40 protein-coding genes and 2 pseudogenes (1 of these 42 cut by a window edge) are annotated in these 57,671 nt (G+C 73.7%); 23 read left to right on the plus strand and 19 right to left on the minus strand.

The annotated features are described in order from the left end of the window. Nucleotides 1-33 precede the first annotated feature (33 nt). The gene (locus ACQUFX_RS31955; protein WP_428963845.1) at nucleotides 34-1,530 is read right to left on the minus strand and encodes an aldehyde dehydrogenase family protein; all 1,497 of its coding nucleotides are present in this window, start codon (nucleotides 1,528-1,530) and stop codon (nucleotides 34-36) included. 184 nt (nucleotides 1,531-1,714) lie between these two features. On the opposite strand from ACQUFX_RS31955, the gene ACQUFX_RS31960 reads away from it, so the two are divergent. The 4 genes from ACQUFX_RS31960 (at nucleotide 1,715) to ACQUFX_RS31975 (ending at nucleotide 5,411) form a co-directional block, all read left to right on the plus strand. Further along, the gene (locus ACQUFX_RS31960; RefSeq protein ID WP_067362369.1) at nucleotides 1,715-2,161 is read left to right on the plus strand and encodes an FHA domain-containing protein; all 447 of its coding nucleotides are present in this window, start codon (nucleotides 1,715-1,717) and stop codon (nucleotides 2,159-2,161) included. 141 nt (nucleotides 2,162-2,302) lie between these two features. After that, complete coding sequence (locus ACQUFX_RS31965) at nucleotides 2,303-4,093, plus strand: 3-hydroxyacyl-CoA dehydrogenase family protein (RefSeq protein ID WP_428963846.1); 1,791 nt, start codon at nucleotides 2,303-2,305, stop codon at nucleotides 4,091-4,093. Between the two features lie 45 nt (nucleotides 4,094-4,138). Continuing rightward, a complete protein-coding gene (locus ACQUFX_RS31970) occupies nucleotides 4,139-4,465 on the plus strand; it encodes a hypothetical protein (RefSeq protein ID WP_067362376.1) in 327 nt (108 codons plus the stop codon). 136 nt (nucleotides 4,466-4,601) lie between these two features. Next, nucleotides 4,602-5,411, plus strand: coding sequence for an alpha/beta hydrolase (locus ACQUFX_RS31975; RefSeq protein WP_428963847.1), 810 nt, complete (start codon nucleotides 4,602-4,604; stop codon nucleotides 5,409-5,411). A gap of 162 nt (nucleotides 5,412-5,573) precedes the next feature. On the opposite strand, the gene ACQUFX_RS31980 is transcribed toward ACQUFX_RS31975, so the two are convergent. The 3 genes from ACQUFX_RS31980 to mce form a co-directional block, all read right to left on the minus strand. After that, nucleotides 5,574-7,547, minus strand: a complete 1,974-nt coding sequence (locus ACQUFX_RS31980) for a coiled-coil domain-containing protein (protein WP_428963848.1) — start codon at nucleotides 7,545-7,547, stop codon at nucleotides 5,574-5,576. Nucleotides 7,548-7,728: 181 nt separating this feature from the next. Further along, nucleotides 7,729-8,997, minus strand: a complete 1,269-nt coding sequence (locus tag ACQUFX_RS31985; RefSeq protein WP_428963849.1) for a cell division protein DivIVA — start codon at nucleotides 8,995-8,997, stop codon at nucleotides 7,729-7,731. A gap of 352 nt (nucleotides 8,998-9,349) precedes the next feature. Beyond that, on the minus strand, nucleotides 9,350-9,823 hold the full coding sequence (gene mce, locus ACQUFX_RS31990; protein ID WP_428963850.1) for a methylmalonyl-CoA epimerase: 474 nt from the start codon (nucleotides 9,821-9,823) through the stop codon (nucleotides 9,350-9,352). 60 nt (nucleotides 9,824-9,883) lie between these two features. Between mce and ACQUFX_RS31995 the strand changes: the two genes are divergently transcribed. From ACQUFX_RS31995 to ACQUFX_RS32020, 6 genes and pseudogenes are all read left to right on the plus strand, one after another. Next, complete coding sequence (locus ACQUFX_RS31995) at nucleotides 9,884-11,077, plus strand: acetyl-CoA C-acetyltransferase (protein ID WP_428963851.1); 1,194 nt, start codon at nucleotides 9,884-9,886, stop codon at nucleotides 11,075-11,077. Nucleotides 11,078-11,169: 92 nt separating this feature from the next. After that, entirely contained in the window at nucleotides 11,170-12,129 is a 960-nt protein-coding gene (gene meaB, locus ACQUFX_RS32000) for a methylmalonyl Co-A mutase-associated GTPase MeaB (RefSeq protein WP_428967143.1), read from the plus strand. An 86-nt stretch (nucleotides 12,130-12,215) separates the two neighbouring features. Further along, complete coding sequence (locus ACQUFX_RS32005) at nucleotides 12,216-12,629, plus strand: Asp23/Gls24 family envelope stress response protein (RefSeq protein ID WP_428963852.1); 414 nt, start codon at nucleotides 12,216-12,218, stop codon at nucleotides 12,627-12,629. 163 nt (nucleotides 12,630-12,792) lie between these two features. Continuing rightward, nucleotides 12,793-14,481: an acyl-CoA mutase large subunit family protein gene (locus tag ACQUFX_RS32010; protein WP_428963853.1), complete on the plus strand. Its 1,689-nt coding sequence runs from the start codon at nucleotides 12,793-12,795 to the stop codon at nucleotides 14,479-14,481. Between the two features lie 137 nt (nucleotides 14,482-14,618). Then, entirely contained in the window at nucleotides 14,619-15,545 is a 927-nt protein-coding gene (locus ACQUFX_RS32015) for a tetratricopeptide repeat protein (protein ID WP_428963854.1), read from the plus strand. A 131-nt stretch (nucleotides 15,546-15,676) separates the two neighbouring features. Further along, a pseudogene (locus tag ACQUFX_RS32020) lies at nucleotides 15,677-16,646 on the plus strand (arginase family protein); the annotation flags it as partial. A gap of 198 nt (nucleotides 16,647-16,844) precedes the next feature. On the opposite strand, the gene ACQUFX_RS32025 reads toward ACQUFX_RS32020, so the two are convergent. Then, the gene (locus tag ACQUFX_RS32025) at nucleotides 16,845-18,797 is read right to left on the minus strand and encodes a penicillin-binding transpeptidase domain-containing protein (RefSeq protein WP_428963855.1); all 1,953 of its coding nucleotides are present in this window, start codon (nucleotides 18,795-18,797) and stop codon (nucleotides 16,845-16,847) included. A gap of 281 nt (nucleotides 18,798-19,078) precedes the next feature. On the opposite strand from ACQUFX_RS32025, the gene ACQUFX_RS32030 reads away from it, so the two are divergent. After that, nucleotides 19,079-24,154 (plus strand): NAD-glutamate dehydrogenase, encoded by a 5,076-nt coding sequence (locus tag ACQUFX_RS32030; RefSeq protein WP_428963856.1) that lies wholly within the window; start codon nucleotides 19,079-19,081, stop codon nucleotides 24,152-24,154. 40 nt (nucleotides 24,155-24,194) lie between these two features. Here the strand turns inward: ACQUFX_RS32030 and ACQUFX_RS32035 are convergent, their stop codons facing one another. The 3 genes from ACQUFX_RS32035 to ACQUFX_RS32045 all read right to left on the minus strand — a co-directional run bounded on the left by ACQUFX_RS32035 (nucleotide 24,195) and on the right by ACQUFX_RS32045 (nucleotide 27,577). Further along, on the minus strand, nucleotides 24,195-24,884 hold the full coding sequence (locus ACQUFX_RS32035; protein WP_428963857.1) for a class F sortase: 690 nt from the start codon (nucleotides 24,882-24,884) through the stop codon (nucleotides 24,195-24,197). Nucleotide 24,885: 1 nt separating this feature from the next. Then, nucleotides 24,886-25,794, minus strand: a complete 909-nt coding sequence (locus tag ACQUFX_RS32040) for a hypothetical protein (RefSeq protein ID WP_428963858.1) — start codon at nucleotides 25,792-25,794, stop codon at nucleotides 24,886-24,888. 232 nt (nucleotides 25,795-26,026) lie between these two features. Next, the gene (locus tag ACQUFX_RS32045; RefSeq protein WP_428963859.1) at nucleotides 26,027-27,577 is read right to left on the minus strand and encodes a right-handed parallel beta-helix repeat-containing protein; all 1,551 of its coding nucleotides are present in this window, start codon (nucleotides 27,575-27,577) and stop codon (nucleotides 26,027-26,029) included. Between the two features lie 488 nt (nucleotides 27,578-28,065). Here ACQUFX_RS32045 and ACQUFX_RS32050 point away from each other — a divergent pair, with 488 nt between their 5' ends. After that, nucleotides 28,066-29,880: a glycoside hydrolase family 6 protein gene (locus ACQUFX_RS32050; protein WP_428963860.1), complete on the plus strand. Its 1,815-nt coding sequence runs from the start codon at nucleotides 28,066-28,068 to the stop codon at nucleotides 29,878-29,880. Between the two features lie 250 nt (nucleotides 29,881-30,130). On the opposite strand, the gene ACQUFX_RS32055 is transcribed toward ACQUFX_RS32050, so the two are convergent. The 3 genes and pseudogenes from ACQUFX_RS32055 to ACQUFX_RS32065 all read right to left on the minus strand — a co-directional run. Next, nucleotides 30,131-30,496, minus strand: coding sequence for a hypothetical protein (locus tag ACQUFX_RS32055; RefSeq protein WP_428963861.1), 366 nt, complete (start codon nucleotides 30,494-30,496; stop codon nucleotides 30,131-30,133). 278 nt (nucleotides 30,497-30,774) lie between these two features. Further along, nucleotides 30,775-31,764 carry a hypothetical protein gene (locus ACQUFX_RS32060; RefSeq protein ID WP_428963862.1) on the minus strand — a complete coding sequence of 330 codons (990 nt, stop codon included), beginning with the start codon at nucleotides 31,762-31,764 and terminating at the stop codon, nucleotides 30,775-30,777. Between the two features lie 191 nt (nucleotides 31,765-31,955). Then, nucleotides 31,956-32,522, minus strand: a pseudogene (locus ACQUFX_RS32065) (hypothetical protein); the annotation flags it as partial. A 589-nt stretch (nucleotides 32,523-33,111) separates the two neighbouring features. On the opposite strand from ACQUFX_RS32065, the gene ACQUFX_RS32070 reads away from it, so the two are divergent. The 7 genes from ACQUFX_RS32070 to ACQUFX_RS32100 all read left to right on the plus strand — a co-directional run bounded on the left by ACQUFX_RS32070 (nucleotide 33,112) and on the right by ACQUFX_RS32100 (nucleotide 41,745). Continuing rightward, nucleotides 33,112-35,538, plus strand: a complete 2,427-nt coding sequence (locus tag ACQUFX_RS32070) for a sensor histidine kinase (RefSeq protein ID WP_428963863.1) — start codon at nucleotides 33,112-33,114, stop codon at nucleotides 35,536-35,538. A gap of 2 nt (nucleotides 35,539-35,540) precedes the next feature. Continuing rightward, a complete protein-coding gene (locus tag ACQUFX_RS32075; protein WP_428963864.1) occupies nucleotides 35,541-35,963 on the plus strand; it encodes a roadblock/LC7 domain-containing protein in 423 nt (140 codons plus the stop codon). Continuing rightward, complete coding sequence (locus ACQUFX_RS32080) at nucleotides 35,953-36,342, plus strand: DUF742 domain-containing protein (protein WP_067373727.1); 390 nt, start codon at nucleotides 35,953-35,955, stop codon at nucleotides 36,340-36,342. The genes ACQUFX_RS32075 and ACQUFX_RS32080 overlap by 11 nt, the downstream gene beginning before the upstream one ends. Further along, nucleotides 36,323-36,919: a GTP-binding protein gene (locus ACQUFX_RS32085; RefSeq protein ID WP_067373732.1), complete on the plus strand. Its 597-nt coding sequence runs from the start codon at nucleotides 36,323-36,325 to the stop codon at nucleotides 36,917-36,919. The genes ACQUFX_RS32080 and ACQUFX_RS32085 overlap by 20 nt, the downstream gene beginning before the upstream one ends. Nucleotides 36,920-37,053: 134 nt before the next feature. Next, nucleotides 37,054-38,091: a lactonase family protein gene (locus tag ACQUFX_RS32090; RefSeq protein ID WP_428963865.1), complete on the plus strand. Its 1,038-nt coding sequence runs from the start codon at nucleotides 37,054-37,056 to the stop codon at nucleotides 38,089-38,091. A 201-nt stretch (nucleotides 38,092-38,292) separates the two neighbouring features. Beyond that, on the plus strand, nucleotides 38,293-40,038 hold the full coding sequence (locus ACQUFX_RS32095) for a substrate-binding domain-containing protein (protein WP_428963866.1): 1,746 nt from the start codon (nucleotides 38,293-38,295) through the stop codon (nucleotides 40,036-40,038). A 222-nt stretch (nucleotides 40,039-40,260) separates the two neighbouring features. Then, complete coding sequence (locus ACQUFX_RS32100) at nucleotides 40,261-41,745, plus strand: sugar transferase (protein WP_428963867.1); 1,485 nt, start codon at nucleotides 40,261-40,263, stop codon at nucleotides 41,743-41,745. 45 nt (nucleotides 41,746-41,790) lie between these two features. Here ACQUFX_RS32100 and ACQUFX_RS32105 read toward each other — a convergent pair whose 3' ends face one another. Next, on the minus strand, nucleotides 41,791-42,924 hold the full coding sequence (locus tag ACQUFX_RS32105; protein WP_428963868.1) for a PP2C family protein-serine/threonine phosphatase: 1,134 nt from the start codon (nucleotides 42,922-42,924) through the stop codon (nucleotides 41,791-41,793). 102 nt (nucleotides 42,925-43,026) lie between these two features. On the opposite strand from ACQUFX_RS32105, the gene ACQUFX_RS32110 reads away from it, so the two are divergent. Beyond that, nucleotides 43,027-43,776: a MarR family winged helix-turn-helix transcriptional regulator gene (locus ACQUFX_RS32110; protein ID WP_428963869.1), complete on the plus strand. Its 750-nt coding sequence runs from the start codon at nucleotides 43,027-43,029 to the stop codon at nucleotides 43,774-43,776. Between the two features lie 68 nt (nucleotides 43,777-43,844). On the opposite strand, the gene ACQUFX_RS32115 is transcribed toward ACQUFX_RS32110, so the two are convergent. Together ACQUFX_RS32115 and ACQUFX_RS32120 are read right to left on the minus strand one after the other, a co-directional pair. Further along, entirely contained in the window at nucleotides 43,845-45,515 is a 1,671-nt protein-coding gene (locus ACQUFX_RS32115) for a PP2C family protein-serine/threonine phosphatase (protein WP_428963870.1), read from the minus strand. A 57-nt stretch (nucleotides 45,516-45,572) separates the two neighbouring features. Then, nucleotides 45,573-46,904 (minus strand): ROK family protein, encoded by a 1,332-nt coding sequence (locus ACQUFX_RS32120; RefSeq protein WP_428967144.1) that lies wholly within the window; start codon nucleotides 46,902-46,904, stop codon nucleotides 45,573-45,575. 53 nt (nucleotides 46,905-46,957) lie between these two features. Here ACQUFX_RS32120 and xylA point away from each other — a divergent pair, with 53 nt between their 5' ends. The 3 genes from xylA (at nucleotide 46,958) to ACQUFX_RS32135 (ending at nucleotide 51,633) form a co-directional block, all read left to right on the plus strand. Continuing rightward, on the plus strand, nucleotides 46,958-48,145 hold the full coding sequence (gene xylA, locus ACQUFX_RS32125) for a xylose isomerase (protein ID WP_428963871.1): 1,188 nt from the start codon (nucleotides 46,958-46,960) through the stop codon (nucleotides 48,143-48,145). Between the two features lie 11 nt (nucleotides 48,146-48,156). Then, a complete protein-coding gene (xylB, locus tag ACQUFX_RS32130) occupies nucleotides 48,157-49,602 on the plus strand; it encodes a xylulokinase (protein ID WP_428963872.1) in 1,446 nt (481 codons plus the stop codon). A gap of 627 nt (nucleotides 49,603-50,229) precedes the next feature. Then, nucleotides 50,230-51,633, plus strand: a complete 1,404-nt coding sequence (locus tag ACQUFX_RS32135) for an MFS transporter (RefSeq protein WP_428963873.1) — start codon at nucleotides 50,230-50,232, stop codon at nucleotides 51,631-51,633. Nucleotides 51,634-51,695: 62 nt separating this feature from the next. Here the strand turns inward: ACQUFX_RS32135 and ACQUFX_RS32140 are convergent, their stop codons facing one another. From ACQUFX_RS32140 to ACQUFX_RS32160, 5 genes are all read right to left on the minus strand, one after another. Then, nucleotides 51,696-53,378 carry a glycoside hydrolase family 13 protein gene (locus ACQUFX_RS32140; RefSeq protein WP_428967145.1) on the minus strand — a complete coding sequence of 561 codons (1,683 nt, stop codon included), beginning with the start codon at nucleotides 53,376-53,378 and terminating at the stop codon, nucleotides 51,696-51,698. 99 nt (nucleotides 53,379-53,477) lie between these two features. After that, a complete protein-coding gene (locus ACQUFX_RS32145) occupies nucleotides 53,478-54,527 on the minus strand; it encodes a LacI family DNA-binding transcriptional regulator (protein WP_428963874.1) in 1,050 nt (349 codons plus the stop codon). Between the two features lie 66 nt (nucleotides 54,528-54,593). After that, nucleotides 54,594-55,559 carry a carbohydrate ABC transporter permease gene (locus tag ACQUFX_RS32150; RefSeq protein WP_428963875.1) on the minus strand — a complete coding sequence of 322 codons (966 nt, stop codon included), beginning with the start codon at nucleotides 55,557-55,559 and terminating at the stop codon, nucleotides 54,594-54,596. Nucleotide 55,560: 1 nt separating this feature from the next. Further along, nucleotides 55,561-56,610 (minus strand): carbohydrate ABC transporter permease, encoded by a 1,050-nt coding sequence (locus tag ACQUFX_RS32155; RefSeq protein ID WP_428963876.1) that lies wholly within the window; start codon nucleotides 56,608-56,610, stop codon nucleotides 55,561-55,563. Nucleotides 56,611-56,683: 73 nt separating this feature from the next. Further along, a protein-coding gene (locus ACQUFX_RS32160; RefSeq protein WP_428963877.1) for an ABC transporter substrate-binding protein crosses the window boundary here: on the minus strand, nucleotides 56,684-57,671 show its 3' portion. Its footprint extends 356 nt past the window's final position; the window shows 988 of its 1,344 coding nt (coding positions 357-1,344); its start codon lies off the right edge, out of view; it ends in the stop codon at nucleotides 56,684-56,686.

The following is a 57,671-nucleotide window of genomic DNA, read 5'->3' on the forward strand; positions in this document are numbered from 1 at the left end:
CGGAAGCGTTAAGAGGGGGCCCTTCCTTACACCTCAGCGGCCGTACATGGTTTTGGCGACCTTGACGAGGCGGGCCACGTCGGCGTCGGAACGGTCGAAGGTCATCGCGGACAGCAGGGAACGGGCCCGGCGGCGGGTGATCGACTTGGCCCGGCCGAACTCGCGGAGCCCGTCCTCGCCGTGGATCCGGCCGAACCCCGACTCGCCGGTGCCGCCGAAGGGCAGGGTGGCCATTCCGGCGAAGGAGAGCGTCGAGTTCACCGAGGCCATCCCCGAGCGCAGCCGTCGGGCGATGGCGACCGCCCGCCGCCGCCCGAACACCGCGCCGCCCAGGCCGTACGGCAGGGCGTTGGCCCGCGCGAGCGCCTCGTCGGCGTCGCGGACCCGGTTGATGGTCAGCGTCGGGCCGAAGGTCTCCTCCCGGACGGCCGCCGCGTCCTCCGGTACGTCGACCAGCACGGTCGGCCGGACGTACGGCGGCTGCACCGCGTCCGCCCCGCCGAGCACCGCCCGGCCGCCCCGGGCCAGCGCGTCGTCGATGTGCCGCCGGATCACGTCGAGCTGGGACGGCATGGTGATCGGGCCGAGGTCGGCGGCGTCCGCCCCGACGGTCAGCCGGCCGGCCCGCTCGACGACCCTGTCGACGAAGGCGTCGAAGACCGGCTCGACCACGTACACCCGCTCGATGCCGATGCAGGTCTGGCCGGCGTTGGTCAGCCCGCCCCAGACGCACGCCTCGGCCGCCGCGTCCAGGTCGGCGTCGGCGTCGACGATCAGCGCGTCCTTCCCACCGGCCTCCAGCAGGACCGGGGTGAGCGACTCGGCGCAGGCCGCCATCACCTTCCGGGCGGTCGCCGGGGAGCCGGTGAAGGCCAGCTTGTCGATGCCGGCGCGGCAGAGCGCGGCCCCGACGTCGCCCAGCCCGTGCACGGCGGTGAGGACCGGGTGTTCCGGCACCACCTCGGCGAAGCAGTCGACCAGCCACTGGCCGGCCACCGGGGTGTACTCGCTCGGCTTGAGCACCACCGCGTTCCCGGCCGCCAGCGCGTACGCGGCGGAGCCGACCGGGGTGAAGACCGGATAGTTCCACGGCCCGATCACCCCGACCACCCCGTACGGCTGGTACTCCAGGTGGCCGGCGAACTCGGCGAGGATCAGCCGGGACCGTACCCGGCGGGGGCCCAGCACCCGGCGGGCGTTGCGGGCCGCCCAGTCGATGTGCTCGATCGCGCTGACGACCTCCACGACCGCGTCGGCGACCGGCTTGCCGCCCTCGGTGTGGACGAGGTCCGCGACCTGCTCGATCCGCCGGGCCAGCAGCCCCCGCCAGCGCAGCAGCCGTTCCCGGCGTCCGGTGAAGCCGAGCCCGGCCCACCACTGCCCGGCGGCGCGGGCGGTCGCCACGGCCCGCTCGACGTCGGCGGGGCCGGCGACCGGCAGGCGACCCGCCTCGACGCCGGTGGCCGGGTTGGTCGAGACGAGGTGGCCATCCTCTACCCTCGGAGCGCCCGGGACATGCACAGCCGTCATGGCGGAAGTCTAGACCCGCTGATTACCCGCCGGTAGGCACGTGACCTCCCGGGCGTCCGGCCGAAGCGGCGAACGGGAGATGGCCGGCCGGCGTCGCCGAGATGACCGCTCAGTGGTGGATATCGATACGCTCGGGTGGCAGGGTGATGCGGAGAGTGACCGGTGTGGGGAGGGGCGGCCGTTCATGGAGGACTATCCGGAGTTGTTGCCACTGTTGACCGTGACCAGTGGACCGATGCGCGGTGCGAGCTTCCGGGTCCGCATCGGCCCGTTGGTGATCGGCCGGGCGCCGACCGCCGACGTGGTGGTCGACGATCCGCACCTGAGCCGGCGACACGCCGCGGTCCGGCAGGCCGACGGCGGGGTGGCCCTGGTGGACCTCGGCTCCACCAACGGGACCTGGCTCAACGGCCGGCGGGTCAGCGGCGTGGAGCACCTCGCCGACGGGGACGTCATCCGGGCGGGCCGCACCGAGTTGCGGTACTTCGATCCCGGGCTGGCCCGGACCGACCCGGTCGGCCTGCGTATCGACGCGCTGCCGCGCGGCAAGCGGACGACGACCGTGCCGCTGCCGGCCGCCGTGCCCCGGTCCCGCCGCCCCCTCGACGGTGAGCTGGTCGAGGGCCGCTAGCCACCCCGCCTCCCGGCCCGCCGCCGGGCCGCCCGCCTCCCGGCCGCCCGACCTCCCGGCCCCGGTTGCGGGCGTGGCAGACTCGCGCGGGAGACCTGAGGGACCGTTAATCTCGACGGTACGAGCGACAGGGAGGCCGTCGTGGCGCGCGACTTCGCCAGCGTGGGCGTGGTGGGACTGGGCACCATGGGTGCCGGCATCGTCGAGGTCTTCGCCCGCAACGGCGTGGACGTCGTCGCGGTGGAGATCACCGAGGCCGCGCTGGAGCGGGGCCGGGCCAACCTGACCCGCTCCACCGACCGGGCGGTGGCCAAGGGCAAGCTCGCCGCCGCCGACCGGGACGCCCTGCACGGGCGGGTGCACTTCGCCGTCGGGCTGGCCGCGCTGCACGCCGTCGACCTGGTGATCGAGGCCGTCCCCGAGCGGTTGGACCTCAAGCAGCGGCTCTTCGCCGAGCTGGACCGGGTCTGCAAGCCCGAGGCGATCCTCGCCACCAACACCTCCTCGCTGAGCGTCACCGAGATCTCCGTCGCCACCGGCCGGCCCAACCAGGTCGTCGGCATCCACTTCTTCAATCCCGCGCCGGTGATGAAGCTGGTCGAGGTGATCCGCACCGTGGTCACCTCGGCCGACGTGGTGGCCGACGTGGAGGCGCTCTGCGGCCGGTTGGGCAAGGTCGACGTGACGATCAACGACCGGGCCGGCTTCATCGCGAACTCGCTGCTCTTCGGGTACCTCAACCACGCGGTCGGCATGTACGAGGCGAACTACGCCACCCGCGAGGACATCGACGCCGCCATGAAGCTCGGCTGCCGGCTGCCGATGGGCCCGCTCGCACTGATGGACCTGATCGGCCTGGACACCGCGTACGAGATCCTGGACACCATGTACCGGCGGGGCGGGCGGGACCGCCGGAACGCCCCGGCGCCGTTGCTCAAGCAGATGGTCACCGCGGGGCTGCTGGGCCGCAAGTCCGGCCGGGGCTTCTACACCTACGAGCGGCCCGGCTCCCCGGTGGTCGTACCGGACGAGGGGGCCGTGCCCCCGGCGCCGGACGCCCCCGTCGAGGTCGCCCGGCCGGTCGCCACCATCGGCGTGGTCGGCTCCGGCACGATGGCCACCGGCATCATCGAGGTCTGCGCCCGGGGCGGGTACGAGGTCGTCTCGGTGACCCGGGGCGTGGAGAAGTCCGCCCAGCTCCGCGAGGCGATCACGACCTCGCTGAACAAGGGCGTGGTCCGGGGCCGGCTCGGCGAGGACGAGCGGGACGCCGCGCTGGGCCGGATCACCTGGTCGGCGAGCCTGGACCACCTCGCCGACGTGGACCTGGTGATCGAGGCCGTGGTCGAGGAGCTGAGCGTGAAGAAGGCGCTCTTCGCCAGCCTCGACGAGGTCTGCAAGCCCGGCGTCGTGCTGGCCACCACCACCTCCTCGCTGCCCGTGATCGACCTGGCGATGGCCACCGGCCGCCCGGCGGACGTGGTCGGGCTGCACTTCTTCAACCCCGCGCCGGCGATGGCGCTGGTCGAGGTGGTGCGGACCATCCGTACCTCGGGGGAGACCGTCGCCACCGCACGGGCGCTCTGCGCCGCGCTGGGCAAGACCGGGGTGGTCTGCGCGGACCGGTCCGGGTTCATCGTCAACGCGCTGCTCTTCCCGTACCTGAACGACGCGGTGCGGATGCTGGAGACGAACTACTCCACCACCGACGACATCGACCACGCGATGAAGCTCGGCTGCGGGTACCCGATGGGGCCGTTCGAACTGCTCGACGTGGTCGGCCTGGACGTGGCGCTGGCCATCCAGCGGGAGCTGTACCGGGAGCTGCGGGAGCCGGGTTTCGCCCCGGCGCCCCTGCTGGAGCACCTGGTCACCGCCGGCTACCTGGGTCGCAAGACCGGTCGCGGGTTCCGCGACCACACCGGCCGCTGAGCGGGTCGGCTGGACCGTCGCCGGACCGCCCGTACGCTGGACAAGGTGAGCCCCCGTCGCAACCGTCCCCGCCGGGACGACGCCGCGCACCTGGACCCCGAGCGGGTACGCCAGGGTGTGCCCTCGGTCCAGCAGTGGCGCGACGGCGACTGGCAGGTACGCGGCGTCAGCGGCGGGGCGTCGGCCAAGACGTACCGCTGCCCCGGCTGTGACCAGGAGATCCGCCCCGGGGTGGCGCACGTGGTGGCCTGGCCGGCCGACGACCGGGGTGACCTGACCGACCGCCGGCACTGGCACAGCGGCTGCTGGCAGGCCCGGGACCGGCGCGGCCCGGCGCTGCACCGGGGCCGGGGCGCCCCCCGGCACGGCTGAGGGGTCTCCGCGCCGGGCGCGTCCGGCCCGGCTCAGGGATCTCCGCGCCGGGCGCGGCCCGCCCGGCTGAGGGATCTTCGTCACGCGGATCCGGGCCGGCCGCGCGGAACGGTCGGGACAGCGCCACACTGGAGCGGTGAGCACCCCGATCCGTGCGTCCTCCGTCCTGCCCGGCCGCCGGGAGGACATCGAGCTGCACACCGCCGACGGTCTGCGCCTGGTCGGGGAGTTGGCCCTGCCGGCGGAGCGGGCGCCGGTGGCCACGCTGCTCTGCCTGCACCCGCTGCCGACCCACGGCGGCATGATGGACAGCCACGTGCTGCGCAAGGCGGCGTGGCGGCTGCCCGCCCTGGCCGACCTGGCCGTGCTGCGCTTCAACACCCGGGGCACCAGCAGCCTGCGCGGCGCCAGCGAGGGCGCCTTCGACAACGCCGACGGCGAGCGCTACGACGTCGCCGCCGCGATCGAGTACGCCGAGTTCGCCGAGCTGCCGAACATCTGGCTGCTCGGCTGGTCCTTCGGCACCGACCTGGCGCTGCGGCACGGCTGTGACCCGGCGGTGACCGGCGCGATCCTGCTCTCGCCGCCGCTGCGCTACTCCGCCGAGGAGGACCTGGCGACCTGGGCCCGCTCGGGCAAGCCGCTCACCGCGCTCGTCCCCGAGCTCGACGACAACCTGCGCCCCGCCGAGGCCCGGCAGCGGTTCGCGGCGGTGCCGCAGGCCGAGGTGGTCGGGGTGCCCGGTGCCAAGCACCTCTGGGTCGGCGACGCGGAGACCGTGCTGGACGAGGTGGTACGCCGGGTCAACCCGCAGGTGACGGTGCCGCTGCCGACCGAGTGGGACGGGCCGATGGAGACCGGTGACGTCAGCGGGTACGCCGACCGCACGGTGGCCGCCTTCGCGGACACTCCGGTGCCCGGCCCGCGCCCCGACGAGCCCGCTTGAGCCGTCCCGCCCGGGAAGAGGTGACCTGCACGAGCGGCATACCTGAGCGGAATAATTATTCCTGACAGGTATGCCGGTCGCAGTGGAGTGCTGCCGGCAGTGGCGAAATTTGCCCGTTCTGCAGCTTCATGCCCCCGGGGTCACCCGCCCGCCCCGGTGGCGTCATTCGGACTCGACGGTGACCTTGCTCGGGTTGGCGCTGCGCTCGTCGGTGGTCGGCTTGGTCGGCCGCTTCGCCTTCTCCCCGGTGCTGGTGATCTTCGTCGGGGTGGCGCCCCGGCCACCCTCGCCCGGCACCGCGGCCACCGTCGGCTCGCCGTCGACCCCCGTGCTGGGGGTGCCGGCGTCCACCGTGCTGACCGGCTCGGCGACCGGACGGGCCACCGTGGGGGCAGCGCCGTTGGCGGACGCAGCCGCCCCGGCGGGCGTCGCGACGGCGGGCTTCGCGCCGTTGGCGGCGGCGGAGGTACCGGCGGGCTTCGTGCCCTTGGCGGACGGGCCGAGCCCGGTCGGCGCGGCACCGGCGGCGACCACCTCCTGCCGGAGGTTCAGCAGGATCCGCTGGAGATCGTCGGACTCCTGGCGGGACTTCCAGGTCTCCTGCCGCAGGTCGGCGAGCTGCTGCTGGGCCTGGGCGATCTCCAGCATCACCTGGGCGAGCTGCTGGCGACTGGCGGCGGCCTCCTGCTGGGTGGCGGCGAGGTGCTGCTGGGTCGTCGCCAGGTGCTGCTGGGTGGTGGCGGCGTACTCCTCGAACTGCCGCCGGGACGCCGCCACGTGCTCGTCGGCCGCGCGGCGCTTCTCGCCGGCCTCGGTCTCGGCGCGACCCACCAGGTCGGCGGCCTTCTCCTCGGCCTGCCGGCGCATCGTGGCGGCGTCCCGCTCGGCGGCCTCGCGGACCTTCGCCGCGCCCTGCTCGATCTCCTCCTGGCGGGCGCGGTACCGCTCCTCCAGCTCGTCGTGCCGGGCCTTGTGCGCCCGGGCCAGCTCCTCCTGCCGGGCCTTGTGCTGCTGCTCCAGCTCGGCGCGGCGCTTGGTGAACTCGGCCTCGGCCTCGGTGCGGCGGGTGGTCAGCTCCCGGTCGGCCGTCTCGCGCCGGCTGTTGACCTCCTTCTCCACCCCGGCCCGCCAGGCGCCCAGCTCCTGCTGCGTCTGGGCCCGCGCGTGCTTGACGTACGCCTCGGTCTCGTCGCGCATCCGCTGCACGAACGCCTCGGTCTCGGCGCGGTTGCGCTTGGCCGCCTCGGTGGCCTGGGTGGTGATCCGGTCGGCCTCCTGCTGGGCCTTCTCCCGGGTGGCGCGACCCGCCTCGGTGGCCTGGTCGACGGTCTTCTTGGCCTCCTGCTGGGCCTTGGCGTGGGTGGCCCGGCCGGCCTCGGTCGCCGAGTCGATCAGGCGCTTGGCCTCCTGCTGGGCCTTGGCGTGCACCTCCTTGGCGGCGTCGCGGAGCTGGGTGGCCTCCTGCTGGGCCTTCGCCAACGTCTCCCTGGCCGCGTCGCGGAGCTTGGTCGCCTCCTGCTGTGCCCGGTGGTGGATCTCCTTGGCGGCGTCGCGGAGCTGGGTCGCCTCCTGCTGCGCCTTCGTCAACGCCTCCTGGGCGGAACGGCGCAGGCCGGCAGCCTCCTGCTTGGCGGCCCGCAGCGTCGCCTCGGCCTCGGCCCGCCGGGCGACGCTGTGCCGCTCCTCCTCGGCCCGCCGCGCCGACAGCGCGATCTCGAAGTCCTGGAGGACCTTGTTGGCCTGCTCCCGGGCCTCGTCGATGATGCCCTCGGCGGTGGCCCGCCGGGCCTCGATCTCCTCGCTCGCGGCGATCAGGATCGCCTCCGCCTGCTCCTCGGCGAGGGTGAGGATCTGCTCCACCCGGGGGCCGAGGTGCCGGAACGAGGCGTGGTCCACCACGCCCACCTGCTTGCGTACCTGGGCGAGGTCCCGCTGGAGCACCTCGACCTGGCCGGCCAGCTTGTGGATCTGCGTGTACGCCTGTTCCCGTTCGGCCGCGAGTGTCGCGATCTCGTGCTCCGCACGAGCAACGTACCGGTCGACCTGTCGTTTCTCGTACCCCCGCAGGGCGGACTCGAAGCTGGGCTCCGTGGTCACGTCCCCGCCGAGAGCGAACAGTTCCTCGCCGTGCGACATGTACCCATCCTCACACGCGCCCGGCCTCAGGGGGGCGATACGGACGGCCCCGATGGGACCTACTTCACTGATGCGACCCGACCGGATATCACGGTACGGGACGCACAATACGGCGCGAGGTCCCACCGGTCACCCGATGTCACCCCGCGCCGTGCCGAATGCCCCGGCAGTTGCGCCGGCCCTAGCTGTTCTTCTCCGCCGCGACGGGCTCCTGGGCGCCCTCCGCCGGAGCCTTCTCCGGTGCCGGGGCGCCACCCGCCGACGCGGCCGGCGGCACACCCGGGACGATCCCGGCGAGGCCGGAGAGCATCTGGCCGAGCTGCGAGGTGACCGCGTCCTTCTGCCGGGTCAGGTCCTCGACCTCGCGGCGGGCCGCCTGGGTGGTCAGCTCGGCCTCGGTCCGGGCCTCGGTGAGCAGCCGCTTCGCCTCGGCCTTGGCCTCGTTCAGGGTCTTCTCCGACAGGGCCTTGGCCTTCTCGACCGTGTCCGAGGCGGTCCGCTCCGACTCGACCCGGCGGGCCTCGGCGCGCTGCTCGATCTCCTTGGCCCGGTCCTGCGCGGCGCGGGCCCGCTGCTCGGCCTCGCTGACCAGCTTCTGGGTCTGCGCGACCTGCGCGGCGTGCCGCTCCGACTCCTCCCGCTCGGCCTTCTCCCGCCGTTCGGCGAGTTGCAGCTCCAGGGCCTGGAGGTCCTTGTCCCGCTTGTCCCGGGCGTCGGTCAGCAGCTTGGTCGCCTCGGCGCGCTTCTCCTCGGCCTCGCGGGCGGCCTTGGCCCGCTGCTGGGTGATCTCCCGCTCGGCGGTGGCCCGCAGGGTGGCCACCTCGCGCTCGACGGTCGACTTGAGCTCGGCCACCTCGTGCGCGGTCACCGTGCGCAGCTGCTTGGTCTCGCGCTCGGCGTCGGCGCGCAGCGTGTCGGCCTCGCGGCGGGCCTGCACCCGGACCTCGGCGGCCTCCCGCTCGGCGGCGGTGCGGACGCTGCCCGCCTCCCGCTCGGCGGTGGCCTTCATCGCGGCGGCCTCGGCGCGGGCCTTGTCGGTGATCTCGCGCGCCTCCAGGCGGGCCGCCGAGAGGATGCCCTCCGACTCGCGCTTGGCCTCGTTGCGGTGGTCGTTGGCCTGCTCCTCGGCCAGCCGCAGGATCTGCTCGACCCGGGTGCCGAGCCCGGAGAGGGTCGGCCGGCTGTTCTCCTCGAGCTGCTTGTTGGTCTCGGTGAGCTTCTGCTCGAGGGCGGCCTGCCGCTGCTCGGCCTGGCGGAGCCGGCGCTGCGCGTCGTTCATCCGCTGCTCGGCCTCGGCGCGGGCCTGCTCGGACTGGGTCAGGGCCGCGGTGAGCCGACCGATGAAGTCGTCGACCTGTCCGACGTTGTATCCGCGCAGGCCAACCGTGAAATCGGGCTGCGAGTTCGCGTTATCGAAGAACGCCAGAGGGGAGGACTGCTGCTGGGGCATTGGGACATACTCGCAGACGCCCCAGGGTGCTTCGCAAGAGTGGCCGCCAGCTTTCGTGTCCTCTTTACATGGTCAAGTCGGCCCGGCGATCTTGGCAGGTCCCGGGCCGGCCGGTCGAGGTCGTGGGCGGCCGGGAAAAGGCCCGGGGGAGCGACCCCCGGAGCCCATTGTGAGCCGCGCCGCTATCGCGCGAATGGGTGCCGTGCCTCCGGTGTGGAAAGGCAATCGTGGATCGCCGCAATGGGCGACCGCACCTCCACCGGACGGCCCGCCGCCCGCCCCGTCGCCTGCGCCCCCGGCCGGGTCGGGCCGGTCCGGGGGCGGGCGGGCGGGACGGGACGTGTCGGGGCGGTCAGTGGCCGGGGGCCGGTTCGACCAGTTCGACCAGGACGCCACCGGCGTCCTTCGGGTGGACGAAGTTGATCCGGGCGCCGGCGGTGCCCCGGCGCGGGGTGTCGTAGAGCAGGCGCAGCCCCCGGGCGCGCAGCGCCGCGCTGGCCGCGTCGACGTCGGCCACCGTGTACGCCACCTGCTGCACGCCCGGCCCGCTGCGGTCCAGGAACTTCGCGATCGTCGACTCCGGGGTCGCCGGGGCGAGCAGTTGCACGCACCCACCCTCGGCGGTCGGCCCGACCGCCAGCATCGCCTCGCGGACGCCCTGCTCGACGTTGGTCTCGGTGTGCACGCAGCGCATCCCGAAGGTGCGTTGATAGAAGTCGATCGCCGCGTCCAGGTCGGCGACGGCGATACCGACGTGGTCGATGCGGAGCAGCCCGACGTCTGTGAGATGTTCCGCAGCGGGCTCGACGGGGGAGTTCTCAGCCATGGCGTTAGTCTGACCGAACAATCGTTAAGGCGTACGGTCGGCACCCCCTCGGAGGCGGACATGGCTTCGGTGATCGTCAGCGGCGCGCGGACCCCGATGGGGCGCCTGCTCGGCAACCTCAAGGACCTCTCCGCGACCGAGCTGGGCGGCATCGCGATCCGGGCCGCCCTGGAACGTGCCGGTGTCACCCCCGACCAGGTGCAGTACGTCGTGATGGGGCAGGTGCTCCAGGCCGGCGCCGGCCAGATCCCGGCCCGGCAGGCCGCGGTGGCCGCGGGCATCCCGATGTCGGTGCCCGCCCTGACGGTGAACAAGGTCTGCCTCTCCGGCCTGGACGCGATCGCGCTCGCCGACCAGCTCATCCGGGCCGGTGAGTTCGACGTGGTGGTGGCCGGCGGCATGGAGTCGATGACCAACGCCCCGCACCTGTTGCTCGGCCAGCGCACCGGCTACAAGTACGGCGACGTGACGATCAAGGACCACATGGCGCTGGACGGGCTCACCGACGCCTGGGACCGCTGCTCGATGGGGGAGTCCACCGAGCGGCACGGGGCCCGGCACGGCATCACCCGCGCCGAGCAGGACGAGTTCGCCGCCGCCAGCCACCAGCGGGCCGCCGCCGCGCAGAAGAACGGCCACTTCGCCGACGAGATCACCCCGGTGATCATCCCGCAGCGCAAGGGCGACCCGCTGGTGGTCAGCGAGGACGAGGGGATCCGGCCGGACACCACCGGGGAGTCGCTGGGCAAGCTGCGGCCCGCCTTCGCCAAGGACGGCACCATCACCGCCGGCAGTGCCTCGCCGATCTCCGACGGCGCCGCCGCGGTGGTCGTGATGAGCAAGGCCAAGGCCAAGGAGCTGGGGCTGACCTGGCTGGCCGAGGTCGGCGCGCACGGCAACGTCGCCGGCCCGGACAACTCCCTGCACTCCCAGCCGGCGAACGCGATCCAGCACGCCCTGCGCAAGGCCGGCCTGACCGTCTCCGACCTCGACCTGATCGAGATCAACGAGGCGTTCGCCCAGGTCGGCATCCAGAGCACCCGGGACCTCGGGGTCGGCCCCGACAAGGTCAACGTCAACGGCGGGGCGATCGCCCTGGGCCACCCGATCGGCATGTCCGGCGCCCGGCTGGTGCTCACCCTGGCCCTGGAGCTCAAGCGGCGCGGCGGCGGTACCGGGGCGGCGGCGCTCTGCGGCGGCGGCGGCCAGGGCGACGCGCTGATCATCCACGTGCCGACGGGCGCCGAGGGCTGACCGTGGGCACCGGCGTCGAGCGCGTCCCGGCGGACCGTCCCGGCCCCGCCGGGGGTGCCGGCCCGGCCGGGGGCGCCCACGTCACCGGGTCGATCCGGCGCAGTCGGGACGTACCCCTGCTGGTGGAGCGGGCCCGCGCGGGTGACCCTCGCGCGGTGGCCCGGCTGATCACCCTGGTCGAGTCCGGTGACGACCTGTTGCCGCAGGTGGCGGCGGCGCTCGCGCCCTACGCCGGGCAGGCGCAGGTGGTGGGGCTGACCGGGTCGCCCGGGGTGGGCAAGTCGACCACCACCAACGAGCTGGTCCGCGCGCTGCGCTCGCGCGGGCACCGGGTCGGCGTGCTGGCGATCGACCCGTCCAGCCCGTTCACCGGCGGGGCGATCCTCGGTGACCGGGTCCGGATGCAGGACCACGCCACCGACCCGGGGGTCTACATCCGGTCGATGTCCAGCCGGGGACACCTGGGCGGGCTCTCCGCCGCGACGCCCCAGGCGGTGCGGGTGCTGGAGGGGGCCGGCTGCGACGTGGTGCTGGTGGAGACCGTCGGGGTCGGGCAGGCCGAGGTGGAGGTCGCCTCGCTGGCCGACACCACGCTGGTGCTGCTCGCGCCGGGCATGGGCGACGCGATCCAGGCGGTCAAGGCCGGCATCCTGGAGATCGCCGACGTCTTCGTGGTCAACAAGGCCGACCGGGACGGCGCGGACGCCACCGTCCGGGACATCCAGGGCAACATCGCCCTCGGCGAGCGGGGGCCGGGCGAGTGGCGTCCGCAGGTGGTGCGGACGGTCGCCGCCCGGGGCGAGGGGATCGACGACCTCGCCGCCGCGCTCGACAAGCACCGTGGCTGGCTGGTCGAGCACGACGAGCTGCGCCGCCGCCGCGAGGCGCGGGCCGCCGCCGAGGTCGAGGCGATCGCGCTCGGCGCGCTCCGCGCCCGGATCGGCTCCCTGCGCGACGGTACGGAGCTGTCGGCGCTCGCCGCGCGGGTGGCCGGGGGCAGCCTCGACCCGTACGCCGCCGCCGCCGAACTCCTCGGCCAGCTCGGCGCCTGACGGTCCACTGCGGATCTACCGGTCGGTACGCTCGTCGTCGGGTCGGCGCGGCGACCGACCGGCGGCGGGACGACAGGGAGTGGGCCGTGAACTTCGAGGAGACCCAGGAACTGGCCCTGAGCCCGGACGCGGTGGCGGGCGGGCGGACGCGGATCTCCACCGAGGTGGTGGAGAAGATCGCGGTGGCGGCCACCCGGTCCGTGCCGGGCGTGGCCGAGCTCGGTGGCGACTTCGCCCGGTTCGTCAACGCCGTGCTGGACCGGGTCGGCCTCGACCAGGTCGGCGACGCCCGCCGGGGCTGCTCGGCGCACATCTCGAACGGGGCGGCGCTGATCAACCTGGTGCTGGTGACCGTCGCCGGGCACCCGGTCCCGCAGGTGATCGACGAGGTCCGGACGAAGGTGACGCAGGCCGTCGAGGCGTACGGGCTGCGGGTCGAGGAGATCAACATCCGGGTCGACGACGTGGTCCTGGACGAACCGGCCCCGCCGGCGCCGTGAGCCCCGGCGGCCCACGCCGGCACCCGGGCGGGCCCGGTGGCGGCCGGCGCCCGTCGCGCCCCGTGTCGGCTCCGATTACCGGCGGGTACCAACCTCCTTAGCGATCGTTCAGTGCGGGATCTACACTCGACGTGCAGTCGAGGACTCAGGAGGAGCCCTGCCCATGAACGCCGACGAGATCGCCGCCGGACGGGCCCGCTGGCAGGCCCGGTACGACGCCGCGCGCAAGCGGGACGCCGACTTCACCACGCTCTCCGGGATGACCGTCGACCCGGTCTACGGCCCGCCCGAGGGGACCGGGTACCCGGGCTTCGAGCGGATCGGCTGGCCGGGTGAGTACCCGTACACCCGGGGGCTGTACCCGACCGGGTACCGGGGGCGGACCTGGACGATCCGGCAGTTCGCCGGGTTCGGCAACGCCCACCAGACCAACGAGCGGTACAAGATGATCCTCGGCGCGGGTGGCGGCGGGCTCTCCGTCGCCTTCGACATGCCGACCCTGATGGGGCGCGACTCCGACGACCCGCAGGCGCTCGGCGAGGTCGGGCACTGCGGGGTCGCGGTGGACTCGGCCGCCGACATGGAGGTGCTCTTCGACGGCATCGACCTGGCCGCCGTGACCACCTCGATGACCATCTCCGGCCCGGCCGTGCCGGTGTTCTGCATGTACCTGGTCGCCGCCGAGCGGCAGGGCGCCGACCTGTCCCGGCTGGACGGCACCCTCCAGACCGACATCTTCAAGGAGTACATCGCGCAGAAGGAGTGGCTCTTCGAGCCCGAGCCGCACCTGCGCCTGATCGGCGACCTGATGGAGTACTGCGCGCGGGAGATCCCCCGGTACAAGCCGCTGTCGGTCTCCGGGTACCACATCCGCGAGGCCGGCTCGACCGCCGCGCAGGAACTGGCGTACACCCTGGCCGACGGGTTCGGGTACGTGGAGCTGGGGCTGTCGCGGGGGCTGGACGTGAACGTCTTCGCACCCGGCCTGAGCTTCTTCTTCGACTCGCACCTCGACTTCTTCGAGGAGATCGCCAAGTTCCGCGCCGCCCGCCGGATCTGGGCCCGCTGGCTGCGCGAGGTGTACGGCGCGACCAGCGAGAAGGCGCTCTGGCTGCGGTTCCACACGCAGACCGCCGGGGTGTCTCTGACCGCCCAGCAGCCGGTCAACAACGTGGTACGGACCGCCGTGGAGGCGCTGGCGGCGGTGCTCGGCGGCACCAACTCGCTGCACACCAACGCCCTGGACGAGACCCTGGCCCTGCCCACCGACGAGTCCGCCGAGATCGCCCTGCGTACCCAGCAGGTGCTGATGGAGGAGACCGGGGTGACCAACGTGGCCGACCCGCTCGGCGGCTCCTGGTACGTCGAGGCGCTCACCGACAAGATCGAGGCGGAGGCGGAGGAGATCTTCGCCCGGATCCGTCAGCTCGGCGGGGAGGGCCCGCACCAGATCGGCCCGATGACCTCGGGCATCCTGCGCGGCATCGAGGACGGCTGGTTCACCGGCCAGATCGCCGAGTCGGCCTTCGTGTACCAGCAGGCGCTGGAGAAGGGCGAGAAGAAGATCGTCGGGGTCAACTGCCACACCGGTACGGTCGCCAAGGAGTTGGAGATCCTGCGCATCTCGCACGAGGTGGAGCTGGAGCAGCGCCGGATGCTGGCACAGCGCAAGGCCGGCCGGGACGAGGCGGCGGTCCGTGCCGCCGTCGGGCGCATGGTCGAGGTGAGCCGGACCGGGGAGAACATGATCCCGGCCATGCTCGACGCGGTCCGCGCCGAGGCCACCCTCGGCGAGATCTGCGACGCGCTGCGCGCCGAGTGGGGCGTCTACCGCGAGCCCGCCCGCTTCTGACCCGATCCCCGTGCCCGCCCCGTCTCCACGGTCCGCCGGGGGGCGGCGGCGGGCACGGTGGTGAGCAGGGTGAGGGCGGCAACTGTGGCGTCGCGGCTGAGCTGAGTTCCGTGGCCCGCGTGCGAGACTAGATAACCATGAGCGACCCACGGATCACCTCGTCGATCTTCACCCGCGGCGCGGTCGACCTCAGCGCGCTGCGCACCCCCGCACCGGCTCCTGCCCGTCCCGCCGCCCCGGCCCCGACCGGCCCGTCGCCGACCGGCGTCCCGGGCGGCCCCGCCGCCGGTGGCGGCGTCACCGTGATCGACGTGACCGAGGCGACCTTCCAGTCCGAGGTCCTCGAACGCTCGCTGACGACACCGGTGGTCGTCGACTTCTGGGCCGAGTGGTGCCAGCCCTGCAAGCAGCTCTCCCCGGTGCTGGAGAAGCTGGCGGTCGAGGGCGGCGGCGCCTGGGTGCTCGCCAAGATCGACGTCGACGCCAACCCCCGGATCGCCCAGATGTTCCGGGTGCAGGGCATCCCGATGGTCTACGCGGTGGTCGGCGGGCAGCCGGTCGACGCGTTCTCCGGCGTGGTCCCCGAGGCGCAGCTCCGGCAGTGGATCCAGGCCGTGCTCGCCGCCGGTGGGGTGGCCGTCGAGACGCCGGGCGACCCCCGGCTCGACGAGGCCGACGACGCGCTGATGAGCGGTGACCTGGACGCCGCCGAGGCCGCGTACCGGAAGATCCTGGCCGAGACCCCGGCGGACGCCGTGGCCGAGGCGGGGCTGGCCCAGGTCGGGCTGGCCCGGCGGGTCGCCGGCGCGAACCCGGCCACGGCGCTGGCCGCCGCCGAGGCGGCGCCGGACGACGTGGACGCGCAGCTGCTCGCCGCCGACGTGGAGGTGCTCTCCGGCCTGGCCGAGTCGGCGTACGCCCGGCTGGTCGCCGTGGTGCGGCGGACCAACGGCGAGGACCGGGAGAAGGTACGCCAGCACCTGGTGTCGCTGTTCAGCGTCGCCGGGCCGGACGACCCCGCCGTCGCCTCCGCCCGTCGGGCCCTGGCCAGCGCCCTGTTCTAGCCCCGCCCCGGGCCGCCTCCCGTGCCCGGTACGGATGTCCGCAGCGCGGGCCGGCACCGGCCGGCCCGCCCGAGCACTCAGGGACCGAGCAGACCAGCGACCGAGCAGGCAGGGACGGAGGACGGGTGCCCATGAAGCGTCGGATCGCCGTCCTCGACGCGCCGACCAACCTCGGCCTGCGTCCACCCACGCTGACCTCGGTGCCCGGCTGCGGGAAGGCGCCCGGGGCGCTGCGTGACCACGACCTGGTCGCCCGGCTGGGGGCCCGGGACGCCGGCTGCCTGACCCCGCCCCGGTACGACCCCGGTGACTGGCGTCCCGGGGACGGGGTCTGCCACGCGCGGGAGATCGCCGCGTACTCGACCGCGCTGGCCGGCCGGCTCGGCGCGATCATCGACCGGGGGGAGTTCCCGCTGCTCCTGGGCGGTGACTGCTCGGTGCTGATCGGGTCGGCGCTGGCCATGCACCGGCTCGGTGAGGCGGTCGGCGGCCGGATCGGGCTGGTCTTCGTCGACGGCCACTCCGACTTCCGGCACCCCGGCAACGCCTCCTACGTCGGCGCGGCGGCCGGCGAGGACCTCGCCCTGGTCACCGGGCGTGGGCAGGCCGACCTGGCCGCCATCGAGGGACGCCGGCCGTACTTCCGGGACATCGACGTGGTGGTCCTCGGCATCCGCGCCCAGGACGAGTACCGTCTCGACCTCCAGGCGGCCGGGATCGTCAACCGGCCGGTGCCGGCGCTGCGCGCCGAGGGTGCGGCCCGGACCGCACAGTGGGCCCACGAGCAGCTCGCCGACTGCGCCGGGTACTGGGTGCACATCGACGTGGACGTGCTGGACCCGGCGGTGATGCCGGCGGTCGACGCCCCCGACCCCGGCGGGATCGCCTTCGCCGAGCTGGAGATCCTGCTGGCCGGCCTGGTGGACACCCCGCACTGCCTCGGCGTCGAGCTGACCGTCTTCGACCCCGACTACGACCCGGACGGCGCGTACGCCGCCGAGATCGTCAACACCCTGGTCGCCGGGCTGGCCCCGGTCTCCGCCCCGGACACGGCACCGCCGTGGCCGCCACCGTCCTTCACCCCACCCGCCGCCAGGACGCTCCGACCGCTGGCCCCGGAACCGCGCCACCCGCCCCCCGACGACACCGCCGACGGGTTCGCTGACGGGCCGTCGGACGGGTTCCCCGGCGACGCCACCGCCGGGGATCCGGTCGAGGTCGGGCCGACGGGCGGAACCGCGCCCGACGACGCGGACCCACCGGGCGCCGTGGAGGTGCCCGGGGCTGCGGAGCGTCCGGTCAGCGGTGGAGGGCGCGCAGGAAGCGTTCGGTGACCGGGACGGCCGAGTCGGTGCTGGAGCCGCCCTTCTCGACGAAGACCGCGAAGGCCACGTCACCCTGCCACCCGACGAACCAGGCGTGCGTGTTCGCGGGGTTGTCGTCGTACTCGGCGGTGCCGGTCTTGCCGTGCACCGGGTCGCCGGGGACGTCGGCCAGGGCCTTGCCGGTGCCGGTGGTGACCACCGCGCGCATCATCGTCCGCAGGGGCTCGACCGACTCGGCCCGGAGCTGCGGGCCGGGCTCGGCGCGCTGCTGCGGCGCCGGGTCCAGCAGCAGGTTCGGCTGTTCCCATCGGCCCCTGGCGACCGCGGCGGTGGCCGCCGCCATGGCCAGCGGGCTGACCTGGGTGGTGCCCTGCCCGAAGGCCGCGGCGGCCTGCTCGGTCGCCGACCCGCCGGTGGAGACCTTGCCGGTGAAGGCCTCGACGCCGAGGTCCCAGGTGCCCTCCAGGCCGAGCGTCCGGCCGGTCTCGGCGAGGCCGTCCGGGCCGAGCTGCGGGGCCAGGGCGGCGAAGGCGGTGTTGCAGGAGCGGGCGAAGACCGTCCGGAACGGTACCGAGCCCAGCTCGAAGTCGTTCGAGTTCTTGAAGGAGCGGCCCTCGACGGTGAACGTCTTCGGGCAGTCGACCCGGCCGTCGAGGGTGATCGCCTCACGGTCCAGCAGGCCCAGCGTGCTGACCATCTTGAAGGTGGAGCCGGGCGGCACCTGCGCGGTGAAGGCGAGGTTCATGCCGGCCGCCCCGGGACCGTTGGCGACGGCGAGCACCGCCCTGTCGCTGATCCGGACCGCCACCAGCGCGGAGTTGCGCTTCTCGGCGCGCAGCGCCGCGTCGGCGGCGTTCTGCGTCCGCACGTCCAGGGTGGTCTTCAGCGACTCGCCCGGCTGCGGCTCGCGGCGGAACAACTCCGTGTCGGTGGGGACCAGGGTGCCGTCCGGCCCCGGGCGCCTGGTGATCACGGAGACCCCGGGGACGCCCCGGAGCCGCACGTCGTACCGGCCCTGGAGCCCGCCGTGGCCGACCAGGTCGCCCGCGACGTACCGGTCGGGGTGGGCCTTGAGGTCGTCGGCCTGGGCCGGGTCCACCGAGCCGAGCAGCGCGCGGGCGAACTCCCGGGTCGGAGCCAGGTCGAGCTCGTCGGACTGGTACTTCGTGCCCGGCAGGTCGTAGATCCGCGACCGGATCTGGTCGTAGGCGGCGCGGCGCAGGGTGACCACCTCGACGAAGGCGTCCGGCTTGGCCTCGGCGATTCGTTTCGGCAGGTCGGAGAGGTCGACCGGGGGAGTGATCGGCGGCTTGACCGCCCGGAACGCGGCGGTCAGGTCGGCGGAGAGCTTCCGGACGTCGGTGACCTCGCTCGGCTGCACCCCCACCCGGACCACCGGCCGGGGCGTGACGATCGGCTCGCCGGCGGCGTCCAGGACCGCCGCCCGGGTGGCCACGGTGCGCCGCAGCCCGAGCCGGTCCCCCTTGGTGAGCTGCTCGTGCACCACCTCGGGTGACCAGATCACCTGCCAGTCGTCACCGGAGAGGCGCAGCCGCAGCTCCCGGTCGTACTCCCAGCGGGTGTCGCCGGGCAGCGTCCAGGTCACCCGGAACCGGCTGGTCGCGGTGTCCTGGGTGATCTCGGCATCGCCCGACCGGTGCAGCTCGGGCGGGGTGTCCACCAGCTCGCCGGCGAGCGCGCGCAGCTCGTCGGTGACCTGCTCGGCGCTGATCCGGGCCCCGGTGGGGTCGATGAACCCGACCGGGGTCAGGTCACCGGAGCGCCAGCCGGCCAGGAAGGCGTCCACGCTCCCCTCCGGCCCGTCACTGTCCGAACATCCGGTCAGCAGCCCGGCGGCCATCGTGACGGCGGCCACGACGGCGAGGTACCGGCGGGCGGGACGGTGGAACGGGCGTGCGGGTGGCATCGGGCTCCCCTCGGCTCGGCTTGCCCCGCACGCTAGTACGAGGTCGCCACCGGCACTGCCCCGGCCAGGACGGATCCGGTAAAGAGGGTGGGCCGGGAGTGTGATGAAAATCCCGAGCCGGGGTATCCAGCAACCGTTCGCCCACGTACCCACAACGGGTGAATGGACTTCAACCCCGATCCGGACGTCCGGCCGGTGGTCCGCCGAGCAGCGTGGAGATCGGCAGGCCTAGGCTGGGCGGAGAGTGACCCACAACGCCGTGGGTTGAGGGGAGTGCACCAATGGACCGGCGTCCGGCGATCAAACCGGGTCCCGACCTCCGGCAGGTTGACACCGGCCGGGACGACAGCTTCGATACGGCGACCGACGGGGACGGCCACGGCCGACTCGACACCGGAGTGACCGGGTTGACCGGTTCGAGTGTCGACACCCTCTACGATCTCGGCCTACCCCCCGAGGCACTGGCCGACGACGTGGAGGACGCCGAGCTCGACGAGCCGGTGCCGAACGCGGAGCGGCTGGTGGCCCAGGCGGTGGCCCTGGCCGGGGACGACCACGACGCGGCCACCCTGGTCGGCCGGTTCTGGCGGTTCGCGCCGGACGAGGAGCTGATCGGCTTCACCCCGGAGGAGATGCTCGACGCCGCCCGCGCGCACCGGGACCTCGCCGAGCAGCGGGTGCCGGGCGAGCTGAAACTGCGGATCCACGCACCCGGTGCCGACCAGCACCACACGGTCATCGAGATCGTCACCGACGACATGCCGTTCCTGGTCGACTCGATGACGGCGCTGCTCAACGCGCACCACCTCGACGTGCACATGCTGGTCCACCCGCTGGTGGTGGTCCGGCGGGAGCCGCTGGGCCGGCTGACCGAGGTCTCCGCCGACGTCGAGCCCGACGACGCGATCGCCGGGGACCTGGTCGAGAGCTGGATGCGGATCGAGATCGACCCGATCCGCGACGCCGGGCAGCGCGACCAGTTGCGCCGCGAGCTCCAGCGGGTGCTCACCGACGTGCGGGAGGCGGTGGAGGACTGGCCGAAGATGCGCCAGTCGGCCCTGACGCTCGCCGACGACCTCGCCTCGGCGCGGACCTCCGAGAGCCGCCCACCGGTGCCGGAGAAGGACATCACCGACTCGGTGGAGCTGCTGCGCTGGCTCGCCCACGACCACTTCACCTTCCTCGGCTACCGGGAGTACCGGCTGGTCGACGCGCCGTCGGACGACCCGGCCGGCGGCACCGGCGGCAAGGCGCTGGAGGCGGTCCTCGGCACCGGGCTGGGCATCCTGCGCCAGGACGCCCCGGAGGCGCGGGCGCTGGCCTCGATGACCCCGGAGGCGCACGAGAAGGTGCTGGAGAAGCGCCTGCTGATCATCACCAAGGCGAACTCCCGGGCCACCGTGCACCGGTCGGCGTACCTGGACTACATCGGCTTCAAGATCTTCGACGAGCACGGCGAGGTGGTCGGCGAGCGGCGCTTCCTCGGGCTCTTCTCCACCGCCGCGTACCGGACCAGCGTCCGGGAGCTGCCGGTGGTCCGGCGCAAGGTCGCCGAGGTGCTGGAGCGCTCCGGCCTGAGCCAGCGCAGCCACTCCGGCAAGGACCTGCTCCAGATCCTGGAGACCTACCCGCGCGACGAGCTGTTCCAGATCAAGACCGACGACCTGTACCACGCGGTGATCGGCGTGCTGCGGATGGCCGGCCGCCGGCAGTTGCGGGTCTTCCTGCGCCGGGACGCGTACGGGCGGTTCATCTCCTGCCTGATCTACCTGCCCCGGGACCGGTTCACCACCCAGAACCGGCTGCGGATGCAGGACATCCTGCTGCGCGAGCTGAACGGTGTCGGGGTGGACTACACCACCCGGGTCACCGAGTCGATGCTGGCCCGGGTGCACTTCATCGTCCGGACCGACCCGGGCAACCCGCCGGGGGAGATCGACGCCGACCTGCTCGCCGAGGAACTGGCCGACGCCACCCGGCTCTGGGACGACGACTACCGGCTGGTGCTGGAGCGCAAGCTCGGCGACGAGCAGGCCAAGCACCTGTTCACCCGGTACGCCGACGCGTTCCCCGAGGGGTACAAGGACGGGCACACGCCGTACGAGGCGATGAAGGACCTGGCCAAGCTGGAGCTGCTGGAGGAGCCCGGCCAGCTGGAGATGCACCTGTTCCGCAAGCAGCTCGCCCCGCGTCCGGGGCAGCGGGTGGCGGAGCTGGACGAGGCGATGAACGTCCGGTTCAAGGTGTACCGGTACGGCGAGCCGATGATGCTCTCGGCGGTGCTGCCGGTGCTGCACTCGCTCGGCGTGAAGGTGGTCGACGAGCACCCGTACGAGGTGGACCGGATCGACGGCCGGATCTGGCTGTACGACTTCGGTCTGCACCTGCCCGAGGGGCACCAGGAGCTGGCCGAGGTCCGCCCGCACGTGGAGAACGCCTTCGCCGCCGCCTGGCGGGGCGAGGCCGAGGTGGACGGCTTCAACGAGCTGGTGCTGCGGGCCGGGCTGACCTGGCGGCAGGTGGTGGTGCTGCGCGCGTACGCGAAGTACCTGCGCCAGGCCGGCACGGTCTTCTCCCAGGACTACGTGGAGTCGACCTTCACCGCGAACCCGGGCATCGCCGCGCTGCTGGTGGAGCTCTTCGAGGTCCGGTTCGCCCCCGAGTCGGGGCTGGACGCGGCGGGCCGCGAGGCGCGCGGCAAGGAGTTGGTCACGGCGGTCACCGAGGCGCTGGACGAGGTGGCCAGCCTCGACCAGGACCGGATCCTACGCTCGTACCTGACCCTGATCCAGGCCACCCTGCGGACCAGCTTCTACCAGAAGCGGCCCGACGGCCGGCCCAAGTCGTACGTGGCGTTCAAGCTGGACCCGCAGGCCATCCCGGACCTGCCGGCGCCCCGGCCGAAGTTCGAGATCTTCGTGTACTCGCCCCGGTTCGAGGGGGTGCACCTGCGGTTCGGCCCGGTGGCCCGGGGCGGGCTGCGCTGGTCCGACCGGCGGGAGGACTTCCGGACCGAGGTGCTCGGCCTGGTCAAGGCGCAGATGGTGAAGAACGCCGTGATCGTGCCGGTGGGCGCCAAGGGCGGCTTCGTGCTCAAGCAGAAGCCGGGCGACCGGGACGAGGCGGTGATCTGCTACAAGGAGTTCATCTCCGCCCTGCTCGACGTCACCGACAACATCGTCAGCGGCGAGATCGTGCCCCCGGCGGACGTGGTGCGGCACGACGCCGACGACCCGTACCTGGTGGTGGCGGCGGACAAGGGCACCGCGACCTTCTCCGACATCGCCAACGAGATCTCGGCGGCGCACACCTTCTGGCTGGGCGACGCGTTCGCCTCCGGCGGCTCGGCCGGGTACGACCACAAGAAGATGGGCATCACCGCCCGGGGCGCCTGGGAGTCGGTGAAGCGGCACTTCCGGGAGCTGGGGCACGACACCCAGAAGCAGGACTTCACCGTGGTCGGCGTCGGCGACATGTCCGGTGACGTGTTCGGCAACGGGATGCTGCTCTCGGAGCACATCCGGCTGGTGGCCGCCTTCGACCACCGGCACATCTTCATCGACCCCGACCCGGACGCGGCCAGCTCGTACGCCGAGCGCAAGCGGCTGTTCGAGCTGCCCCGCTCGTCGTGGGAGGAGTACGACCGGTCGCTGATCTCGGCCGGCGGCGGGGTGCACTCGCGGACCGCCAAGTCGATCCCGATCACGCCGCAGGTGCGCGGGGTGCTCGGCCTGGCCGGGGACGTCACCCAGCTCTCCCCGCAGGAGCTGATGAAGGCGATCCTCACCGCCCCGGTGGACCTGTTCTGGAACGGCGGTATCGGCACCTACGTCAAGTCGGCCGGCGAGACCAACGCCGAGGTGGGGGACAAGTCCAACGACGCCATCCGGGTCGACGGCCGCAGCCTGCGCTGCCGGGTGGTCGGCGAGGGCGGCAACCTCGGCTTCACCCAGCACGGCCGGATCGAGTACGCGCTGGCCGGCGGGCGGATCTACACCGACTTCATCGACAACGCGGCCGGGGTGGACTGCTCCGACCACGAGGTGAACATCAAGATCCTGCTGAACACGGCGGTCGCCGACGGCGAACTGGACCGGCCGGAGCGGGACGAGCTGCTCGCCGCGATGACCGACGAGGTCGGCGAACTGGTGCTGCGGGACAACTACGACCAGGCGCGGGCGATCAACAACTCGCAGGCTCAGGCCGGCTCCCTGCTCCCGGTGCACCGCCGGATGATCAGCGAACTGGAGCGCTCCGGGGTGCTGGACCGGGCGCTGGAGGGCCTGCCGTCCGACGACGAGCTGGCGGTCCGGGCCGAGTCCGGGCTGACCGCGCCGGAGTTCGCGGTGCTGCTCGCGTACGTGAAGATCGCGCTGGAGCGGGAGATCCTCACCGAGGGGATCGCGGACGAGGAGTGGACGACCGACGTCCTGGTCAACTACTTCCCGACGCCGATGCGGCAGCGGTTCGCCGACCGGATGGGCCGGCACCGGCTGCGCCGGGACATCGTGACCACGGTGCTGGTCAACGAGGCGATCAACCGGGGCGGCATCTCGTTCGTCTTCCGGGTCGTCGAGGAGACGGCGGCCTCGGCGGCGGACGTGATCCGGGCGTACGTGGTGGTCCGCGAGGTGTTCGGGCTGCGCGAGCTGTGGGACGCGATCGAGGCGCTGGACAACCGGGTCGACCCGGAGGTGCAGACCGGCGTCTACCTGGACAGCCGGCGGCTGCTCGACCGGGCGGTCCGGTGGCTGGTGACCAACCGACGGTCCCCGCTGGACGTGCCGGCGGAGATCGCCCGGCTGCGCGACGGGGTGGCCCGGCTGCTGCCGAAGCTGGACGGCCTCTTCTACGGCAGCGAGCGGGAGGCCATCGCCGAACACATCGACTCCTCGACCCGCAAGGGGCTGCCCCGGGAACTGGCCGAGCGGGCCACCCGGCTGATGTACAGCTTCGGCCTGCTCGACGTGGTGGAGACCGCCGCGCAGACCGGTCGGGACGTGGACGAGGTGGCCTCGATCTACTTCGTCCTCTCCGACCGGTTCCGGGTGGACACCCTGCTGTCGAAGATCTCCCTGCTGCCCCGGGAGGACCGGTGGCAGACGCTGGCCCGGATGGCGCTGCGCTACGACCTGTACGCCGCGCTGGCCGCGCTCACCGCGGAGGTGCTCGACTCCACCCCGGACAGCCAGCCGCCGCACGAGCGGGTGTCGCAGTGGGAGCAGTCGAACGCCACCTCGATCCACCGGGCGCAGCGGGCGATGGGGGAGTTCGACGAGTCCCGGGCGGACCTCGCCGCCCTGTCGGTGCTGCTGCGCCAGATCCGTACCCTGGTCCGGACCTCCGCCGCCGCCTGACCCCCCCGGCCGGCGCGGTCAACCAACCGCGCCGGCCGGCTCACTCGGCGAGGGTGGCGAAGACCACCGTGTTGTTCAGGTACGTCCGCGCGGAGCGGTCGAACTGCCCGCCGCAGGTGACCAGCCGCAGGCCCGGCCGGTCGTTCGGGCCGTACACCAGGGTGCTGGGGAATTCGGTCTTCGGGTACGACCGGACCGCCTCGACGGTGAAGGTGAGCGTCCGGCCGTCGGCCCGGCTGACCCGGATGCTGCTCCCGGGCTGGAGCGCGCCGAGTTCCCAGAAGACGGCGGGACCGTCGCGGTTGTCGACGTGCCCGACGATCACCGCGTTGCCGGTCTCGCCCGGACTGGCCCCCGGCTCGTACCAGCCGGTGAGGTCGGCCTGCTCCAGCGGCGGGGTCTGCACCGTGCCGTCCGGGTTCGTGCCCAGCGGGACGATCCGGGCGTGCACCCCGATCTGCGGGATCGACACGGCCGTCGGCTGGGACCGGGGCAGGGCGGCGGCCACGTCCCGCGGCTCCTCCGACGGCGGTACCAGGTCGGGGTCGGCCCGGTCGGCGGGGTGGGTCGGCCCGGCCTGGGTCAGCGGCTGCGGTGGCGGGGCGGTGGTCTCGGGACGCATCGCCACGCCCAGCATCGCCGCCCCGGCCATGGCGACGGTGAGGACGACGGCCGCGCCGGCGGCGCGCCACGGGGTTCCGTGACGGCCGCCGGCCCGGTTCGTCCGCACGTCAGACCAGGGATCCATTGGTCCGGCGCCGCCGCATCAGCACGACGCCACCGAGCGCCGCGGCGCCCAGCATGCCCGCCCCGCTGGCGGCCAGGCCCGTGTCGGTGCCGGCCCCGGTGCCGCCGGCACCGGCCTCGACGCCGCCGCGCGGCAGGACGACCAGTTCGCCCTCGCCGCACGAGCCCTTCAGCTCGTACGCGCCCGGCTCGGTGTCCCACGGGATCTTGACCTCGGCGAAGTACACGAACTCCTTCTCCTCGCGCGCCTCGTCCTCGTCGGCCCGCTCGTGCTCCTTGGCCTCCCCGGACTCCTCGCCCTTCTTCTCGCCCTCGTGCTTCTTGGCTTCCTCCTCCTTCTTCCGCTCATCCTCTTCCTTCTTCTTGGCCTCGTCGGAGGCGTCGTCGGCGGCCCCGCCGCCCCAGCCGCCGTCCTCCTGCTTGCCCTCCTCGTAGGAGCCGCGTTCGTCGCCGTAGGAGCCGTTCTCCTCCTCGCCGTAGGAGCCCTCGTGCTCACCACGGGAGCCCTTGCCGTGCCGGTCCTTCTCCTCGCCGCGCGAGCCCTCGTCCTCGCCGCGCGAGCCCTTGCCGTGCCAGGACTCGCCGCCCCGCTCGCGGTCCTCGCCGTGCCGGCCGCCCTCTTCGCGGTCCTTCTTCTCGGCGGGGCGCAGCTTGACCTTGCCGGTCACCTCGGACCAGACGAAGGCCTCCTCCTGCGCCTCCTGGCAGATCTCGACGAGCTTGACCTTGTGCCCGGCCTCGACGGCCGTGGGCTCGGCCAGGACGCGGCCCTTGTCGTGCTCGCCGTCCGGCCGGCCCCCGTCGGCGAGAGCGGTGGCGGGAGCGAACACCAGCAGCGACGCACCGCCGAGGGCGGCACCAGCGACGACCTTCCCGAGCATCTTGTTAGCCATGACGTGAGTCACTCCATCCCTTTTTGTCCTGAACCCGGCGACAGCCGAGCTACGACCGACGTTAGACCGTTTCGCGAGTTATGAGAGGAAAAATTCGCGTTTTGCTATCGGTTGGGTGACCCGCCGCTGCAGCGCCGTACGCGGGCCTTGCCCATCAGGTGCGCCGGTCCGGCCCGGCCGGGGGGTCTCGACTCGATCGCCCCGGCCGGGCCGGACCTGTCCGGGTCTCGCGTCAGCGGAAGCAACTACCGACCGAGGTGGGACTGCCCTCGCAGTTGGTGGGCTGGTTGCGGGCGATGACGCTCTCGTCGTCGACGGCCGCCCGCAGTTTGTTCGCGTGGACCCCGCCCGGGGCGCGGACCGCCCGGTTCCCGGTCACCTGGCTGGCGAAGAGGCTGACCTGGCCGGTCGTGGCGTGGATGCCGCCGCCGACGGAGATCGCCCCGACGGCGCCGTTCCCGCTCACCTCGGTACGGCGTACGGGCACGTTGGACTGCTCGACGTACAGCCCGCCGCCGTTGCCGTGCGCCACGTTGGCCCGGACCACGCTCTCGTCCAGGGTGAGCAGGCCCTTGACGGCCGAGATGCCGCCGCCGTTGCGGGTGGCGATGTTGTCGCGGACGGTCATCCCGCGCAGCGCGAGCGTCGCGTCGCCGTTGGCGACCCCGCCGCCGACCTCGGCGGTGTTCCCGACGACCTCGGTGTCCCAGACCCGGGTACGGGCCGAGAAACTGGCGATGCCGCCGCCCTGCGCCGCCTGGTTCTGGCGGAAGGTGCTGTCGCCGATCTCGGCGGCACCCCGGAAGTTGGCGAACCCGCCGCCGGTCGAGGCGGCGCGGTTGTCGGCGAAGGTCGAGCCGGTGACGGTGAGGACGCCCCCGTTGAGCAGGGCACCGCCCCGGCCGGTCTTGGCGGCGGCGACGTTGCGGGTGAAGGTGCTGTCGGTGACGACCAGGTTGCCGTCGTTGAAGACCGCCCCGCCACCGCCCTCCGCCGAGAAGGAGACGCTGTCGGTGACCGTCACGCCGTCGAGCACCGCGCTGCCGCCGTGCACGACCTGCACGCTGCCGCCCTCGGCGACCGAGCGGCCGTTGCGGAGGGTGACGTCGCTCAGCTTCAGCTCGCCCCCGTCGCGGACGGTGAAGAAGCGGAACTCGGCCGCGTTCGGGTCCCGGGCGATGGTCGCGCCCGCGCCCCGGATCTCGATCGGGTGGTAGACGACCGGCAGGCCGGAGCTGTTCTCCCGGCGGATCTCCGCCCGGCTCTTGTCGGTGTTGGTGGTGTTCTCGCCGTTCTCCAGCCGGTCGGCGGTCTCCCGGGCGTCGCGCACCCCACCGTCGAAGCGGTCGTCGTCGGCGGCGGCCTCGGTCAGCACGTAGGTGCACGACGAGGCGAGGCGCAGCACGCCGCCACCCTGCGCGTCGAGGTGCACGAGCGCGGCGATGAGCCGGGCCGGGTCGCACGGCACGTCCAGCGTGACCCCGGCCGGCCGGTCACCCTGCGTGGTGGGCCGGCTCGGCCGGGACGGCTCCGCGCGGTCGGTGTCCCCGTCGCCGGGTGCGCCGGTGGCCCGGACGGCTCCAGGGTTGAGCGCGACCGAGGATGACCCGGCGAGCACCGGGCCGAACAGGTCGGGTCCGCCGGGCGGGCCGGCCACCCCGGTCAGGCCGGTCGCCCCGGCCACCAGGCTGCCCGCCACCAGCCCGCCGGCCAGCAGCCGTCGCCGCCTGGTCCGGGCCCGGGGCTGGCCCCGGCCGTCGTGGCTCCTGTGCAACGTCGACATCGAGTTTCCTGCCTTTCACGGATGACACGGCCGCCCCAGACCGGGCGCGGAGTGGCTGAACGTCCTTCGCAGTCACTGAAGGTCACCGTAAGGCGTAAACTGGACGTCGAGGGTCAATATGAATAAATCATATGAATCTTCTTAGAGTTTCATTGTGGTGGCGAATCGTGACGGCCAGGTTTCGGTCGTGCTGGTTCGGTGGGAGATAATTAATCGAGCCGTTGCCATGGAAGCGCTCCCATGCAAGAATCGCTGCACGCGGTTCGGGGAGCCACACCGCGAAGGCAGATGTCGAGGGCAGCCGGTTCGCCGGTACGACACTCCGCCGCCGGCCGACCGTCGCGTCGGCCGTGACACCACCACCAGCCCGTCCGGGTCGGGCACCCCCCGAAAATCCCGTGGCACCGATGGCCGTCCTCCAGGGCGTCCCCCGGGGCCGTACCGCTGGGTCGATCGTGGACCCGGTCTCGCCCAAGGAGAACACAGGCATGAATGTGTGGAGAAGGCTGTCCGGCCAGCGCCGGGCGCTCGCGCTCGCCGGCGCGGGGGCCCTGGTCGCGGGCGGACTGGTGACCCTTCCGGTCACCGCGGCGCACGCCGCGACGCAGTGCGACGTCACCTGGACGACCAACGACTGGCAGGGTGGCTTCACCGCCAACGTCACCATCAGGAACATCGGTGACGCGGTCAACGGCTGGACGCTGGGCTGGACGTTCCCGAACAGCAGCCAGCGCGTGGTGCAGGGCTGGTCCGCCGAGATCAGCCAGAGCGGCAGCCAGGTCACGGCCCGGAACCTGTCGTACAACGGCTCGCTGGCCAGCGGCGCCTCGACCAGCTTCGGCTTCAACGGCTCGTGGAGTGGCAGCAACCCGAAGCCGACCTCGTTCACCCTGAACGGGACGGTCTGCAACGGTGGCACCACGCCCACCACGCCGCCGACGACCCCGCCGACGACGCCCCCCACCACGCCCCCCACCACGCCGCCGACGACTCCGCCGACGACGCCCCCCACCACGCCGCCGACCACCCCGCCGGTGGGCGGTCCCCGCGTGGACAACCCCTACCTGAACGCCCGGGGTTACGTGAACCCGGAGTGGAAGGCCAAGGCCGAGTCCGTCCCGGGCGGCAACCGGATCTCCAACACCTCCACCGCCGTCTGGATCGACCGGATCGCGGCGATCGAGGGTACCGACAACAGCCAGTCCAACGGCCCGATGGGCGTGCGTGACCACCTGGACGAGGCCCTGCGGCAGGGTGTGGACTACATCCAGTTCGTCATCTACAACCTCCCCGGCCGCGACTGCGCCGCCCTCGCCTCCAACGGTGAGCTGAAGGCGGACGAGCTGCCCAAGTACAAGGCCCAGTACATCGACCCGATCCGGGCGATCCAGGCCGACGCGAAGTACCGCAACCTGCGGATCATCAACATCATCGAGATCGACTCGCTGCCGAACCTGGTGACCAACACCTCCGGCAACCCGGGCGGCACCGCGATGTGCGACACCGTGAAGGCCAACGGTGCCTACGTCAACGGTGTCGGCTACGCCCTGGCGCAGCTCGGCTCGATCCCGAACGTCTACAACTACATCGACGCCGCGCACCACGGCTGGATCGGCTGGGACAGCAACTTCACCCCCACCGCCAACATCCTGCGTGACGCCTCCCGCGCCTCCGGGGCCACCGCGGCCCACGTGCACGGGTTCATCGTCAACACGGCGAACTACTCGGCTCTGAAGGAGCCGTACGTCAAGATCACCGACTCGGTGAACGGCCAGACGGTCCGGCAGTCGAAGTGGATCGACTGGAACCAGTACAACGACGAGCTGACCTTCGCCCAGGCCTTCCGTAACGAGCTGGTCCGGGTCGGCTTCGACGCCAACATCGGCATGCTGATCGACACCTCCCGCAACGGCTGGGGCGGCGCCGCCCGGCCCACCGGCGCGGGCCCGACCACCAGCGTCGACGCCTACGTCAACGGCGGCCGGGTGGACCGGCGGATCCACGCCGGTAACTGGTGCAACCAGGCCGGTGCGGGCCTCGGCGAGCGGCCGACGGCCGCCCCCGAGCCGGGCATCGACGCCTACGTCTGGGTGAAGCCCCCGGGTGAGTCGGACGGCTCCAGCCGGGAGATCCCGAACACCGACGGCAAGGGCTTCGACCGGATGTGCGACCCGACCTACACCGGTAACGCCCGTAACGGCAACAGCATGAGCGGTGCCCTGGGCGACGCCCCGATCTCGGGCGCCTGGTTCCCCGCGCAGTTCACCCAGCTCATGCAGAACGCGTACCCGCCGCTCAGCTGAGCTGACGGACACGCCTACCCGCCGCTTCCGGTAGTGAGGCACCGAGCGGCAGGTTCCCCCAGGGTCCCCGACCCGACCGGCACCGGTCGGGTCGGGGACCCACCCCTCTTCCGCCCCGCGTCCCCCGGCCCGCCTCAGGAGCCGGGGGACGCGGGGCGGCGCGGCTCAGGGGCCGACGTGCCTCAGCGGCCGGGACAGATCAGCGGCCCGGCGCAGCTCGGCGGCCGGCACCAGCCCCGCAGGGCCCGACTCAGGGGACCGTCCGCTCCACCGCCGCCGACCCCTGCTCGGCCAGGTCACGGCGGGCGCGTTCCAGGTTCTCCGGGGTACGGTCCTGGCCCCGCGCCGCCACCAGGTCCTCCGGTTCCCAGGGCTGCTCGCCACCGGTCCGGATGTTGTCCCCACCGGCTCCGGTGCCGGCCCCGTACGGGTCGCCGAGCAGGTCGTCGGTGGCCGGGCCGGCGTCGACCGGCTCACCGGGGCCGGCGAACCGTGGGCTGTCCCGGTCGACGCCGCCGCCGGTACGCAACTGCGGCACGGTGCTCTCGTCGTCCACCGCGGCGGCCACCTCGGGGCTCTCCTCCAGCGGCCGGCGGCCCTGATCCCGTTGCGTCATGATTGCTGCCCTCCTGTCCCCAGGCGCGTACCCTCGTCCCACTCGCGTACCCCCTCCGACGGCCACCATGCCGGGTCGCGGGGAAGGAAGGGCCCCTTGTTAACGCCTCCGGTAGAGAAGGGAACCCTTCTCACCGGCCGGCCCGGCCGGTGAGGGCGGGCGAGGCCGAAAGCCGGGCGAGGGTGGGGCGAGGGCTGGGGCGCGCCGGACAGGCGACGACGCCCCGGCCGGGGTGGCCGGGGCGTCGTCGCGTCAGAGCGTCGCCGGGTCGGGCGGGGTCAGCGGCCGAGGACCCGGTCCAGGAAGTCGCGGTAGTGCCGGACCGCCACCCGGAGCTGCTCGGTGTCGTCCGACCCGCTCTCCTGCCAGCTCCCCAGCTTCTCCTTCTGCGCGGCGAGGGCGGCGGCGAGCGCCTGGATCGCCTCGTCGACCAGGGACTGCGCCTGGCCCGCGGCGGCCTTGGGGTCGTCCACGAAGCGGAGCTGGACGTCGCGCCAGCGGTCCCGGAAGCCCTGCGCGGTACCCGGATCGAAGAGTCGGGCCGCGTCCACCGGCACGTTCCCGGCCGGCTGGTCGGCGTCGCCCAGCCCGGAGCCGCCGTCGGCGTCGGGGTCGACCATCGTCGGCGCGGGCCGGCCGTACCCGGTGCTGCCCGTGGCGGCGTCGCCCGGCCCGGTCCGGTCGGTCGTCCGGTCCGGCCCGCCCGGGATGGTGGTGACCGGGACGGTGTCGTCGCGCCGGTCAGCGGGGTCGGCGTGCCGGCCCGGGTGACCGGTCGAGCCGGCGCGACCGCTGGCGTCGGCGCGGTGCAGGCGGTCGGCGGCGGTCGGGTCGGCTCGTTCGGCGTCGAACCGGTCGGTCCGGCCCGGGGCGCCGTCGCCCGGCTGGGCGGTGTCCTCGCCCCGGGGGTCCCGCTCGTCCTCGGGACGACCGCCGGCCAGCGCCGAGGCGGCCACGGCCCCGCCCACGGTGGTCGCGCCGAAGGCGGTCGGCACCGGCCCCGGCTCGTGGAACTCGGGCCGGCCGTCCCGCCCGGCATCGTCCCGGTCGGTGGCGCTTCGGTGCCGGCTGCCGTCGGCAGCGCCCCCGTCGACCCGCTCACCGGCGACCGTCGGGTCGTCGAAGGTGCCCCGGTCCTCCAGCGCGTCCTCGGGTACGTCGGTGCGGCCGGCGCGGTAGCTGCCGTTCGTCGTCTTCTCCACCGATACCGGCGCGGACCGTACGGCCTCGGGCTGGTCCTTGTTCACCTGCTGCTCGTCCTGGCGCATCGCGGCTGGCCTCCTCAACGGGTCGGTACGTCCTGCGGGGTCTGCTGCTCCGGCCGGCGCGCCGCCTGGTGCGGCTCCTCCCGGCGCTGCTCCGGGGCCCGCTGCGCGGTCGGCTCGACCGGTCGCTGGTCCGGCGTCCCGGGCGTGGTCGGCTCGGCGTGACGCGGCTGGGGCGTCCCGGGCGTGGCCGTCTCGGTGTGGCGCTGCTGCGCCGTCCGGGGCTCGACCGGTTCCGTGCCGAGCAGGTCGGCGAAGAGGGCCCGGTAGTGCACGACGGCCTGGCGCAGCTCCTCGGTGTCGGACTCGCCGCGCTCGTTGCGCAGGTGGATCTCGTGGGCGTCCCGGTAGTGGCTCAGCGTCCGGGCGTGCTCGACGGAGAGATGGGCGATCTGGTCCTCGACGTCACCGGTGGGGTAGCCGCGTTCCGCGACGAGCCGGGTGACCAACTGGTGGGCGTCGCCGACGGTCTCGGCCGGCGAGTCGACGAAACGGACCTGGAGTTCCTCCCAGGCCGCCGTGTACCGGGCCCGGGACTCGGGCGTGAGTGGGGTCAGGGTGAGTTCGGCGTGCCGGCGCTCCCGGTCCCGCAGCTCCCGCTCGGCGGCGCTGCGACTGTTCCGTTCCGCGACCACCCGGTCGTACTCCGGGCCGAACCGCTGGCGTAGCGCGCGCCGTCGACCGGCGACCACCACTGCCGCGGCCACGGCCGCGAGCACCAGCACGACGAGCACCAACACGATTACCTGCGTGGACGTCATGGCTCCTCCTTCACCTCCTGGTATTCCCTGCTGCCGGTGATCGCCAATCCCGATCCGGGGTACTTTCCTCGGAGGTTGCCGCAAAAGGGCCGGCTTCGGGCCGAAACGCGCAGGGCGCACCGCGGCGGCGACCGGCGAGAGCTGACCGGATCCAGAAAACGGGCGGGCCGACGCCGGCCGGATCGAGCAAGGAAGCCGGCGGGACCGAGCAAGGAAGCCGGCGGGACCGAGCAAGAACGCCGGCGGGACCGAGCAGAGACGTCGGCCGGATCGGGAAAGCGGACCGTGCGCCGGACGTCGAGCCCTCCGGTGCCGCCGGTCGGGGGCGGTCCGGGCGGGGCATCGACGGGGATTCCGCGCCGGCAACGAACTGATCGAGGCCGCCGCATCGAGCGCCGTACCGGGTGTCCGGTCGTCCCAGTTGTCCCTTGTGGAGGTTGCCGGCCGGTGACCGGTGCAGCCACAGCCGGTAGTGCATCCGCCCTCGATTACGTATCCTGCCCAAGGTGCCCGTGCCGGTGCCCGGCACCGTGGCCGGGTCCGCCGCTGGTCGGGTGCCTCTTCCGTCACCTGTCCGGGCGAGGTTGCGATGAACACGCGTGACTGGCCGATCCGCGCCAAACTGGCCGCGCTGGTCGTCACCCCCGTTGCCGCACTGGTGGCACTGTGGATCTTCGCGACCACGCTCACCGTCGGCCCGGCCAGCGACCTGCTCGACGCCCGGACCCTGCTCGACGAGTTCGGTCGTCCCGGTGAGCGGGTGGTCGCCGAGTTGCAGAACGAACGCCGGCTCTCGATGGTCCACCTGGCCGGTACCGGCTCGACGTCGCCGCTGCGGCGGCAGTGGGAGCGGACCGACGTGGCCGTCGCCGACCTGCGCCAGCGGCTCGCCGGGGAGTCCCTCCGCGGCGCCACCAACGACCTGCTCGACGCCCGCCTCGACGAGCTGCTCGGCACGTTGGACGCGCTGCCCGCCGGCCGGGGCTTCATCGAGCGGCGGGACGTCGACCGGGCCGGCGCGTTCGGCCTCTACACCGGAATGGTCACCTCGGCCTTCCAGGCCTTCGGGGCGCTGGCCACGCTGCCGGACGCGGACCTCAACCGGCAGGTCGGGGCGCTCACCGACCTCGGCCGGTCCCGGGAACTGCTCGCCCAGACCGACGCGCTGGTGGCCGGTGCGGCGACCGCCGGCCGGTACGCCGAGGGGGAACACACCCGACTCGTACAGACCATCGGCAACCAGCGCTTCCTCATCGAGGGCGCGGTGGCCGAACTGCCCTCGGCGGACCGCACCGCCTACCGGCGGCTGACCGAGCGCGACGAGGCCCGCCGGCTCCAGGAGATGCAGGACGACCTGGTCGCCGCCGGTCGCACCGGGCGTCCCCCGGTGGACCTTGCCGACTGGCGGGCCAGCCACGACGCCGTCCAGCAGCTCATGCGGGACTTCGAGCTGACCCAGTCCGACGCGATGGCCGACCGGTCGGTGCCGGTCGCCATCGGCATCCTGCTCCGGCTCGGCGGGGCGGGCCTGCTCGGGCTGCTCGCCGTGGTGATCTCCGCGCTGGTGGCGCTGCGGGTGGGCCGTTCGCTGGTGCAGCGGCTCACCACGGTCCGCGACGCGGCGCAGGAGATGGCCGACCGCCGGCTGCCCGACGTGCTGCGGCGGCTGCGCCGCGGCGAGGACGTCGACGTCGCCCGGGAGGCTCCCCCGCTGGAGTACGGCCGGGACGAGATCGGCGAGGTGGGCCGGGCGTTCAACGAGGTACGGCGGACCGCCGTCAAGGCGGCGGTGGACGAGGTCACCCTGCGGCGTGGCCTCAACGAGGTCTTCCTCAACATCGCCCGGCGCAGCCAGGGGCTGGTACACCGGCAGTTGGCCGTGCTGGACCGGCTGGAACGGCGGGCCGAGGACCCGGACGAGCTGGCCGAGCTGTTCCGCGTCGACCACCTGGCCGCCCGGCTCCGGCGGCACGCCGAGGACCTGGTCATCCTCGCCGGGGCGGCGCCCGGCCGGGGCTGGCGCAACCCGGTGGCCATGGTCGACCTGGTCCGGGGCGCCACCAGCGAGGTCGAGTCCTACGACCGGGTCGACGTGACCGTGCTGGAGCCGGCCGCCACGGTGGGCCGGGCGGTCGGGGACGTGATCCACCTGCTCGCCGAGCTGATCGAGAACGCCACCGCGTTCTCCCCGCCGCACACCCGGGTCGAGGTCAGCGGCCGGCGCGCCCGGGACGGGTACGCCATCGAGGTGGTCGACCGGGGGCTGGGGATGTCGGCTGCGGCCCTGGCGGAGGCGAACCGACGGCTGGCCACCCCGCCCGACTTCGACCCCGCCGAGAGCGCCCGGCTCGGGCTGTTCGTGGTGGCCCGGCTCGCCGGCCGGCACGGCATCCGGGTACACCTGAGCCCCTCGACGCACGGCGGGGTCTCCGCGACCGTGCTCGTCCCGGCCGACCTGATCACCACCGAGCCGCCCGCGCCCGCCGCGCCGGACCAGGGCCGGATGGCCCGGGTGACCCGGCTGCCCGCCCAGCCGCGTCCCCGGGGCAACCGGGTCACCCGGGAACGGCCGGTCACCTCGGCGCCGGTGGTCCCGCTCGCCGGGGAACGGGTCGGCACGGTCGAGTTGTCCCCGGAGACCGACGGCCTGCCGCGCCGGGTCCGGCGTCGGGGCCCGGCCGCCCGTCCCCGGCAGCCGGGCGGTGAGACGCCGACCCCCCGGTCCCCGGAGGAGGTGCGCCGGGTCATGTCGGCGCTGCAGGCCGGCACCGCCCGGGGTCGGCAGGCCGGCTCCGCCGCCCCCGGCCCGGACGCGCCGACCGCCGGCCCGGCCCCGGCCGCCCCCGCCCCGGCCGTGCCCCCGAACGCGGGTACGCCGACCGCCGCCCCCGGCCCCGCCGGCCCCGGGGTGTCCGCCACCCCCACCGAACCGGGACCGGGTGCCCCGCCACCTCCGTCTCCGCCCGTCGGCGGCGGCGGTCCCGAATCCCCGACCGTGACAGAGAGGGACGCCTAGTGGTGCAACCGACGACGAAGCAGAGCGCTGATCTCGACTGGCTCCTCGACGAGCTGGTCGAACGGGTGCCGGCCGCCCGCCAGGCGGTGGTGCTGTCGGCGGACGGGCTGCTGCTCGGCTCCTCCGCCGACCTCGACCGCACCGACGCCGAGCACCTGTGCGCCATGGCCTCCGGCTTCTCCAGCCTGGCCAAGGGCGCGAGCCGGCACCTCGCCGCCGGGCCGGTCCGGCAGACGGTGGTGGAGATGGAGTCGGCGTACCTCTTCGTCACGGCCGCCGGGCAGGGGGCCTGCCTCGCCGTGGTCAGCGACGCCGACGCGGACATCGGCCTGGTCGCGTACGAGATGGCGATGCTGGTGACCCGGGTGGGCGAGAACCTCAGCGCGCCGGCCAGACAGGCGTCCGGGACCGACGATGCGGGCTGAGTACCCCGACACGCAGCACGAGTGGCTGGACGCCGACGCCGGACCGGTCGTGCGCCCGTACACTCTCACCGGCGGCCGGGTGCGGCCGGCGGTCGAGGGGTTCGACCTGGTGGCGTTCGTGCTCGCCGATCCCGCTGCGGACCTCGACGGCCATCCGCGACTGCATCCGGAACACCGGCGGCTGGTCGAGCTGGCCCGGCGTCCGGTCCCGGTGGCGGAGCTGGCGGCGCGGCTGGACCTCGCGTTGGGCGTGGTCCGGGTGCTCCTCGGCGACCTGCTCGCCGGTGGGCTCGTGTCGGTGCACGAGCCGCCGCGCGGTCCGTTCCTTCCCGACGACAACATCCTCAAGGCGGTGGTCAGTGGACTTCGTGCGCTCTGATCGGGGCGGGCCGCGGGTGCCGTTGGCCCTGAAGATCCTGATCGCCGGCGGGTTCGGAGCCGGCAAGACGACGCTGGTGAGCGCGTTGAGCGAGGTCCGACCGTTGCAGACCGAGGAGGTGCTGACCGGGGCCGGCATCGGCACCGACGACCTCTCCGGGGTGGAGGGGAAGTCCACCACGACGGTGGCGATGGACTTCGGCCGGATCACCATCAACGAGGACCTCCAGGTGTACCTGTTCGGCACCCCCGGCCAGGACCGGTTCTGGTTCCTCTGGGACGAGCTGGCCTTCGGGGCGCTCGGCGCGGTGGTGCTCGCCGACACCCGGCGGTTGGCCGACTGCTTCCCGTCGATCGACTACTTCGAGCAGCGGGGCATCCCGTTCGTGGTCGGCGTGAACTGCTTCGACGGGTCCCGCCGGTTCAGCCTCGACTCGGTCCGGCAGGCGCTCGACCTCGACGACGACGTGCCGATGCTGCTCTGCGACGCCCGGGACCGGCAGTCCGCCAAGCTGGTGCTGATCTCCCTGGTCGAGCACGTGGCCCGGCAGCGGGGCGAGCCGGTCCCGGTGGCCTGAGGCGGCCGGGCGGGTGACGTCCCGCTGCTCCCCGGGCGGCCGGTCGGGAAATTCGCCGGAACGTGGACTGATCGGCCGCCGTAGCGGGCACCCAGTGGTTTGATCGACAGTGGCTCCGGCGGAAGGTGGATCTGGTGACGGAACGGGACTCGATCGTCCACGTCGGTGGCTACACGGCCGAGGGGGGCGGGCAGGCCACCGGCATCGTGGCCGCCCGTCGTGACCCGACGACCGGTGAGCTGACCCCGCTGGGCACGGTGGCGGTCACCCCGTCGCCGTCGTTCCTCACCCGGCACCCCGACCGGCCGGTGCTGTACGCGGTGAACGAGCTGACCGAGGGGACGGTCAGCGCCTTCACCGTCGGCCCGGACGGTGACCTGACCGCGCTGGTGACCCGGCAGACGGGCGGCGCCGAGCCGTGTCACGTCGCGGTCACCCCGGACGGCGCTCACCTGCTCGTCGCCAACTACGGCGGGGGGAGCGTGGCGGTCTTCCCGCTCGACGACGAGGGGGTGCCCGGTACGCGCAGCGACCTGGTCCGGCACGAGGGGCGCGGCCCGGACCCGCAGCGGCAGGAACACGCGCACGCCCACATGGTCTCCCCGGCGTCGGGCCCCGGCCCGCTGCTCGCCGTGGACCTCGGCACCGACGCGGTCTACCGGTACGACCTGGACGCCGCCTCGGGTCGCCTGGTGCCCCGCGCCCCCCGGGTACGCACCTCGCCCGGCTCCGGCCCCCGGCACCTGGCCCGCCACCCCGACGGGCGGCGCTGTTACCTGGTCGGCGAGCTGGACGCCACGGTGACCGCGTACGACCTGACCGCCGACGGCGCGCTGCACCAGCGGGGGCGCGTCGACGCCAGCGAACGGCCGGGGCACGTGCAGCCGTCGGAGGTCGCGGTCGGCCCGGACGGTCGTTTCCTCTACGTCGCCAACCGGGGAGTGGGCACGATCGCGGTCTTCGCGCTGGAGCCGGAGCTGCCGCAGCTCGTGGCCGAGGTGGACACCGGCGGCGAGTGGCCCCGGCACTTCGCCCGCATCGGCGAACATCTGTACGTCGCCGACCAGCGCGCGGACATGGTCCGGGTGTTGCGGGTGGACCCGACGACCGGGGTGCCGGCCGCCGTGGGTGAACCGGTGCCGGTGGCGAGCCCCACGTGTGTCCTGCCCTGAGGGGTGGCCGGCGGGTCGAACGGCCGGTCGAACGGGCCGGTCGGACGGGGGCGGGGAACCCGGCGACACCACGGCGTACTGTGGTTACGCTGCGTAGATAAATAGAGGTCAACTATTTCTCCTGAGTAACTTTCGTCCGAACGGACATGGCAGTCGGGAGCCCTGATCCGCAAGATTGGTCTCGTGTCAGGCCGCCATCGCATGCGAACAGGGTTCCGCGGAGCAGGCGCCGTCGCTTCCGCGACGGCGCTTGTCGTCGTCGTGACCGGTGCGTGGTTCGGTTACCAACAGCTCGCCCAGCCCGGCTGCTCGGGACGGGTGGAACTCGCGGTGGCGGCGGCCCCGGAGCTCGCGCCGGCCGTCGAGGAGGCCGCGACCCAGTGGATGACCGACGGCGCCGCCGTCGGTGGCACCTGCATCGACGTCAAGGTCTCCGCCTCCGACCCGGCCGACGTGGCGGCGGTGGTGGCCGGCAAGCACGGGGCCACCCTGGCCGGGATCGGCCAGGCCAGCGGCACCGCGGTCGCCCCGGACGTCTGGGTACCCGACTCCTCCACCTGGTTGCTGCTGCTGCGCAACGGTGGGGCCACCGCGTTCGCCCCGGACAACAACGCCTCCATCGCGCGCAGCCCGGTGGTCCTCGCCGTGCCGGAACCGGTCGCCTCCAGCCGGCTCGGCTGGCCGGAGAAGAAGCTCACCTGGTCGGACCTGCTGGGCCAGGTGACCAGCAGCAAGCCGTTGCGCACCGGGATCGTCGAGCCGACCCGGGACGCCGCCGGGCTCTCCGGGCTGCTCTCGCTGACGGCCGCCGCCAGCGGTGCCGGGGAGGACGCCAGGTCGGCCACCACCGGCGCGCTGCGGGCGCTGGCCACCGGCCGTTCGGCGCTGCGGGGCGACCTGCTCGCGCGGTTCCCGCGCGCCAACGACCCGGCGACCATCGCCAGCGGCCTCGCCGCCGCCGCCCTCTCCGAGGAGGACGTGATGGCGTACAACCGGGAGCAGCCGCCGGTGCCGCTGGCCGCGATCTACCTGGAGCCGGCGCCGATGCCGCTGGACTACCCGTACGCGGTGCTGCCCGGCATCGAGCCGGCCAAGGCGTCCGCCGCACGGGTGCTGTTCGAGGTGCTCACCACGGCCGACTTCCGCAACAAGCTGGCGACGCGGGCCCTGCGCGGCCCGGACGGCAACTGGGGCGACGGGTTCGAGCCCCCGGTGGGGGCGCCGAGCCCGGCCGGGGGCGCCGACGGCGGGTCACCGGCCGGCGGCGGCACCGCCGCGGGCGGGCTGGACCCGGCGGCGATCGAGAACGCGGTCACCGGCTGGTCGATCGCCACCCAGTCCGGCCGGATGCTCTGCGTCATCGACGTCTCCGGCTCCATGAAGCGGGAGGTCCCGAGCGCCAACAACGCCACCCGGGCACAGGTCACGGTGGAGGCGGCGCGGCGGGGCCTGGGGCTGTTCGACGACTCCTGGTCGATCGGGCTGTGGACCTTCTCCACCAACCTGGTCGGTGACCGGGACTGGAACGAGGTCGTCGAGATCGGTCCGTTGTCCACCCAGCGGGGGCGGTTGGAGCAGGGGCTGGGCACCGTCCGGCCGTCGAACGGCGACACCGGCCTGTACGACACGGTGCTCGCCGCGTACCGGGCCGTGCAGGAGGGCTGGGAGCCGGGCCGGGTCAACTCCGTGGTGCTCTTCACCGACGGCAAGAACGAGGACGCGAACGGGATCTCGCAGGCGCGGCTGCTGTCCGAGCTGAAGCGGATCGCCGATCCGGAGCGCCCGATCCAGGTGGTCATCATCGGCATCGGCAGCGAGGTGAGCCGGACGGAGCTGGAGTCGATCACCAAGGTCACCGGCGGTGGTGCCTTCGTCACCGAGGATCCCACCAGGATCGGTGAGATCTTCCTGAAGGCCATCGCCCTGCGTCCGACCGCACCCCGCTGAACGCCTCCACGGACCATGGAGATCCCACCGGCCCGTCGTACCGGCGCACCGGTACGGCCGTCCCGTGCCGACTCCGTCGACCGGGGGGAAACTGACGGTAATGCGTCGGAAGCGATCGGCGAGCATCATTGTCAGGGCACGATGTCGGAGTGCCTCCGGCACGGGTCCACCATGGACCGGCAGCAGCCGCCGGAGCCAGCACCGAGCGATGTGGGAGGGCCGGTGGCCACGGCGACCCTGTTGACCCCTGGTAGCACGTCGACGCGACCGGGCACCGACCCGTCCGCCCCGCTGGCCCGTGCCGACCAGCGGGCGTACGTCCAGGGGCTGGTGGTGCTGGACACCGCCGTCGTGGCGCTCGCCGTGCTCGCGGCGTACCTGGCCCGCTTCGGTGACGCCGAACCGCGCGGCTCGGAGATCCCGTACGTCCTGGTCGCGCCCGGCCTGGTGCTGGGCTGGCTGGTCTCGCTCAAGGCGATGCGCTGCTACGACGACCGGGTGATCGGGTACGGCGCGGACGAGTACCGCCGGGTCAGCAGCGCCAGCCTCCGGCTGGCCGGCACGATCGCCATCCTCGGGTACGTCTTCGACCTGGGTGTCTCCCGGGGTTTCCTGGCCATCTCGTTCGCCCTGGGCATCGTCGGGCTGGAACTGGCCCGCTTCGCGGCCCGCAAGCGGCTGCACCGGGCGCGGATCCGGGGGGCCGGCTGGTCCCGCCGGGTGCTGGTGGTCGGGGACACCGCGCACGTGCTGGAACTGGTGCACACCCTCCGCCGCGAACCGTACGCCGGGTACCACGTGGTCGGCGCCTGCATCCCGGACGCGCTGCTGGCCCCCGTCGCGCAGCGGCTCGGCGACGTGCCGGTGGTCGGGTCGTTCCGGGGGATCCCGGAGGCGGCCACCGCGATCGGCGCGGACACCGTCGCGGTCACCGCCTCCGGCGAGCTGACCGCGACCCGGCTGCGCCGGCTCGGCTGGCAACTGGAGGGTACCGGCGTCGACCTGGTGCTCGCGCCCGCGCTCACCGACGTCGCGGGCCCCCGGATCCACACCCGGCCGGTCGCCGGCCTGCCGCTGATCCACGTGGAGGCACCGGAGTTCCGGGGGGCCCGCAAGCTCGTCAAGGGCTTCGTCGACCGGGCCGCCGCCGTGGTCGCCCTGCTGCTGCTCCTGCCGCTGCTGCTGGTGATCGCGCTGGCGATCAAGCTGAACAGCCGGGGGCCGGTGCTGTTCCGGCAGGTCCGGGTCGGCCAGGGCGGCCGGGAGTTCGGCGTGTACAAGTTCCGCACCATGGTGGTGAACGCCGACGCGCTGCTGGCCGAGCTGGCCGCCCGCAACGAGACGGACGGGCTGCTGTTCAAGATGCGCGACGACCCCCGGGTGACCCGGATCGGCCGGCTGCTGCGCAAGTGGTCCCTGGACGAGCTGCCCCAGCTCGTCAACGTGCTGTTCGGCCAGATGAGCCTGGTGGGCCCCCGGCCGCCGCTGCCCTCCGAGGTGGCCCGGTACGACGGAGACGTCGCCCGGCGGCTGCTGGTCAAGCCCGGCATGACCGGCCTCTGGCAGGTCAGCGGGCGGTCCGACCTGAGCTGGGAGGACGGCATCCGGCTCGACCTCTACTACGTGGAGAACTGGTCGCTCGCCGCCGACCTGACCATCCTGTGGAAGACGGTCGGCGCGGTGGTCAACGGACGCGGCGCCTACTGACCCCGTCGGGGTGTGCCGGCGCCCCGGCGGGCCCGCCCCGGCCGGTCAGGAGCCGGGGCCGGTCCAGTCCAGGCAGACCACCACGGCGTCGTCGACCAGGTCCCCGGCGACGAACGCCCGCAGGTCCCCGATCAGGGACCGGACCGCGTCCAGCGGCGGCAGCGGGACGGTCCGGCGCAGGAACCGGTCCAGCGCCGCGTCGCCGTAGCGGGCCTGCTGGCCGACGGCCTCGACCACACCGTCGCTGACCACGAAGAGCCGGTCGCCCCGGCGCAGCTCGAAGCGCTGCTCCCGGTAGTCCGTGCCCTCGAACATGCCGAGCGGGAACTGCTTCTCCAGCGGCCAGTCGTGGACCTCGCCGTCGCGCAGCAGCACCAGGCGGGGGGAGCCGGCGTCGACGGCGGTCAGCACCCCGGAGCGCAGGTCCAGCTCCAGCAGCAGGGCGGAGAGGTGCTGCTCGCCCCGGTGCAGCGCGTACACCGCCTGGTCGGCCAGGGCGGCCTGGTCGGCCAGGGCGAGCCCGCCCCGGCGGGCGTTGCGCAGCGCGTGGGTGGCCAGCGAGGTGAGCAGCGAGGCGGCGACCCCCTCCCCACCGCCGTTGATGGTCGACAGCCAGACCCGGTGCCCGTCGTCGGACCAGTCGAAGCTGTCGCCCTTGACCGCGTACGCCGGCTCAAGCTGCCCGGCCAGGCTGAACGAGGGACGGACCCGGCTGCGGGCCGGCAGCAGGTCCCACTGCATCTCGGCGGCGAGGGTGAGCCGGCGGCTGCGGCGGGACGCCCGGTAGACGTCGGTGCCCGCCGAGACGGCGGTCACCTCGTGCCCGAGGGCGGTGGCGATGCCGGCCAGCTCGGCGACGAGGGCCGGGTCCTCGGGGACCGGGGCCAGCCGCAGCACCCCCCGGCGCTCCCCGCGCATGCCGACCGGGAACCAGCCGACCCCGTCCGCCAGCACCGGCTCCTGGTGGTCGAAGCAGCGCCAGGCCGGGTGCCCGGGGCTGGTGATCCCCGTCTCCTCCTCGCCCAGCGGCAGCAGCTCGGCCAGGCGGTAGTCGACCTGGAACAGCTCCGCCGAGGTGATCCCGTACGACCGGGTCAGCTCCTCCGAGAGCCGGTCGACGAGCAGATCGGCCGGGGCCTCGATCAGGCTCCGGCGGGCCCGCTCCTCCGCTGCGCTCATCGTCTCAGTCCTTCTCAGTTGGCCGGTGACCAGGGGCGGCGGGGTAACCTCGTGCGCACCATGGCCGAACAGCAGCATGGTCCGATCGGACCAGAAGCGAGTATGGCTGCCGCGTTGGACGACGCGGCGGGCACCCTGCTGGCTGTCTGGGAGGCGGCCCGGGAACGGACCACCCACCGGCTCTCCAGCGCGCAGTTGCGGGCCGTGGTGGTGGTGGACCGGCGCGACGGGATCAACCTCCGCCGGCTCGCGGCCGAGCTGAACATGCTCCTGTCGTCGGCCAGCCGGCTCTGCGACCGGCTGGAGGCCGCCGGCATGCTGGAGCGCGAGCCGGGCCGGGTCGACCGGCGGGAGATCTCGCTGCACCTGACCCCGCAGGCACGTCGCCTGCTGGCCGAGTTGCAGGCGGACCGCCGGCAGCGGCTGACCGAGGTGCTGGCCGGGATGAGCGCCGCCGGGCGGCAGGCGCTGCTGCGGGGCATCACCGAGTTCGACGAGGTGGGCCGGGCCCAGCCGGGGCCGCCCGACGCCCCCGACGCGACGCCGCCCGCCGACCCGGCACCGCCCCTCGACGCCGCTTCCACCCGGCACGGGCGCGCCGAGCCGGCCGTCGAGCCGCAGGGCGTCCCGCCCACCGGGCCGGTGGAGCCGCCGGACGGGCTACGGGGGGAGCGGCGGAGCCGGGAGGCCGGCCCGGACCGGTGGCGATCCGGCAGTGGGCGGGACTCCTGGCCCGCGCCGCAGGCCGGTGGCCCCACCGTGCCCCCGCAACCGACCCGCCTGCTGCCCGGCCCCGCGCCCGCGTCCCGCCCCGGCCCGCCGTCCGGCGGCGCGGTGGCCCGTACCGCCTGACCGCACCGGTCCGTCCGGACGGCGGCCCACCCGCCTGCCACCCCGGCCCGACCCCGGGGTCCCGGCGGTCAGCGGGGGGTCGCGCGCAGGGCCAGCACGGCGATGTCGTCGTGGCTCTGCCCGTCCAGCCACTCGTCGACGAGTTGGAGCAGCCGGTCGACCACGGCGGCCGGCGGGAGCCCGGCGCTGGCTTCCAGCGCCTGGCGCAGCCGGGTCTCGCCGAACATCTCCCCGTCCCGGGGACCGCCGCGCGCCTCCGTCACCCCGTCGGTGTAGGCGACCAGCAGCTCACCCGGGGCGAGCACGAACTCGGCCTCGGCGAACCGGGCGGTGGCCAGGGCGCCGATCGGCATCCCGCCGACCCGGACCGGTGTGACGGTGCCGTCGGGGCGCAGGACCAGCGGGGCCGGATGGCCGCCCCCGGCGATCCGGACCCGGGTTTCGTCGCCCGGCCCCCGGCTCACCGTGCCCAGCAGCAGGGTGGTGAACTGGCTGCGCCGGGCGGCGTCCGGCGTGTCGAACAGCGCCCGGTTGAGCAGCTCCATCAGCGCCAGCGGGCGCTGCTCGACCAGCCGCAGGGTCTGCAACGACTGGCGGACCCGGCCGGTGAGCACGGCCGCGCCGACGCCCTTGCCGCAGACGTCGCCGAGGGCGAACATCGCGCCGCCCTCGGTCCGGAACACGTCGTAGAAGTCGCCGCCGATGCGCAGGCTGTCCCCGGCCGCCCGGTACCCGCTGGCCAGGGCGAGCCCGGGGACGGTGGGCAGCTCCGGCGGGAGGAGGCTGTGTTGCAGGACCCGGGCCAGGTGGGTCTGCTCCCCGTACAGGTCGGCGGTGGCCAGGGCCGCCCCCGCGCGGGCGGCGAACTCCCGGGCCAGCTCGACCTCGCGGGCGTCGAAGCCGGCCCGGCCGACCCGGCGCAGCAGCACCAGCGCGCCGGCCGGCCCACCGGCCCCGGTCATCGGGCTGACCAGGACGGCGCCCGGCCGGCCGAAGGTGGCGGGCAGCAGCGCGGCCAGGTCGGCCAACTCCGCGTCCAGCCCCGGGCCGGGCTCGCCCACCTCGCCGTCGAGCGCCTCGGCGAGCCCCGGCACCCCGCCGGGGAACTGCCCCGAGCCGGTACCGCTGGCCGGGGCGGGGTCGCCGTCGGCGTACCGGATCCAGTGCGACGCGTCGTCGGCGGGCGGGGGCGGGAGGTGGACGACCAGCGCGGCGTCGGCCAGGTACGGCACCGGCAGGGTCACCGCGGTCCGGAGCGTCTGCTCCCGGTGCAGCGAGACGCCGAGCCGGCTGCCGGCCTGGGCGAGGAAGGCGGTCCGGGACCGCTCCGCGAGCAACGCGTCGGTACGGGCCTGCTCCTCGGTGACGTCCCGGACGTACCAGGCGTGTCCGCCGCCGGCCAGGCGTCGCCGGGAGCCGCGCAGCCGTCGGCCGTGGTGTTCGGTGTCGAAGGCGTCCACGCCCGCCCGGACGGCCCGGCCCAGCGCCGGGACCGGGCACAGCGCCAGCTCCGCCCCGGCGACCACCTCGGGGAGCAGGTCGGCGGCCATCGCGTTGACCAGCGTCACCACCCCGGCGGGGTCGGTGGTGACGACCGCCTCGGCGAGCCCGTCCAGCAGTTCACGGGCGAGCCGGCCGTCGGTCCCGGGCGCGGCGGCCGGGGCCGGCCGGGACTGCGGACCCGGTGACCGCCCGCCGTCGACCGGCCCGGCACGACCGGGCCGTCTGGCCGTGGTCACCGGTCGTCGCCGGACGCCCTGGTCGGCTGGCCGCTGTGCATGCTGGTACCGCTCTCCCTACCGTGGGGGATCGTTGCCTCCCGGCAAGCGTACCGACGTCGGTCGGCTCCCGCCCATCCAGGAAGCGCGCCGGCCGGCCAGCCAGCCGCTCGGGTCGGCGATGATCCGCCGGACCACCGAGCCGGCCGCCCCCACCACCGCCGCCTCCGGCCCGAGCCGCGCCGGGCGGACCGTCACCGGCGCCCACGCGGCGGTGAGCACCCGGCGGTCGATCTCGGTCAGCACCGGCGGGCCCAGCCAGGGGGCGAGCGGGGCGTATCCACCGCCGAGGACCACGGTGTCCAGGTCCAGCAGGTTGACCACGGCGGCGACCGCCACGCCGAGCGCCGTGCCGGCGTCGTGCAGGGCGCGCAGCGCGGTGGGCTCGTCGGCCTCGGCGAGCGCGGCCAGCCGGGTCGCGGCGGTGTCCGCCGGAAGGTCGGCCCAGGTCAGGCCGGCCGCGGTGAGGATGGCCTCCTGCCCGGCGTACTGCTCCAGGCATCCCCGGCCGCCGCACCGGCAGGACGGACCCTCCGGCTGGATCGGGATGTGGCCGATCTCGCCGCTCCAGCCCCGGGCGCCCCGGAAGAGGGCACCGTCGAGGACGATCCCGGCGCCGATGCCCACCTCACCGGAGATGTGCAGGAAACTGGCGGTGTCGGAGGAGACGGTGTGCAGTTCCCCCAGGGCGGCCAGGTTCGCCTCGTTCTCGACCACCAGCGGCGGGATCCCGGTGACCGGCTCGACCGGCGGCAGGTGCCGGCGGAGCAGGACGGGGACGTCCACCTCCCGCCAGCCGAGGTTGGGGGCGAGACGGACCAGCCCGCCGTCCCCGACCAGTCCGGGTACGCCCAGCGCGGTGCCGGCCAGGGTGAGTCCCTGCCGGCGGGCGTCCGCGCGGGCCCGGGTGGCCAGGTCGCCGAGCCGGGCCAGCGCGTCGGCGGGGGAGACCGGGCGCAGGTCGGCCCGGTGCACGGTGTGGTGCCGGACGGTGCCGGCGAGGTCCACCACGCAGGCGGCGAGGTAGTCGACGTTGACCTCCAGCCCGAGACCGGCCGGGCCGTCCCCGGCGAGCACGAGGCCCCGGGCGGGTCGGCCGGCCCCGGTGCGCGGGGCGGGTCCGGCCTCGGTGACCAGCCGGCCGCCGATCAGGTCGTCGACGACCGCCGAGACGGTGGCCCGGGTGAGGCCGGTGCCGGCGGCCAGTTCGGCGCGGGACGGCGGCCGGGAGGCGGCAGCGATCCGGCCGAGGACGACGGCGAGGTTGAGTTCCCGGAGGCTGGCCTGGCGGACCGCGCCGGCCGGACTGCTGGCTCGACTCACCACTTGACACTGCCACAGCGCCGCCAAATAATTCAACCACTGAACAAATAGCCGCCGTCCCATTCCCCCGGAGGTTCAGCATGGCGCCCCGTCCCACCCCCGCCGACAAGTTCTCCTTCGGTCTCTGGACGGTGGGCTGGCCGGCCCGCGACCCGTTCGGCGACGCCACCCGGCCGGAACTGGACCCGGTTGAGGCCGTGCACCGCCTCGCCGAGCTGGGCGCGTACGGGATCACCTTCCACGACGACGACCTGATCCCGTTCGGCGTCGACGCCGCCACCCGTGACCAGCACATCGCCCGCTTCCGCAAGGCCCTCGACGAGACCGGCCTGGTGGTACCGATGGTGACCACCAACCTCTTCACCCACCCGGTGTTCAAGGACGGCGGCTTCACCAGCAACGACCGCGACGTCCGGCGGTACGCGCTGCGCAAGGTGCTGCGCAACGTCGACCTCGCCGCCGAGCTGGGCGCGAAGACCTTCGTCATGTGGGGCGGCCGGGAGGGCTCCGAGTACGACGTCGCCAAGGACATCCGGGCCGCCCTGGAGCGGTACCGCGAGGCCGTCGACCTGCTCACCCAGTACGTCATCGACCGGGGGTACGACCTGCGGTTCGCCATCGAGCCCAAGCCGAACGAGCCGCGCGGCGACATCCTGCTGCCCACCGTCGGGCACGCGCTCGCCTTCATCTCCACCCTGGCCCACCCCGACCGGGTCGGCCTCAACCCCGAGGTCGGGCACGAGCAGATGGCCGGGCTCAACTACGCCCACGGCATCGCCCAGGCGCTCTGGCAGGGCAAGCTGTTCCATCTCGACCTCAACGGCCAGCGGGGCATCAAGTACGACCAGGACCTGGTCTTCGGCCACGGTGACCTGCTCAACGCGTTCGCCCTGGTGGACCTGCTGGAGCACGGCGGCCCCGACGGGGTGCCCGCGTACGACGGGCCCCGGCACTTCGACTACAAGCCGTCGCGGACCGAGGACATCACCGGCGTGTGGGCCTCGGCCGAGGCGAACATGCGGACGTACCTGCTGCTCAAGGAGCGGGCGGCGGCGTTTAGGGCCGACCCGGAGGTGGCCGAGGCGCTGGCCGCCAGCAAGGTCGCCGACCTGGCCACGCCGACCCTCGACCCGGGCGAGTCCTACGCCGAGCTGCTCGCCGACACCTCCGCGTTCGAGACGTTCGACGTCGACCGGGCCGGCGCGCAGGGCTACGGCTTCGTCCGGCTCAACCAGCTCGCCGTCGAGCACCTGCTCGGCGCGCGCTGAGGCCGGTCGCCATGCCGCTCGTCGCCGGGGTGGACTCCTCCACCCAGTCCTGCAAGGTCGTCGTCCGGGACGCGGAGACCGGTGAGCTGGTCCGCCAGGGCCGCGCGCCGCACCCGGACGGCACCGAGGTCGACCCGGCCGCCTGGTGGCAGGCGCTCGGGACGGCCGCCGAGGCCGCCGGTGGGCTGGCCGACGTGGCCGCCGTCGCCGTCGCCGGGCAGCAGCACGGGATGGTCTGCCTCGACGAGGCCGGGGAGGTGGTCCGGCCGGCGCTGCTGTGGAACGACACCCGCTCGGCCGGGGCCGCCGCCGACCTGGTCGCCGAGGCCGGCCCGGGGGAGACCGGCCGCCGGTTCTGGGCCGAGGCGACCGGGTCCGTCCCGGTGGCCAGCTTCACCGTCACCAAGCTGCGCTGGCTGGCCCGGCACGAGCCGGCGGCGGCGGCCCGGGTGGCGGCGGTCTGCCTGCCGCACGACTGGCTGACCTGGCGGCTGGGCGGGGCGGCCGGACTGGCCGCCCTGCGGACCGACCGCAGCGACGCCAGCGGCACCGGCTACTGGTCCACCGCGACCGGCCGGTACCGTCCCGACCTGCTCGAACAGGCCTTCGGGCGGCAGCTCGAGCTGCCCGTGGTGCTCGGTCCGGCCGACGTGGCCGGGACGCTCGCCGACGGCGTCCTGCCCGGCGGGACACCGTCCGGCGGGGTGCCGCTCGGCCCCGGGGCCGGGGACAACGCCGCCGCCGGGCTCGGCGTCGGCGCCCGCCCCGGCGACGTGGTCGTCTCCATCGGCACCTCCGGCACCGTGTTCAGCGTCGCCGACACCCCGGCCGCCGACCCGGAGGGGACGGTCGCCGGGTTCGCCGACTGCACCGGCCGGTTCCTGCCGCTGGTCTGCACGCTCAACGCGGCCCGGGTGCTCGACGCCGCCGCCGGGCTGCTCCGGGTCACCCTGGACGAGCTGGCCGACCTGGCGCTGGCCGCCCCGCCCGGCGCGGACGGGCTGGTCATGATCCCCTACCTGGAGGGGGAGCGGACCCCGAACCGGCCGGACGCCACCGGCGCGGTGCACGGGCTGACCCTGCGCACCGCCACCCCGGCGCACCTGGCCCGGGCGGCGGTCGAGGGGATGCTCTGCGCCCTCGCCGACGGGCTCGACGCGCTGCGGGCCCAGGGCGCCCGGGTGGAGCGGGTGCTGCTGGTCGGCGGCGGGGCCCGGTCGGCGGCGGTCCGCCGGATCGCGCCGCAGGTCTTCGGCTGCCCGGTGGTCGTCCCTCCGCCCGGGGAGTACGTCGCCGACGGGGCCGCCCGCCAGGCCGCCTGGGTCGCCCTCGGCGGGGCGGCGGCACCGGACTGGCCGCTGGCCGGCACCGAGGAGTACGCGGCCGACCCGGTCCCGGCCATCCGCGACCGGTACGCCGACGCCCGCGAGCAGGTCGTCGACCGCCTCCCCGGCTGACCCCGGTCCCGGGTCACCGGGTCACTGCTCTGGGCCGTCACCCTTGCCGTGGTCGCGGGCCAGGGCACTGGGCCGGGTGACTGGACCGCCGGGCGCGGTGGCGAGCCAGGTTCCCGGACTGCCTACCCCGGCTGCCCGACTGGTTGTTCTGGCCATCCTTTCGAGCTGCTCCGTCTGTGGGACCAGCCCTCGTCACCGGCGCGCCGTACCGCCCGGGTGGGCGTCGGCCGGTCCCGGCCCGGCCGGTTGACGTCCCTGGCCGGACCGGTCGGGGCCAGGGCCATGATGTGCGTGGCCGGCTCGGCCCGGACGGTGACCGTGGCGCGGCTGGTGGGGGCCTGATCCGTGGTGGCGGCCAGACCGGTTGTCGTCGCGGTGGTGGCCGGGGCCATCGGTAGGGTGCGGCAAAGGGACGGGCCGGGCGGGTGCGACGATGCCCGGGGCGGGATGCGTGTGCCGCTCGGCGGTGCTCCGTGTCCGGTGCCCCGTTCGTGGGGCAGCTCGAAAGGACGCGCGAAGCATCTCCCGTCCCGGCGGTTCCCCGTCTCGGGCGGCTCCCCGGTGCCGGCGGCTGAGGCTGGGGCGGCCGTGGACAGAGGGTGGGACCGGTCGGGATGGGGGACGCGGGTGCTCAGGGCGTGGGGTGGGAATTCGGCGCACCGGCTCTACAGCGTCGTGGTCTTCGTGCTGCTCGCCTCGCTGGACAACGTGGCGATCGGCCTGGTGCCGCCGCTGTACGGGCCGATCGCCGGCTCCCTCGACGTACCCCAGCGGATGATCGGGCTGGTCACCGCCGCGAGTTTCCTGGTCAGCGCGGTGGCCGCGGTGGCCTGGGCCTATGTCGGGGACCGGACCAACCGTAAGCCGCTGCTGATGGTCGGCACCCTGCTCTGGGCGGCCGGCACCGCCGGCAGCGGGCTGGCCGGCGGCTACGCCACCTTCCTCGCCGCCCAACTGCTCGCGGCGGTCGGGCTCGGCGCGGTCGGCTCGGTCGGGTTCTCGGTGGTCACCGACCTGATCTCGCCCCGGCGGCGGGGCCTGGTGATGAGCTTCTGGGGGCTGTCGCAGGGGGTTGGCACGCTGGCCGGGACGCTGACCGGCGGACTGCTCGGCGCGACCGACTGGCGGCGGCCGTTCCTGCTGCTGAGCGTGGTCGGGCTGGTCGCCACGGTGGCGTACCTGTTCACCTACGACGTCCGGCGCGGGCAGAGCGAGCCGGAACTGGTCGACGCGCTCGCCGCCGGGGCCGACTACGAGTACCGGATCAGCCGCGCCGACCTGCCCCGGATCCTCGACCGCCGGACCAACCGGTGGCTGATCCTGCAGGGGCTGACCGCGCAGGCCGCCTTCGGCTCGCTGGTCTGGCTGCCGGTGCTCTTCGCCGAGCGGGCCGAGCAGCAGGGGTACTCGGCGGCCACGGCGGTGGTGGTGGGCAGCGTCTTCGCCACCCTGTTCCAGCTCGGCGGGGTGTTCTCGATCGTGGGCGGGCTGGCCGGCGACGCGCTGCAACGGCGTACCCCCCGGGGACGGGCGCTGGTCGCGGCGGTCGGCATCCTCGCGGCCGTCCCGTTCTACGTGGTGCTCTTCTTCGTGCCGATCAGCATCGACGTGCCCGACGGCGCCGGCACCGGCGCGGTGGTCGGGGCGGTGCTGTCCAGCGTCGTGACCGAGCCGACGGTCGGGCTGAGCCTGCTCACCGCCGTCTTCGCCCTCGCCCTGACCTCGGCGAACTCGCCCAACTGGTTCGCCCTGATCGCCGACGTCAACCCACCCGAGCACCGGGGCACCGTGTACAGCCTCGGCAACCTGGTCAACGGGGTCGGCCGGGCGGCCGGCAACGGCCTGGTCGGGGTGGTCTTCCACGGGCTGCGGGCGGCCTTCCCACCGCCGCTGAACTACGCGGTCGGGCTGGCCGCGTTCCAGCTCTTCTTCGTGCCCACCGGGATCATGTACTGGCTGGCCTCCCGGACCGCCCCGCGCGACATCGACACCGTGCACACCCTCCTGCACGACCGCGCCGACCGCCTGTAGCGGGTGTAAGGAGGGGCCCCTTATTAACAGACGCCTGTTAATAAGGGGCCCCTCCTTACACCTCAGCGGTACCAGACGGTGGCGTCGGTGGGGACCCGGCCGGCGTCGTCGAGCGGGGCGCTGGCCTGCACGACCTGCGCCCCGGCCGGCAGCGGCACCGGATCCGGGCCGAAGTTGGTCAGCACGGTCAGCCCGCCGTTGGTGAAGCTGAGCACCGTGTCCGGGGACTCCCGCCAGCGCAGGGTGCCCCGGCCCAGGCCGTGTTCCCGGCGCAGCCGCAGCGCGCCCCGGTACAGCTCGTACGTCGAGCCGGGCACCCCGCGCTGGCGGTCCAGGGCGTACTCGGCCCAGGACGGCGGCTGGGGCAGCCAACTCGCGTCGGTCGGGCCGAAGCCGTACGACGGGGCGTCGGCCTCCCACGGGATCGGCACCCGACAGCCGTCCCGGCCCCGGTGCGCGCCCCCGGTCCGGCGGAAGGTCGGGTCCTGCCGGACCTCGTCGGGGAGCGTGGTGTGCTCCGGCAGGCCCAGCTCCTCACCCTGGTACAGGTAGGCGGAGCCGGGCAGGGCGAGCATGAGCAGGGTGGCCGCGCGGGCCCGGCGCAGCCCGAGGGCGGCGTCCGGCTGCGGGTCGCCGATGCCGATGCCGTTGGGGCGCGGGGTGCCGACCGGCAGCCCCAGCCGGGAGGCGTGCCGGACCACGTCGTGGTTCGACAGCACCCAGGTGGTCGGGGCGCCGACCGCGTCGGTGGCCTCCAACGACCGGGTGATCACCGCGTACTGGGCCGGCGCGGTCCAGGCCGCCAGCAGGTACTCGAAGTTGAACGCCTGGTGCATCTCGTCGGGGCGGACGTACCGGGCCAGCCGTTCGGCGGGCTCCACCCAGGCCTCGGCGACCAGGATCCGCCCGTCGTCGGCGGACGAGCCGTACGAGTCGAGGACCTGCCGCCACTGGCGGTAGATGTCGTGCACCCCGTCCTGGTCCCACATCGGCGGGCGCGGCTTGTCCACCTCCTGCCCGGAGAGGATCTCCTGCGGCTCCTGCCAGTCGGCCAGGTCGGCCTGCTTGATCAGGCCGTGCGCCACGTCCACCCGGAACCCGTCCACGCCCCGGTCCAGCCAGAACCGCAGGACGTCCACGAACTCCGCCCGGACCTCCGGGTTGTCCCAGTTCAGGTCGGGCTGGGCGGAGTCGAACAGGTGCAGGTACCACTGGCCGGGCCGGCCGTCGGGCTCGGTGACCCGGCTCCACGCCGGCCCGCCGAAGACGCTCTGCCAGTCGTTCGGCGGCTCGGCGCCGTCCGGGCCGCGCCCGTCGCGGAAGACGTACCGCTGCCGCGCGGCGCTGCCCGGCGCGGCGGCCAGCGCCTCGGTGAACCAGACGTGCGCCGACGAGGTGTGGTTCGGTACCAGGTCGACGATGACCCGCAGGCCCCGCGCCTTCGCCTCGGCGATCAGCCGGTCCGCGTCGGAGAGTGTCCCGAACAGCGGCTCCACGCCCCGGTAGTCGGCCACGTCGTAGCCGGCGTCGGCCTGCGGGGAGGGATAGAACGGCGACAGCCAGATCGCGTCGACCCCGAGGTCGGCCAGGTGGTCGAGGCGGGCGGTGATGCCGGGCAGGTCGCCGACGCCGTCACCGTCGGCGTCGGCGAAGGACCGGGGGTAGATCTGGTAGATGACGGCTTCGGTCCACCAGCCGGGGGTGGCCCCGCCGGTGGCTTCCTGGTGGGTCGCGTTGGTGTTCAGGGCGTTCTCCCGTGTGTCGAGACGTCCGGTCGCCCGTTCATTGTGCCCAGCACGGCCCCCGCCGAAGCCCGCCCGCTGGTCGGGGCGATCGGTTGGCGGTCAGTCGGCGCGGGGCGGGGCGGTGGAGTCGCGGACCACCAGGCGGGTGGGGAAGAACACCGGCGCGCCGGCCCGGTCGCCGCCGGTGGCGCCGGTCGGGCGGGCCGCGAGCGCCCCACCGACCGGGTCGAGCAGGATCCGGGCGGCCAGGCTGCCCTGCTCCGCCGCCGGCTGGGCGATGGTGGTGAGCCCCACCACCCCGGCCAGGTCGTGGTCGTCGATGCCGATCACGCTGACGTCCTGCGGTACCCGCAGGCCGGCGTCGCGCAGCGCGCTGAGCGCTCCCATCGCCATCTCGTCGCAGGCGGCGAAGATCGCGGTCGGCGGGTCGCCCCGGCGCAGCAGTTCCTCGGTCGCCCGGGTGCCGCCGTCGATGGTGAACTCCGACTCCACGTCGAGGCTCGGGTCCGGCTCCAGCCCGGCCGCGCGCAGCGCCTCCTGGTAGCCCTGACGCCGGTCGAGGTGGGTGGTGAAGGCCAGTTCGTCGTCGGGGTCGCCGGAGATGTGCGCGATCCGGCGGTGCCCGAGGTCGAGCAGGTGCCGGGTGGCGGTCCGCGCGGCGGCCACGTCGTCGATCCGGACGCAGGGCCACCGGGGTACGACGCTGCCGGAGCTGATGGTGACGCCGGGCAGGCCCAGCTCGGCCAGGGCGGTCAGCTCGGTGGCGCGCAGCGGGGTGGCGACCAGGATGATCCCGTCGGCGCGCTGGTGCAGGTTCGCCGTCCGCAGCACCCGCTGCCGGATCTGCTCCCGCCCGCCGAGGTTGTACAGCAGCAGGTCGTACCCGCCGTCGTGGAGGAACTCCTCGACCGCCTCGACGACGGTGCTGAAGAACCACCGGGTGATCCGGGGCACCACCACCGCCACCGTCCCGGTCCGCCCGCCGGCCAGCCGGGAGGCGCTCGGCGAGACGGCGTACTGGAGCTGCTCGGCGGCGGCGAGCACCCGACGACGGGTGGCCGCCGAGACGGTCGGCAGGCCGCGCAGCGCCCGGGAGACGGTGGCCGTGGAGACCCCGGCCAGTCGGGCGACATCATCGATCCTCGTCACGTACACCCCGCTCCGTCACCGCCTCCGCCGCCACCCGGTGCCGGGCGGCGGCGGAGGGCGGTCAGGTCAACCCTTCACGCTGCCCGCGAGCAGGCCCCGGACGAAGTAGCGCTGGAGGGAGAGGAAGACGATCAGCGGTACGACGATCGAGACGAACGCGCCCGCGGTCAACCGTTGCCACTCGTTGCCCCTGGTACCGGCCATCTCGGCCAGCCGTACGGTCAGCGGGGCGACCTCGCTGCCGCCACCGGCGAAGATCAGTGCCACCAGCAGGTCGTTCCAGACCCAGAGGAACTGGAAGATGCCGAACGCGGCCAGCGCCGGGGTGATCAGCGGCAGCACGATGGTACGGAAGATCTTCGGGTGGGTGGCGCCGTCCACCCGGGCCGCCTCCATCAGGTCCTTCGGCAACTGCGAGACGAAGTTGTGCAGCAGGAAGACCGCCAGCGGCAGCGCGAAGCAGGTGTGCGCGAACCACACCTGGATGAACCGCTCCTCGCCGGCGAGGTCCCACGGCGGCATCAGCGTCACCCCGCCGAGGCTCACCCCCCGGGAGAAGAAGCTCAGCAGCGGTACCAGCGCCATCTGCAACGGCACGATCTGGAGCGCGAAGATGCCGATGTAGAGCCAGTCCCGGCCCCGGAAGTTGATCCAGGCCAGCGCGTACGCCGCCATCGCCGCGAAGGCGAGCGGGAAGAGCACCGAGGGCAGGGTGATCACCAGCGAGTTGATGAAGTACCCGGCGAGCTGCCCGGAGGAGGCGCCCCGGCCGAAGAGCACCTGCTGGTAGTTCTCCAGGGTGAACTGCGGGTCGCGGAAGAAGGTCCACCAGCCGGTGGTCTTGAGCTGCTCCTCGGGCCGGAACGAGGAGACGAAGAGGCCGAAGGTGGGGATGGTCCAGACCACCGCGATGACGATCGAGGCGATCGTCGCGGTACGGCTGGTCAGCCGCTTGCGGACCCGGCCGGCCGTGGTGGTCGGGGTGCCGCCGCGCGTGGCGCCGGTGGCGAGCGGGGGAGTCGTGGTGGTCATGTCAGCCCTCCCGCTGCTGGCGCAGGTTGCGGATCTGGTAGATCACGATCGGGATCACCAGGACGAAGAGCACGACCGCCAGCGCCGAGCCCTGCCCGTTCTCGCCGTACCGGAACGCCTGGTTGTACATCTCGTTGGCGACCACGCTGGTCTCGTAGTTGCCGTTGGTGGTGGTCCGGACGATGTCGAAGACCTTGAGGGTGGCGATCGAGATGGTGACCACCACGACGATCATCGCGGGCTTGATGCTCGGCAGCGTGATCTGCCGGAACATCTGCCACGGGGTGACCCCGTCCAGCCGGGCGGCCTCGACGATGTCCGCCGGGATGGCCTTGATCGCGGCCGACAGCACCACCATCGCGAACCCGGCCTGGATCCACACCATGATCACGATGAGCAGCAGGGTGTTCAGCGGCGGGTCCTGCAACCACTGCCGGGGCTCGCCGCCGAGGGCGACCACCATCTGGTTGAGCAGGCCGATCTGCTCCTGCTCGGCGCCCCGGTAGGCGTAGACGAACCGCCAGATGATGCTGGCGCCGACGAACGAGATCGCCATCGGCATGAAGATCAGTGACTTGGCCAGCGCCTCGAACCGGACCCGGTCCACCATCACCGCGTAGAGCAGGCCGATCGTGGTGGCCACCAGCGGCACCAGGATGACCCAGGTCAGCGTGTTGGTCAGCACCCGGACGATGGAGTCCTCGCTGAACATCCAGCCGTAGTTGCGCAGCCCGACGAAGTTCTGGCTGTCGCCGTCCATGAAGGACAGGAGGGTGGTCCGGATCGCCGGCACCACCAGCCCGATCAGCAGCATCAACACGGCCGGCAGCAGGAAGAACAGCGCGAAGAGCCCCTCCCGCTGCTGGTACCTCCCGGGCAGCGGGGCACCGCTGGCGGAGGCCGCCACCAGTCGCGCCTCCCGTCGCCGGGCGAACCAGGCCGGCACCACGTCGAGCAGCACCAGCATGCCGCCGACCACGACGACGAACGCCACCAGGCCGTAGAGCAGCATCAACAACTTGCCTTGTTGTTCGACGAAGTCGAACTCCATCCGTCCCTCCCCGGGTCACGGCCGCGACCGGTGGTCCGGTCCGCTGAGAAACGGACCGGACCACCGGGTCAGATCACTGCGGCCAGCTGCTCTCGATGCCGGAGAGGACACTGGCGGTGTCCTTGCCGTTCAGCCACTCGATCATGCCCTTCCAGAAGGTTCCGGTGCCCACGGCGGCCGGCATCAGGTCGGAGCCGTCGAAGCGGAACACGGTGTTGCTGTCCTGGAGGAGCTGGACGGAGAGCTTGTCCACCGGGTTGGGGACGTTCGCGAGGTCCAGCTTGTTGTTCGCGGAGACCCAGTCGCCGATCTTGGCCCGGCTGTTGGCGTACTCGCCGGAGGCGAGGTACGTCTGCACGGCCTGCACCTCGGGACGGTCGGTGAAGGCGACGGTGAACTCGCCACCGCCCAGCACCGGCTTGCCCTTGCTCGGGTCGATCGCCGGCAGGTAGAAGGCGAAGACGTCGCCGTCCTCGGCCACCTTGGTGCCCTCGGGCCAGTTGTTGGCGTAGAAGGACGCCTGGCGGTGCAGGGCGCAGTCGCCCTGCGTGATCGGCAGGCCGGCCTCCTGGAAGGCGGTGGTGGTGATGCTCCGGACCCCGCCGAAGCCGCCGTTGACGTACTTCTCGTTCTTGAGGATCTGCCCGGCGCGGTCGACCGCCTCGGCCACCCGCGGGTCGTTGAACGGGATGGCGTGGGTGGTCCACTGGTCGTAGATCTCGGGGGTCTGCGTGCGCAGCATCAGGTCTTCGATCCAGTCGGTGGCCGGCCACCCGGTGCCCTCACCGGACTCGACCCCGACGCACCACGGCTTGGTGCCGCTGGCGGCGATGGTGTCGCTGAGCTTGATCAGGTCGTCCCAGGTCTCCGGGATCGTCCAGCCCTTCTCCTGGAAGGTCTTGGGCGAGTACCAGACGAAGGACTTGACGTTCGAGCCCAACGGCGCGCCGTAGAAGGTGCCGTCGACGGTGCTGTACTTCAGCCAGTCGGCCGAGTAGTTCTGCTCGGCCATCGTCTTGGTGTCGGCGCTGGCGGGCTTCAGCTTGCCGCCGGTGGCGAAC

This window comes from Micromonospora fluostatini (genome assembly GCF_050410825.1).
Taxonomy (GTDB): domain Bacteria; phylum Actinomycetota; class Actinomycetes; order Mycobacteriales; family Micromonosporaceae; genus Micromonospora; species Micromonospora rosaria.

Excerpts from the sequence above, each read along its gene's own strand:
- ACQUFX_RS31955 (WP_428963845.1), bottom strand. The coding sequence starts at position 1,530 with ATGACGGCTGTGCATGTCCCGGGCGCTCCGAGGGTAGAGGATGGCCAC.
- ACQUFX_RS31960 (WP_067362369.1), top strand. The coding sequence starts at position 1,715 with ATGGAGGACTATCCGGAGTTGTTGCCACTGTTGACCGTGACCAGTGGA.
- ACQUFX_RS31980 (WP_428963848.1), bottom strand. The coding sequence starts at position 7,547 with ATGTCGCACGGCGAGGAACTGTTCGCTCTCGGCGGGGACGTGACCACG.
- ACQUFX_RS31985 (WP_428963849.1), bottom strand. The coding sequence starts at position 8,997 with ATGCCCCAGCAGCAGTCCTCCCCTCTGGCGTTCTTCGATAACGCGAAC.
- mce (WP_428963850.1), bottom strand. The coding sequence starts at position 9,823 with ATGGCTGAGAACTCCCCCGTCGAGCCCGCTGCGGAACATCTCACAGAC.
- ACQUFX_RS31995 (WP_428963851.1), top strand. The coding sequence starts at position 9,884 with ATGGCTTCGGTGATCGTCAGCGGCGCGCGGACCCCGATGGGGCGCCTG.
- ACQUFX_RS32010 (WP_428963853.1), top strand. The coding sequence starts at position 12,793 with ATGAACGCCGACGAGATCGCCGCCGGACGGGCCCGCTGGCAGGCCCGG.
- ACQUFX_RS32015 (WP_428963854.1), top strand. The coding sequence starts at position 14,619 with ATGAGCGACCCACGGATCACCTCGTCGATCTTCACCCGCGGCGCGGTC.
- ACQUFX_RS32025 (WP_428963855.1), bottom strand. The coding sequence starts at position 18,797 with ATGCCACCCGCACGCCCGTTCCACCGTCCCGCCCGCCGGTACCTCGCC.
- ACQUFX_RS32030 (WP_428963856.1), top strand. The coding sequence starts at position 19,079 with ATGGACCGGCGTCCGGCGATCAAACCGGGTCCCGACCTCCGGCAGGTT.
- ACQUFX_RS32040 (WP_428963858.1), bottom strand. The coding sequence starts at position 25,794 with ATGGCTAACAAGATGCTCGGGAAGGTCGTCGCTGGTGCCGCCCTCGGC.
- ACQUFX_RS32045 (WP_428963859.1), bottom strand. The coding sequence starts at position 27,577 with ATGTCGACGTTGCACAGGAGCCACGACGGCCGGGGCCAGCCCCGGGCC.
- ACQUFX_RS32050 (WP_428963860.1), top strand. The coding sequence starts at position 28,066 with ATGAATGTGTGGAGAAGGCTGTCCGGCCAGCGCCGGGCGCTCGCGCTC.
- ACQUFX_RS32055 (WP_428963861.1), bottom strand. The coding sequence starts at position 30,496 with ATGACGCAACGGGATCAGGGCCGCCGGCCGCTGGAGGAGAGCCCCGAG.
- ACQUFX_RS32060 (WP_428963862.1), bottom strand. The coding sequence starts at position 31,764 with ATGCGCCAGGACGAGCAGCAGGTGAACAAGGACCAGCCCGAGGCCGTA.
- ACQUFX_RS32070 (WP_428963863.1), top strand. The coding sequence starts at position 33,112 with ATGAACACGCGTGACTGGCCGATCCGCGCCAAACTGGCCGCGCTGGTC.
- ACQUFX_RS32080 (WP_067373727.1), top strand. The coding sequence starts at position 35,953 with ATGCGGGCTGAGTACCCCGACACGCAGCACGAGTGGCTGGACGCCGAC.
- ACQUFX_RS32095 (WP_428963866.1), top strand. The coding sequence starts at position 38,293 with ATGCGAACAGGGTTCCGCGGAGCAGGCGCCGTCGCTTCCGCGACGGCG.
- ACQUFX_RS32105 (WP_428963868.1), bottom strand. The coding sequence starts at position 42,924 with ATGAGCGCAGCGGAGGAGCGGGCCCGCCGGAGCCTGATCGAGGCCCCG.
- ACQUFX_RS32110 (WP_428963869.1), top strand. The coding sequence starts at position 43,027 with ATGGCTGCCGCGTTGGACGACGCGGCGGGCACCCTGCTGGCTGTCTGG.
- xylA (WP_428963871.1), top strand. The coding sequence starts at position 46,958 with ATGGCGCCCCGTCCCACCCCCGCCGACAAGTTCTCCTTCGGTCTCTGG.
- xylB (WP_428963872.1), top strand. The coding sequence starts at position 48,157 with ATGCCGCTCGTCGCCGGGGTGGACTCCTCCACCCAGTCCTGCAAGGTC.
- ACQUFX_RS32150 (WP_428963875.1), bottom strand. The coding sequence starts at position 55,559 with ATGACCACCACGACTCCCCCGCTCGCCACCGGCGCCACGCGCGGCGGC.
- ACQUFX_RS32155 (WP_428963876.1), bottom strand. The coding sequence starts at position 56,610 with ATGGAGTTCGACTTCGTCGAACAACAAGGCAAGTTGTTGATGCTGCTC.